Annotated in this window: 48 protein-coding genes and 1 tRNA gene (2 of these 49 running past the window's edge); 14 read left to right on the top strand and 35 right to left on the bottom strand. The window is 41.3% G+C overall.

Annotated features, from left to right (window positions below):
- From PAARA_RS14415 to PAARA_RS14340, 16 genes are all read right to left on the bottom strand, one after another.
- Positions 1–90, bottom strand: partial view of a flagellar protein FlaG gene (locus tag PAARA_RS14415; protein ID WP_062569715.1) — the 5' end (the start) only. 321 nt of this gene lie to the left of the window's left edge; only the first 90 of its 411 coding nucleotides appear in the window; its start codon is at positions 88–90; its stop codon lies off the left edge, out of view.
- A gap of 125 nt (positions 91–215) precedes the next feature.
- Complete coding sequence (locus PAARA_RS20920) at positions 216–1613, bottom strand: flagellin (RefSeq protein WP_062569714.1); 1398 nt, start codon at positions 1611–1613, stop codon at positions 216–218.
- Between the two features lie 479 nt (positions 1614–2092).
- Positions 2093–3499, bottom strand: a complete 1407-nt coding sequence (locus PAARA_RS20915; RefSeq protein WP_062569713.1) for a flagellin — start codon at positions 3497–3499, stop codon at positions 2093–2095.
- A gap of 234 nt (positions 3500–3733) precedes the next feature.
- On the bottom strand, positions 3734–4987 hold the full coding sequence (gene flgL / locus PAARA_RS14400; protein ID WP_062569712.1) for a flagellar hook-associated protein FlgL: 1254 nt from the start codon (positions 4985–4987) through the stop codon (positions 3734–3736).
- Between the two features lie 2 nt (positions 4988–4989).
- Positions 4990–6987: a flagellar hook-associated protein FlgK gene (flgK, locus tag PAARA_RS14395; protein WP_062569711.1), complete on the bottom strand. Its 1998-nt coding sequence runs from the start codon at positions 6985–6987 to the stop codon at positions 4990–4992.
- A 13-nt stretch (positions 6988–7000) separates the two neighbouring features.
- The gene (gene flgJ / locus PAARA_RS14390; protein WP_062569710.1) at positions 7001–7957 is read right to left on the bottom strand and encodes a flagellar assembly peptidoglycan hydrolase FlgJ; all 957 of its coding nucleotides are present in this window, start codon (positions 7955–7957) and stop codon (positions 7001–7003) included.
- Positions 7958–8082: 125 nt separating this feature from the next.
- Positions 8083–9177, bottom strand: coding sequence for a flagellar basal body P-ring protein FlgI (locus tag PAARA_RS14385; protein ID WP_062569709.1), 1095 nt, complete (start codon positions 9175–9177; stop codon positions 8083–8085).
- A 12-nt stretch (positions 9178–9189) separates the two neighbouring features.
- Entirely contained in the window at positions 9190–9873 is a 684-nt protein-coding gene (gene flgH, locus PAARA_RS14380; RefSeq protein ID WP_062569708.1) for a flagellar basal body L-ring protein FlgH, read from the bottom strand.
- Positions 9874–9888: 15 nt separating this feature from the next.
- A complete protein-coding gene (gene flgG / locus PAARA_RS14375; protein ID WP_062569707.1) occupies positions 9889–10677 on the bottom strand; it encodes a flagellar basal-body rod protein FlgG in 789 nt (262 codons plus the stop codon).
- 21 nt (positions 10678–10698) lie between these two features.
- Positions 10699–11463, bottom strand: a complete 765-nt coding sequence (locus tag PAARA_RS14370) for a flagellar basal body rod protein FlgF (protein ID WP_062569706.1) — start codon at positions 11461–11463, stop codon at positions 10699–10701.
- Positions 11464–11656: 193 nt separating this feature from the next.
- Positions 11657–13024, bottom strand: coding sequence for a flagellar hook protein FlgE (gene flgE, locus PAARA_RS14365; RefSeq protein WP_062569705.1), 1368 nt, complete (start codon positions 13022–13024; stop codon positions 11657–11659).
- 56 nt (positions 13025–13080) lie between these two features.
- On the bottom strand, positions 13081–13761 hold the full coding sequence (locus PAARA_RS14360; protein WP_062569704.1) for a flagellar hook assembly protein FlgD: 681 nt from the start codon (positions 13759–13761) through the stop codon (positions 13081–13083).
- 13 nt (positions 13762–13774) lie between these two features.
- Positions 13775–14206 carry a flagellar basal body rod protein FlgC gene (flgC, locus tag PAARA_RS14355; protein WP_062569703.1) on the bottom strand — a complete coding sequence of 144 codons (432 nt, stop codon included), beginning with the start codon at positions 14204–14206 and terminating at the stop codon, positions 13775–13777.
- Positions 14207–14208: 2 nt separating this feature from the next.
- Positions 14209–14619: a flagellar basal body rod protein FlgB gene (gene flgB, locus PAARA_RS14350; protein ID WP_062569702.1), complete on the bottom strand. Its 411-nt coding sequence runs from the start codon at positions 14617–14619 to the stop codon at positions 14209–14211.
- A gap of 137 nt (positions 14620–14756) precedes the next feature.
- Positions 14757–15587 carry a CheR family methyltransferase gene (locus tag PAARA_RS14345; protein WP_062569701.1) on the bottom strand — a complete coding sequence of 277 codons (831 nt, stop codon included), beginning with the start codon at positions 15585–15587 and terminating at the stop codon, positions 14757–14759.
- A 21-nt stretch (positions 15588–15608) separates the two neighbouring features.
- Positions 15609–16541, bottom strand: a complete 933-nt coding sequence (locus PAARA_RS14340) for a chemotaxis protein (protein WP_062569700.1) — start codon at positions 16539–16541, stop codon at positions 15609–15611.
- A gap of 142 nt (positions 16542–16683) precedes the next feature.
- On the opposite strand from PAARA_RS14340, the gene flgA reads away from it, so the two are divergent.
- From flgA to flgN, 3 genes are all read left to right on the top strand, one after another.
- Positions 16684–17388 (top strand): flagellar basal body P-ring formation chaperone FlgA, encoded by a 705-nt coding sequence (flgA, locus tag PAARA_RS14335; protein WP_062570034.1) that lies wholly within the window; start codon positions 16684–16686, stop codon positions 17386–17388.
- Between the two features lie 78 nt (positions 17389–17466).
- A complete protein-coding gene (gene flgM, locus PAARA_RS14330) occupies positions 17467–17787 on the top strand; it encodes a flagellar biosynthesis anti-sigma factor FlgM (RefSeq protein WP_062569699.1) in 321 nt (106 codons plus the stop codon).
- Positions 17780–18211: a flagellar protein FlgN gene (flgN, locus tag PAARA_RS14325; protein WP_062569698.1), complete on the top strand. Its 432-nt coding sequence runs from the start codon at positions 17780–17782 to the stop codon at positions 18209–18211. Before flgM ends, flgN begins: the two co-directional genes overlap by 8 nt.
- 278 nt (positions 18212–18489) lie before the next feature.
- Here the strand turns inward: flgN and PAARA_RS14320 are convergent, their stop codons facing one another.
- Positions 18490–29211, bottom strand: a complete 10722-nt coding sequence (locus tag PAARA_RS14320; RefSeq protein ID WP_062569697.1) for an Ig-like domain-containing protein — start codon at positions 29209–29211, stop codon at positions 18490–18492.
- 243 nt (positions 29212–29454) lie between these two features.
- On the opposite strand from PAARA_RS14320, the gene PAARA_RS14315 reads away from it, so the two are divergent.
- The 4 genes from PAARA_RS14315 to PAARA_RS14300 are packed head-to-tail and all read left to right on the top strand — an operon-like array spanning position 29455 to position 35687.
- Positions 29455–31473 carry a TolC family outer membrane protein gene (locus PAARA_RS14315; protein WP_245219966.1) on the top strand — a complete coding sequence of 673 codons (2019 nt, stop codon included), beginning with the start codon at positions 29455–29457 and terminating at the stop codon, positions 31471–31473.
- A 31-nt stretch (positions 31474–31504) separates the two neighbouring features.
- Positions 31505–33643, top strand: a complete 2139-nt coding sequence (locus PAARA_RS14310) for a type I secretion system permease/ATPase (protein ID WP_062569696.1) — start codon at positions 31505–31507, stop codon at positions 33641–33643.
- Entirely contained in the window at positions 33640–35061 is a 1422-nt protein-coding gene (locus PAARA_RS14305) for an HlyD family type I secretion periplasmic adaptor subunit (RefSeq protein WP_062569695.1), read from the top strand. Before PAARA_RS14310 ends, PAARA_RS14305 begins: the two co-directional genes overlap by 4 nt.
- Positions 35062–35099: 38 nt before the next feature.
- On the top strand, positions 35100–35687 hold the full coding sequence (locus tag PAARA_RS14300) for a response regulator transcription factor (protein ID WP_062569694.1): 588 nt from the start codon (positions 35100–35102) through the stop codon (positions 35685–35687).
- On the opposite strand, the gene PAARA_RS14295 is transcribed toward PAARA_RS14300, so the two are convergent.
- The 3 genes from PAARA_RS14295 to PAARA_RS14285 all read right to left on the bottom strand — a co-directional run bounded on the left by PAARA_RS14295 (position 35684) and on the right by PAARA_RS14285 (position 38931).
- A complete protein-coding gene (locus tag PAARA_RS14295; protein ID WP_062569693.1) occupies positions 35684–37651 on the bottom strand; it encodes a bifunctional diguanylate cyclase/phosphodiesterase in 1968 nt (655 codons plus the stop codon). The genes PAARA_RS14300 and PAARA_RS14295 overlap by 4 nt on opposite strands.
- A complete protein-coding gene (locus tag PAARA_RS14290) occupies positions 37645–38352 on the bottom strand; it encodes a transglutaminase-like cysteine peptidase (RefSeq protein WP_083515329.1) in 708 nt (235 codons plus the stop codon). The genes PAARA_RS14295 and PAARA_RS14290 overlap by 7 nt, the downstream gene beginning before the upstream one ends.
- Positions 38353–38472: 120 nt before the next feature.
- Positions 38473–38931 carry an LPP20 family lipoprotein gene (locus PAARA_RS14285; protein WP_062569692.1) on the bottom strand — a complete coding sequence of 153 codons (459 nt, stop codon included), beginning with the start codon at positions 38929–38931 and terminating at the stop codon, positions 38473–38475.
- A 111-nt stretch (positions 38932–39042) separates the two neighbouring features.
- Here PAARA_RS14285 and PAARA_RS14280 point away from each other — a divergent pair, with 111 nt between their 5' ends.
- Positions 39043–40233, top strand: coding sequence for a flagellar assembly protein FlgT (locus tag PAARA_RS14280; RefSeq protein WP_062569691.1), 1191 nt, complete (start codon positions 39043–39045; stop codon positions 40231–40233).
- Here PAARA_RS14280 and PAARA_RS14275 read toward each other — a convergent pair.
- Positions 40216–41115 carry a LysR substrate-binding domain-containing protein gene (locus tag PAARA_RS14275; protein WP_062569690.1) on the bottom strand — a complete coding sequence of 300 codons (900 nt, stop codon included), beginning with the start codon at positions 41113–41115 and terminating at the stop codon, positions 40216–40218. The two genes, PAARA_RS14280 and PAARA_RS14275, sit on opposite strands and share 18 nt — an antisense overlap.
- A 114-nt stretch (positions 41116–41229) precedes the next feature.
- On the opposite strand from PAARA_RS14275, the gene PAARA_RS14270 reads away from it, so the two are divergent.
- From PAARA_RS14270 to PAARA_RS14250, 6 genes are all read left to right on the top strand, one after another.
- Positions 41230–41958: a glutathione peroxidase gene (locus tag PAARA_RS14270; protein ID WP_062569689.1), complete on the top strand. Its 729-nt coding sequence runs from the start codon at positions 41230–41232 to the stop codon at positions 41956–41958.
- A gap of 228 nt (positions 41959–42186) precedes the next feature.
- Positions 42187–43620 carry a sodium:proton antiporter NhaD gene (gene nhaD, locus PAARA_RS14265; protein ID WP_083515328.1) on the top strand — a complete coding sequence of 478 codons (1434 nt, stop codon included), beginning with the start codon at positions 42187–42189 and terminating at the stop codon, positions 43618–43620.
- Positions 43621–43743: 123 nt separating this feature from the next.
- Entirely contained in the window at positions 43744–43872 is a 129-nt protein-coding gene (locus tag PAARA_RS20910) for a hypothetical protein (RefSeq protein ID WP_276325283.1), read from the top strand.
- Positions 43873–44101: 229 nt separating this feature from the next.
- A complete protein-coding gene (locus PAARA_RS14260; protein ID WP_062569688.1) occupies positions 44102–44935 on the top strand; it encodes a hypothetical protein in 834 nt (277 codons plus the stop codon).
- Between the two features lie 10 nt (positions 44936–44945).
- Positions 44946–45473 carry a DUF6843 domain-containing protein gene (locus PAARA_RS14255; RefSeq protein WP_062569687.1) on the top strand — a complete coding sequence of 176 codons (528 nt, stop codon included), beginning with the start codon at positions 44946–44948 and terminating at the stop codon, positions 45471–45473.
- Between the two features lie 175 nt (positions 45474–45648).
- Complete coding sequence (locus PAARA_RS14250) at positions 45649–46035, top strand: DUF6843 domain-containing protein (protein ID WP_338053569.1); 387 nt, start codon at positions 45649–45651, stop codon at positions 46033–46035.
- A gap of 88 nt (positions 46036–46123) precedes the next feature.
- Here PAARA_RS14250 and PAARA_RS14245 read toward each other — a convergent pair.
- From PAARA_RS14245 to lgt, 14 genes are all read right to left on the bottom strand, one after another.
- Positions 46124–46198: transfer RNA gene (locus PAARA_RS14245), tRNA-Arg, on the bottom strand.
- 64 nt (positions 46199–46262) lie between these two features.
- Positions 46263–46904 (bottom strand): FlgO family outer membrane protein, encoded by a 642-nt coding sequence (locus PAARA_RS14240; RefSeq protein ID WP_062569685.1) that lies wholly within the window; start codon positions 46902–46904, stop codon positions 46263–46265.
- Between the two features lie 3 nt (positions 46905–46907).
- Positions 46908–47588, bottom strand: coding sequence for a FlgO family outer membrane protein (locus PAARA_RS14235; RefSeq protein ID WP_062569684.1), 681 nt, complete (start codon positions 47586–47588; stop codon positions 46908–46910).
- 12 nt (positions 47589–47600) lie between these two features.
- Positions 47601–48194, bottom strand: a complete 594-nt coding sequence (locus PAARA_RS14230) for a FlgO family outer membrane protein (protein WP_062569683.1) — start codon at positions 48192–48194, stop codon at positions 47601–47603.
- A 57-nt stretch (positions 48195–48251) separates the two neighbouring features.
- Positions 48252–48851 carry an SPOR domain-containing protein gene (locus PAARA_RS14225; protein WP_062569682.1) on the bottom strand — a complete coding sequence of 200 codons (600 nt, stop codon included), beginning with the start codon at positions 48849–48851 and terminating at the stop codon, positions 48252–48254.
- 16 nt (positions 48852–48867) lie between these two features.
- Positions 48868–51861: a fimbria/pilus outer membrane usher protein gene (locus PAARA_RS14220; protein ID WP_062569681.1), complete on the bottom strand. Its 2994-nt coding sequence runs from the start codon at positions 51859–51861 to the stop codon at positions 48868–48870.
- Complete coding sequence (locus tag PAARA_RS14215) at positions 51862–52689, bottom strand: fimbrial biogenesis chaperone (RefSeq protein WP_062569680.1); 828 nt, start codon at positions 52687–52689, stop codon at positions 51862–51864.
- A 9-nt stretch (positions 52690–52698) separates the two neighbouring features.
- Positions 52699–53157 (bottom strand): DUF4402 domain-containing protein, encoded by a 459-nt coding sequence (locus PAARA_RS14210; protein WP_062569679.1) that lies wholly within the window; start codon positions 53155–53157, stop codon positions 52699–52701.
- Positions 53158–53193: 36 nt separating this feature from the next.
- A complete protein-coding gene (locus tag PAARA_RS14205) occupies positions 53194–53784 on the bottom strand; it encodes a DUF4402 domain-containing protein (protein WP_062569678.1) in 591 nt (196 codons plus the stop codon).
- 134 nt (positions 53785–53918) lie between these two features.
- On the bottom strand, positions 53919–54506 hold the full coding sequence (locus PAARA_RS14200) for an SPOR domain-containing protein (RefSeq protein WP_062569677.1): 588 nt from the start codon (positions 54504–54506) through the stop codon (positions 53919–53921).
- Positions 54507–54612: 106 nt separating this feature from the next.
- Entirely contained in the window at positions 54613–55026 is a 414-nt protein-coding gene (locus PAARA_RS14195) for an SPOR domain-containing protein (protein WP_062569676.1), read from the bottom strand.
- Positions 55027–55604: 578 nt separating this feature from the next.
- A complete protein-coding gene (galU, locus tag PAARA_RS14190; protein WP_062569675.1) occupies positions 55605–56486 on the bottom strand; it encodes a UTP--glucose-1-phosphate uridylyltransferase GalU in 882 nt (293 codons plus the stop codon).
- 24 nt (positions 56487–56510) lie between these two features.
- Positions 56511–57362: a thymidylate synthase gene (locus tag PAARA_RS14185; RefSeq protein ID WP_062569674.1), complete on the bottom strand. Its 852-nt coding sequence runs from the start codon at positions 57360–57362 to the stop codon at positions 56511–56513.
- A gap of 13 nt (positions 57363–57375) precedes the next feature.
- Positions 57376–57671, bottom strand: the end of a protein-coding gene (gene lgt, locus PAARA_RS14180) for a prolipoprotein diacylglyceryl transferase (protein WP_062569673.1). 508 nt of this gene lie beyond the right edge of the window; the window shows 296 of its 804 coding nt (coding positions 509–804); its start codon lies off the right edge, out of view — the gene reads right to left on this strand; the stop codon is at positions 57376–57378.

Genomic DNA, 57671 nt, shown 5'->3' with positions numbered 1-57671 from the left:
CGTTGCTGTCAGTTGTGGACTCGCAGCTAACTTATCATCAGCTTTTTGCGGAGCCACTGCAAAATCAGGGCTTTGGGTTATTGCACTCATAACGCCTCCTTAAACATTTTACCCTATGGCTAATACAACAAAAGGAGATTAGCTAAGCCAATCTCCTTTTTATTTTAGTTAACTAATGCTGACTTAACCATTAGTTGTTGTAACTAATCACACTATTAACCAATTAAGCTAAGCGCTGCTTGTGGTAATTGGTTCGCTTGCGACAAGATTGATGTACCTGCTTGTTGCAAGATTTGGTTTTTAGTCATGTGCGCAGTTTCTGTTGCAAAGTCAGTATCTTGAATACGGCTACGTGAAGCAGATACGTTTTCAGAGATGTTTGCAAGGTTACTGATTGTGTGACCAAAACGGTTTTGAACCGCACCTAGGCTCGCACGTTGGCTATCAATCTGTGCAATTGCCGAGTCAATAACATCAATTGCTTCTTGAGCAGATGTTTGGCTTGTTGAAATATCGATGCTGTTAACATCATTCAACGTTGAAGTTGCACCAGATAGTAGCTCAGCTGTATCCGCAGTACCGTCATCACCCACTGTGAACGACTGAGTTGATGTTAGGCGAAGCTCTGATGTTTTAGATACATCACCCGTACCCGCTGCAGTACCACCTAAAGTAACAGTACCCGCAGTTGAACCAACAATCTCAACACCATCAACATCAGTTGCTTTTAGGTCAATTGTATTTGCGTCTGCGTCGTAAGTTACATCAAAACCAGCTTTAGCAAGGTCTTCAGATAAACGCTCAGTGTTACCTGCGTAATCAGCTAAGTCATAAGACTCATCACCAATATTCAGTGTACCGTCGTCGTCTACACTCAGCGCAGCAATCTGTACTTCAACATATGCTTCAGCTTCAATACCTGTGTTTTCAGCATTTAAAGCATCTGCCACGTCTTTCGCAGAGTCAGTTGCACCTACAGCGATTGTTGCTGCACCTTTATAACCAGAGAATGTTACATCACCCGCTGTTGGAACATTACCGGCTGCAAGTGTATCTGCTGCTACTACACCAAAAGTAGTACCTGCACCTTTGATTTCATTTGCACCAAGATCCGTTGAGCTTGTACCATCTAATGTGATGTCAATTGTTTGGTTAGCATTTGAACCAACTTGGAACTGTTTTGTACCAAAGCTACCGTCTAGTAGTTTTACACCACCGAATGTCGTTGTATCAGCGATACGTGTTAATTCTGTTTGTAGTGCTACAACTTCTTCTTGAAGTGCATCACGGTCTTCAGCAGAGTTTGAACCGTTAGCTGATTGTAGTGCTAGCTCACGCATACGTTGAAGGATACTTGTTGACTCATTCATCGCACCTTCAGCAGTTTGTGCCATTGAGATACCGTCGTTAGCATTACGTTGCGCTACTGCTAGACCATTTACCTGTGAAGTTAAACGGTTTGAAATTTGTAGGCCTGCCGCATCATCTTTTGCGCTGTTGATACGCATACCTGATGCTAAACGTTCCATTGAAGTTGCTAAGCCTTCACTTGAACGAGACAAGTTACGTTGAGCATTTAATGAAGATACATTTGTATTTACTGATAAAGCCATGATAAAACTCCTGATTACTTTCGTAATATATCTGTATTGATTTAACCAAGAACTTTCACAATTGTATGTTCAAGCTCTGTACTGGTTAAGTTAACGGCAGGTGAAGATTTATCTTTAGACTTTTTTTCAAAAAAATTGATATTTTTATTAGGAAATAATTTAACTGTTTAAAATTATTGAATTTTATTATTCATTAAACCGTCTATATAAAGAAGATGTTTTGCATTCAATCCCTACATTTATGGCTTAAAAGAGCCATTATTACGTTTTCTACTAATGCAGTGATGCTTAATAAAACCGTGCGACCAAGAGTCACAACTATTACTCATCGTACTTATTAATAGCTATTTCAAGATAAAGTAACTCGTAAGCTCTCTTGGCAAAATCTAATTATCGATATCCACTTAGAATAGTAAAAGATCTGACGCTTAAAACAAAAAACGCACTCAGTGAGTGCGTTTTTAAAGTAACAACTAATGTTAGCCACCCAATAGGCTGATTGCTGCTTGTGGTATTTGATTCGCTTGCGACAAAATTGACGTACCCGCTTGTTGCAAGATTTGGTTTTTCGTCATGTGCGCTGTTTCTGTTGCAAAGTCAGTATCTTGAATACGGCTACGTGAAGCCGATACGTTTTCAGCAACATTCGCTAAGTTACTAATTGTGTGACCAAAACGGTTCTGTACCGCACCAAGTCCAGCTCGAATACTGTCAATTTGTGCAATTGCCGAGTCAATAACATCAATAGCACTTTGCGCACCATCTTGAGACGATGCAATATCAATATCTTTAACAGTAGATAACGTAGAGGCAGTTCCTGCAACAAGTTCTGCCGCGTCTGCCGTACCATCATCACCCACTGTAAACTGTTGAGTTGAGGTAAGTCTTAGTTCAGACGTTTTACTCACATCAGCTGCTGTTGCATTACCATCTAACTGCACCGTAGCACCTGGTAGCGTTGAACCTGTGATTTCAACCCCATTCACACCTTCAGCAGTTAGATCAATAGAGCCTGTATCTGCATCAAATTTTACATTAAAGCCATCTTTAGCAAGCTCTTCAGATAAACGTTCCGCGTTACCCGCAAACGTTGCTAAATCATAAGATTTAGTACCTACGTTTAAAGTACCATCATCATCAACACCTAAATTGTCGATTGTTACATTCACATAGGCTTTTGCTTCAATACCTGTATTTTCTGCATTAATTGCCTCAGCCACATCCACTGCTGATTGTGTATTTGCATAGGTATGTGTATAAGCACCCTTATAACCAGAGAAAGTTACGCTGCCACCAGTACCATTAGCAAACTCTGTTGCAAGTGTTGAGTTATTAAACTCACCAAAAACTGACCCACCACCTTTCACTTCATGTGAGCCGATATCACCCGCAGCTGTGCTCTCAAGTGTTACATCAATCGTTTGGTTCGCATCTGAGCCCACTTGGAATTGCTTAGTACCAAAGGTTCCATCGAGTAGCTGTACACCACCGAACGTTGTTGTATCAGAGATACGAGTTAATTCTGTTTGTAATGCTGTAACTTCTTGCTGTAGCGCGTCTCTATCTTCTGCTGAGTTTGAACCATTTGCAGCTTGAAGCGCAAGCTCACGCATACGTTGTAAGATACTGGTAGACTCTTGCATCGCACCTTCAGCTGTTTGCGCCATTGAGATACCATCATTTGCGTTACGCTGTGCGACTGCAAGACCGTTTATTTGTGATGTTAAACGGTTTGAAATTTGTAGGCCCGCAGCATCGTCTTTGGCGCTATTAATACGCATACCTGACGCTAAGCGTTCCATTGAGGTTGTTAAACCTTGACTTGATTTATTCAGATTACGCTGTGCGTTTAGTGACGACACATTAGTATTGACTGTTAATGCCATTTTACCATCTCCTAGTTTTAATTAGGCTGTGGTCCAATGATAATGTGAGGAACCACGCGCTTTGTAAAACACATAAAGCAGGAAGCGTGCCAGCTCAAAAATAAATTTTAACATCTTGTTTTATAATAACTTTTAATTGACTCTTTATAATAAAGCTTATAATAAAAAAGCCAGTGACAATTTATTGCCACTGGCTTTTTTAGAAATAGGCAAACTATTTCCGATGTTTTGTCACTATAAATAATCAAACAATGTTAAGTTGGCTAAGCGCCCAAAAGTTGCTTGTGATGCCTGCAACGCTGTTTCATGTTTCGTTAGGTCGCTAATCGCTTCGGCCATGTCTACTTCAACTAGGTTTGCTTTACTCTCTTTATTATTAATATCTAACGCGCTATTTGAATCCGTCACTTGTTCAACCAAGTTCATGCGGGCACCTAAACTTGCTTGGGTAAACACAACTTGATCACTGGCATTTTGTAATTGTACTAAGCCATCAGCGAGTGCATCGTGCAGCTCATCGCCTTCAAGACCACTATTAAGGCTAGTGATCAGGTTTTGCATGGTATTGAGTACATTTTCTTTTTGCGGTTGTTGCAACGAAAAATCAAACGTACCAGGGGCTGCGCCCTCTAGCTTAAACTCCATACCGGCATATTCAATTGGCTCGCCTGTGTATTCACCAGTCACTGCTGGGGTGATTGGATTACCATAGCCATCATTAATAACATAGGTGTCAGGGTCACCAGGGTTAACACCCGGAACAAGTTCGACTTGAAATGTATTATCTGCAGGCAATGCCGTCGGGTTCAAGTCGTAATTCGCTTGATGGAACTTATCAAAATCAGCTTGTTTTTTGACATACACTGTACCCGATGTAACACCGCCTGCCGCTGTTCCCTCATTTGATACCACATCAAGGCGGGCATTCACTTTTTCGAACGCAGTAAAACCATTATCACTTGAGCGAACATCAACACCTTTAGCTATTGTTACTTTATGCTGTCCCTGATCGCCTTGATATTCATATAAGCCAGTTAGCGTATTCAGGCTGTATGTTTGCGTGCTATCTTGATAACCAGAAAAAATATACTTGCCATCTTCAGATTGGCTATTCATTGAGCTGAGCAAAGACTTTTGCAGCTCCTCCAGCTCGCTGGCAATGGTTTGTAAGTCTGTTTGGCTCATTGCTCCATTACCGGCACGAATTGTTAGCTCTTGCGCAGCCTGAATGGTGGTATTAATATTTTGTAGTACACTCTCTTCTGTTTCTAATCGGCCATTCAGTTGATTAATATTTTTAGTATACTGCTCGTTTGTCTGGATTTTATTTGTAAATAAAGATGCTTGCGAGTAGGCAGACGGGCTTTCTGAAGTCGATAAATATTTTTGTCCAGTATTCACGCGCTCTTGTGCATTAGCAACACCTTGCTGCCCTTCAAGAATTTTGTTGATACTGCTTTGGTACATTAAATTATTAGATAAACGCATAATTACCTCGCCGCACTTAATAAGGTATCAAAAACTGAACGGGCAGTCGCAAGCACTTGTGCAGACGCCGCATAAGATTGTTGAAAACGAAGCAAGTTAGCAGCTTCTTCATCTAGGTTTACACCCGACAAAGACTCATACCATGCTTCAGATTGCTCAGCCAACGCTGTAAAAGCCGCGCCATTCGTTTGAGCTTGCCCTGTAACAACACCAATATCAGACACTAAACCAGTATAGGCTTGATTAACGGTCTGATGATTATTATCTGCTGAGCCGTCAACATTTCGTCTCACGATATTTGAATTCTGAATATCAGCAAGCAATAAACCATTACGGTTATCGTCAATTCCGCCTTCATTTGCTTCCACAGTAAATGTATCACCTAAAGCAGGTGTACCTTCTATATCGAAATCAAAACCGTAATTTACAAAATTACCGCCTGCAGCTGAAAGTACATTTTTTAATGGCGGTGTTCCGTTGAATGTTTCAGTATTAACCCCATCAGACACTGTATATTCATCTGGCTCTGCAGTTTTAGAAATTGTAATACTGCCATTAGGTAAACTGACTGGAGAACCAAAATAGCCTGCATCGGTTACTGTTCCGGCAGAAATACTGGCATCACTGGTGTTGTTGATATCATTAGCAGTGCGAATAGGCGATGCAAGCGCTAAGTCTTCGGGTCTGTTTGTAGCCAGCTCTAAATTGCCAGAAGCGTGAGAGTTTAATTTAACCATAAACTTATCACCGACATTCGCCGTGCCAGAAACATTGAGCTCTAAACCAAATGACTCACCACCGGCAGGTGTAATAGTTGAAGAGTCAATAACCCCACCCACAACATCTGCGGTTGTTACTGCACCAATTGGCTCACCTTTATTATCAACCGCTTGGATTTCCACTGTCGTAGGGCTGGTATAACTAATCACAAAATCACTGGCTGGTAGTGAACTACCAAACCCAGCTTCAACAGTTGCCGTCATTGATGCGTTACCCGTATTTGCCTGATACGCAAGGCCATTGGTTGAAGGGATAGCAAAAATATCTCCGCCCATTTCACCATTTGCAGTCATACCTAGGTGATTCTGTTGGTTGAATGCATCAGCAAGCGCCAACCCCATTTGACCAAGCTGGTTGTGTGCCGGCACGAGGATGTCATCACGAAATGATAAAAGACCACCAATTTTGCCTTTTAATTTACCCGTATCTACCTCAAGCGGCACAGCTTTGCCACCATTGACATCTAACTTAAGTTCTTGAAAACTCGGATCAGGATCGCCTGTTAAAGAAAATAAATTAAATGTACCATTTTCCATAACTAAGGCTTCGCCTGTGCCTAAATAAACTTGTTTTTCACCGTTACTTCCATCCAACGTTTCAATATCAATTAATTCTGATAAATCACGAATCGCTTTATCACGTTCATTATAAAGGCTACTTGAAAGTGACTCACGGTCAGTGCCATCAACAGCAACAATTTGTGAATTCAGTTCACTTATACTTTGAATTAAATTATTCGCTTCTTCGGAAAAGATTTCTAGCTGCTCATTCACAACCGCTTTTTGCTCTGAAACAATCCCCGATAGTCTATCCATTTGATCAATTAGATTCTGTGCATCTGTCATCACTAAAGAACGCGCAACATTTGACGATGGCTGATTTAGGCTTTCTTGAATATTATTAAAAAACGAATTAACACTGGTTGATACACTATTTGACTCTTCTGAAAATAAGCTATCCATGCGGCTTGCTTCAGTTACAAATTGGTCAAAAAATGCTTTACTTGACGTGTCACGATTGAGCTGTTTTTGCGCAAACTCATTGAGTAAACGATAAGTTTCACCACGACCAACTTGATTGTCGATCATGGTAGTAAATTCTGTTCGCTCACGTACATAGCCTTCTGTATTAACATTTGCTATATTTTTACTGGTGGTTTGCAGCAACTGTGAGTTTGCTCTTATACCAGCATTTGCAATGTCATAAATATTAAATGACATGAGGGCTTACTCCTTAACGTACCAATGAAGCAGCAACACTTTGAAGCTCAACACGCTTTAGCACCTGCTTTATTTTATCGGCATAATTTGGGTCTGTTGCATAACCTGCTTTTTGTAAAGAATCTAAAAATGCTGCAGGCTCTGCGGTGTTTTCAAGTGCTTCTTGATAACGAGGATTCTCATTGAGGAAATCCACAAAATCATGAACACTTTCTTTAATTGATTGATAAGAGCGAAAACTGGCTTGTTTCTTAACAGGCACACCTTGCTCAAACTCCAAAGTAAGTTTGCTTGCTTTGTCACCTTGCCAGCTTTTATCAGATTTAATATTGAATAAGTTGTTACTACTGGTGCCGTCTGCTTTACTAATAATGTGTTTTCCCCAACCTGTCTCAAGGGCAGCTTGCGCAACCATGACAGCAGGGTTTAAACCAATTTTCTCAGCTGCATTTTTAGCATGTTCCCACACCGTACTGATAAATGATTCAGCATCATCAAAGCGATTTTCAGTTTGTTCATTGGCTGACGTAGTCTCGACAGCTTTAGTCGTCGTATCTGGCTGTTCAACACCACTTGCACGTCTATCACTGTTAAACTCAGTTGTAGTCCTAAGCACAGAGCCTGGCATAAATTTTTTGCCATCAGGCGATAACTGCTGAACAATAAGATCTGCTAAACCCAATGAGCCATTTGAAGACAGCTCGACTGATAGCTGCTGATCATGCATTTCTTCAAAAAACTTTACGCCACTGGTGTTAAAAGGACTGTCTTTATCTTCGAACGCTTCATTCGCTTTACGCATGCTCTTCAAGAGCATTTGTGTGAAGATAGATTCAAATTGTGCCGCCGCCTTTTTTAGCGCTTCTTTTGACGCATCGCTAGAGGCATCATTTTTTAGGGCACTTTGACGTAATGAGTCTAAGTTACCTAAATCAAAAAAGTTTTGCTTGTCGAGATGATTAGTATCCATCAGCTTTTTGACACAATAATTATTAATACCCAATCAAATGCAAAAAATGAGCCAACAAATAAGAGAAAAGAATGTAGAATAATAACGCAGAGACTAAAAACGCGCTTTCGCGCGTTTTTAGTTAATTAAATAATCACAAGTTGCCCGTTTATGGCCCCTGCTTGCTTAAGAGCTTCAAGAATGGCCATTAAGTCACCTGGGGCTGCCCCTACTTCGTTAATAGCACGCACCAGATCATCAAGACTAATTCCCGGATTAAATACAAATGCACGAGAATCATCTTGGTTAACATCGATAATACTTTGATTAGTCACAACTGTTTCACCCTCGCTAAATGCGTTTGGCTGCGAAACATTTTGCTGCTCAGCAATGGTAACGGTTAATCCACCATGCGTTATCGCCGCCGGTTGCAACTTAACATTCTTACCAATCACTATTGTGCCTGTACGTGAATTAACAATAATTTTTGCTGCAGTGTCAGCAGGCTTGAACTCCAAATTTTCAAGTGTTGATAAATAAGCAACACGCTGCGATGCATCACGAGGTGCAAGCACTCTCACTGACGCCGCATCAATTGCTTGCGCGCTATTTGGACCAACTAAGTCATTAATTGTTTGCTCTAATCTTTTTGCTGTTGTGAAATCTGGGCGATTCAAATTAAAGGTAATGTAGTCACCTTGCATAAACGGGCTTTTAACTGCTCTCTCAACCGTTGCGCCATTTGGAATACGCCCAACAGTGGGTGTATTGATAATAACACGGCTACCGTCAGCACCTTCTGCCCCTAACCCACCGACGACAAGGCTACCTTGGGCAATCGCATAGGTGTTGCCATCCACCCCTTTTAAGAAGGTTTGCAGTAATGTACCGCCACGTAAACTACCTGCACTACCAATTGAAGAAACAGTGATGTCAATTGTTTGGCCAGGCTTTCTAAATGCAGGCAGTTCTGCATGCACAGCAACGGCGGCAACATTTTTAATTTTTGGCTTTAAACTCGCCGGCAAAGTTATGCCAAAACCATTGAGCATGGCTTTAAAGCTTTGTTCAGTAAAACGGCTTTGCTCACCAGTACCTGGCAAACCAACAACCAGACCATAGCCAACTAATTGGTTAGAGCGAACACCTTCAACCATAGAGACATCTTTAACCCGCTCAGCCTGCACACTAAACTGCAAACTAAGTAAGCAAAGTGCGATGATGTATTTAACCCCATTCATGATGTGTTACCTCTAAAAAGGAAAAAGTGAACTGCTGAAGAATCGTGAAAGCCATCCAGCACTTTGCGACTCTTGCATTTGCCCTTTTCCTGAATATTGAATTCGTGCATTCGCAATGCGATTTGATGTGACTGTATTATCGGCAGTGACATCTTCAGGGCGAACTAAGCCTTCTAAACGAATAAATTCTTCGCCTGTATTTAAGGTTAACCACTTTTCACCGCGGATCACTAAATTGCCATTAGGCAAAACGCGCATTACATTGACGGATATATCACCAAATAAGCTATTAGACTGGTTTGACTTTGAATCGCCTTTAAACGATGAACCTGAGCCAATGCCAAACTGGATGCTATCTCCGCCTATATTAACTGGGTTTCCACCTAAGCCGATAACCGGATCTAAGCTGGCATCCGTTTCTTTATCTGTTTCAGTTTTTGCCGCTTTCGATGCTTGCGTAGACTCTTGCAACTTAACAGTAATAATATCGCCTGTTCTGAGTGCTTTTTTATCTGAATACAGATCATTTGACAGATAACTATCAAACAATGAACCTGTTGGTACCATTTGTTCAGCAGAAGGCTCTGGATACATAGGTGCATAGTAAGGGTCATCCTGAACCACATGGTGGTTCTGTGTTGACATACAACCACCTAACATAAATGCTGCCGATGTGACTAAGATAATATTACGCATGCGACCTCCTACCCATTAAAGCTGCTGATTAATATAGCTAAGCATTTCATCAACCGCTGAAATCACTTTTGAATTCATTTCATAAATTCGTTGCGTTTCAATCAGATTAACAAGCTCTTCGGTTACATTAACGTTCGACGTTTCAAGTGATCCTTGAACCACAGTGCCTAAGCCATCAATACCTGGATTACCTTGCACAGGCGCACCACTTACAGCAGTTTCTGTATACAGGTTTTGCCCCATCGGCTCTAAACCCGACGGATTAATAAAATCACTGATTGTAAGCTGACCAATCACGACATTTTCTGCTTGTCCTGCCACCCGCACGGATACTTCACCGTCTTGTGAAACAGTGATTGATTGTGCATCGTCAGGAACATTCATTTCAGGCTGAATAGGGAAACCCGCACCTGAGGTTACAATTCGGCCATCTTCATCGGTTGTAAATTGACCATTACGTGAGTAAGCAATATTTCCATCAGGCAGTTGTACTTCGAAAAAGCCGGGGCCTGAAATCATCCAGTCGAGTGAGTTTTCGGTAGTAAGCATGTTACCTTGCGAAAAGTTCTTTTGGTTCGCAACAACTTTTGCACCCGCACCAAGCATTAAACCTGATGGCATCTCAGTATCTTGTGATGAGCGACCACCAGGCTGATTGATATTTTGATATAGTAAATCTTCGAATACAGCACGGCTTTTTTTATAGCCTACCGTACTGGCATTCGCGAGATTATTTGAAATCACCGAAATATCGGTTTGTTGGGCATCAAGCCCTGTTTTACTGATCCACAATGCAGGATTCATAATTCTACCCTCTCAGTGCTATTAAACGATGCGTAACAGCTGATCTTGACGTTCATCAATCTCTTCCGCTGTTTTCATCAATTTAACTTGTAATTCAAATTGGCGTTGATGGCTGATCATATCGACCATTTCATGTACAGGATTCACATTGGACATTTCAAGTGTGCCTGATAACACCTCTACATTTTCTGACACATCACAAAAGGTACATTGACCATTCACTAAGGTCTCTGGTTTTGGCCGAAATAAGCCATCATTACCTTTTTCAAGTTGCGTGTTGTCAGCCTCAATAACCTTAAGTCTGTCAACGACTTCTAAAAAGTTTGCTGGCGCACCTTGAGGTCGAACTTGTATAGAACCATCAGAACTAAATTCAACTTTTTCAATCGGCAGTGGCAAAATAATCGGACCACCTTCGCCAATAACTTGACGTCCATGGCTGGTCATTAATGCGCCATCGGGAGTAATGTTTAATGTGCCGGCTTTTGTATAAGCTTCGTTACCTGAGGCATCTTGAACACTTAGCCAACCTCTATCGCTCAATGCAACATCAAGATCGCGCCCAGTCTCAACATACCCACCCGACTCCATATTTGAGCCAGGTCGCTCTTGCATAGAAAACACGCGTGTAGGCATGCCTTCACCAAATGCTTGCATAGAGCGGGCTTGTGCAAAATCAGCTTTAAAGCCAGTGGTGTTAGCATTCGCTAGGTTATTAGCCTTTAGGGCTAGACCTCGCATACTTTGCTTAGCACCCGACATGGCAATGTAGACCATTTTGTCCATAACATTGACTCATTAAAAATACGATATTTGATAAATGCAATAACAGTGCCAAAGTAAAATTGACGCCTTATTTAAGCGCCTATGGAATGTAAAGCTCTCTGTTGTAGCGGTGTGGGCCTATATGACTAAAATGAAAAAGGCTGCCTATTAAAGAGCAGCCCTTGTGTCGGATTGAGTTGAAGATCCGCTATTATTAACGGATCTGTAAGATATTTTGTTGCAGTGTTGAGTTCACTTCAAGCGCACGCGAGTTTGCTTGGAAGTTACGCTGTGCACTAATCAAATCAACTAACTCAGTTGTTAAGTTCACGTTTGACTGCTCAAGAGCAGAAGAATTCACAGTACCAAGTGTACCTGAACCTGGCTCCCCAGCAATAGGCTCACCAGAGGTTAAGCTTTTCTTCCACGATGTATCGCCCACTTGTTGTAAGCCTTGTGAATTAGAAAAACGAACCATGGCAACTTGCCCTAAGAATGAGGTATCACCATTACTGTACGAAGCAACAACCTTACCATCTGTGCCAATATCAATACCTGCTAGGCGGCCCACTGTTGCGCCATCTTGTTCAAGTGCTTTCACTTCAAAGCGGCTGGCATACTGGGTTGGTATTTTATTCGTAGTACCTGCTTCATCACGCCAGTTAATATTAACGTCTTCAGGGAAACTCGCACCATTTGATAATAAGTCAGATAAACCAACCCCAGCACCCGCACCATTTGGGATAGAAAGTGGGTTGAAGGTAGCATCTGTGTTTGGTGCACCATTTGTGTTTAATGGCAAACCACTTGAATCAAATTGAAATGTCGATAATGGTGTGTAAGGTGCTGCTGTTTCTTCAACACCTGCTGGGCTAAATGATTTCTCATCAAGCGTAGCATACACTTGCCACTCATTGTCATTCCCCGTTACAGTCGCATCTGTTTTAACAAAATAAAGCTGTAATACGTGCGGCTCACCCAGTGAGTCATATATCGTTGTCGATGTCGAACTGTTATACGACGCACTTGTCTCAGGATCAAAAGGCGTCACTGTTGGCGTAGTAGAACGTGAATCTAGATTGAACGATGAATACACGTTATTTGTTGAACGCGGCGAGCCTGATGAGTCTGGGATTTGAATAGCTGAAGAGGTACTTAAGCTCACTGACGTTGTATCGCCTGTTGCAGGGTCCACAGGGAAACCTTGTAAGTAGTTTCCTTTAGCATCAACAACAAAGTTATCTTTATTTAGCTTAAAGGCACCAGCGCGCGTATAAGTAAAATCTTGAGCACCTAGCTCTTGGCTCATCGCGAAATAACCTTCACCAGTGATGGCTAAATCAAGCGAGTTATTAGTAAACTGTAGTGACCCCTGATGGAACTGTTGAGCCACCATGGTTGTTTGCACACCGTCACCATTTTTAGTTCGACCTGAGCTAAACACTGAAGATGCATATACATCTGCAAATTCAGCTCGTGATTCTTTAAAGCCTGTCGTATTAACGTTCGCAATATTATTTGCTGTTACATCTAAATCTTTTTGCGCGGCAGCAAGTCCGGTTAATGCAATATTGAAGCTCATAATTCACCTCTAAAGTGTCAATCTGTAGCACTTGGCTAACTAATTAATCTGTATAATTAAGCGATTTCTGCTACATCAGTTAGCCTAACCGCGCCTTCTTTAGTATTTATAATAATGCCGCTCGAACCATTAATGTTGACACTCTCAATGTTCTTGAAAGTCGCTATCGGTAAGCTAGTATAGTCACCATTAACACTTCCCTCGGCTTTGATTTTGTACTCGCCAGGAGGCAAACGTTCACCATCTTCATTTTCGCCATCCCATTCAAAACGAATTGCACCAGCAGATTGCGCACCTAACTCAATGGTTCTGACAAGTTGGCCCGATTCGTCTTCAATACGTAGTGTTAACTTATCTACCGGTTTTTCTGCAACAACAGATCCTTTAGAAACACCCGTTTCATTTAAATCCAACATATTTGACTCAAGCAACGCTTGTTTACCCACTAAAGTAGATGCTTGTAGTGCCGAGTTAGATGTCATCGAAGCCGTAAGGGATTCAAATTTACTATTAAGATTTGAAATACCTTCTGCCATGGTAAAGTTTGTCATCTGAGCAATCATTTGATCATTGTCAGCGGGCTTACTCGGATCTTGAAACGATAACTGCTGAGTTAATAACGAGAAGAAATCTTCTTGTGTTAATGTGTCATCTTTCTCTTCTGTTTTCGTTTGATTGTCTTGCCAACGTAAGTTATCTAAATACGTGGATGACGCACTGCTGATGTCGTTACTCATAACTTATCCTCGGTTACCGCTGCCCAAGCAACAGTGTTTTACTTAACATTTGCTTTGCTGCATCAGCAACTTGCACATTTGTTTGATAAGAGCGAGAGGCAGAAATCATATTAGCCATTTCTTCTACGACGTTAACATTAGGCTTGTAGATATAACCGTTTTCATCTGCACTTGGATGATTCGGGTTATATTCAATTTGCAGGGGCTTGTCGCTCTCTACAATACCCAGTACTTTAACGCCAACAGAAGAGCCCTGAGGATTGCTTTGTGATGCTGACGCTTTTGTTAGTTCAGCGGCAAACACAGGATGGCGCGCTCGGTAAGTCTCATTTTGACTTGAGCTAATCGTATTTGCATTTGAGATATTACTCGCCGTGGTATTTAAACGCACATTTTGTGCACTCATCCCCGTACCTGAAATATCAAAAACATTATATAAACTCATGATTAAGCTCCTTGACTACCGAGGGCTTTTTTAAGGCCTTTAATTTTACTACTCATAAATTGCAGGCTTGCCTGATACTCTAATGAGTTTTGTACATACAAGTTTCGTTCCACTTGTATATCAACAGAGTTACCATCACCTGTATCTGCTTGATTTGGCGTGCGAAACATTTCTGAGTTACCAACAAAACGACTACCACCCGCAAGGTGTTTCTCGTTTGTACGTACCATAGTGTTGCCGCTTTGTTGGTTGCTTTTTGCCGCTTTTAATGCAGATGCAAAATCCACATCTTTTGCCTTGTAGCCCGGCGTATCAGCATTAGCGATATTCGTCGCTAATAACTCAGCACGTTGTGAACGGATCAACATTGCATGGGGGTGAACACCGAATGCTTTATCAAAACTGATAGCCATAACCATCTCCAAAAATTTGACTCTGCGTAGCATAATGCAAAAGATAAGCCAAAAATTAAGGGGGCTATAAATATGGTTATAACTAATTGAAAATAAATAAAATATAGCAACCTAATCGTTAGGTTGCTAGGAGGGAATTATTTCTTCTGGTAGATGATACCTGGATTACAACGTACCATATCAAAACTATCACTTAAACCTGCCATTGACTCAGATGCACCTAAAAATAAATAGCCTTTAGGGTTAAGTGCCTGCGCAAATTGCGCAATAATTTTTGCCTTAACCTCTGGTGAAAAGTAAATCAGTACATTGCGGCAAAAAATAATATCAAACTTGCCCATCAAGGCATAAGAATCTAATAAGTTTAGATGCCTAAAACTGACCATTTTTCTTATTGGATCAACCACCTGCGCCATACCATTGCCACTATCCTTAAAGAACTTTTGCCGCCTTTCCATCGACAAGCCTCGTGCGAGGGCAAGTGAGTCGTATTCTGCATTCTTACACATATCAAGCATAGTATTTGAAATATCAGTACCGATAATCTGCGCACCCATTTTTAAAACACCAGGTTGCTTAGACTGAAACTCAGCAACCGACATAGCTATCGAGTAAGGCTCTTGACCAGAAGAGCTTGCCGCAGACCAAATTTTCACCGGTCTACGCAAGTCTTTAAATTCAGGAAACAATTTAGTTTTAAGTAACTCAAAGGGGTATTGATCACGAAACCAAAGTGTTTCGTTTGTCGTCATCGCATCAACAACTGCGGCACGTAACTGCCTCTCATGAGGGCTTAATGTTTTGCTCACAAGCTGTGATAACGATTCCACACTAAAGCGAGCCATCAATGGGGCTAGGCGACTCTTAACTAAATAAAGTTTATTATCACCTAACACAATCCCACATTGTTGCTCTAAAAAAGAGCGAAATTGATCGTATTCGCTTTGTTGTAAGTGCTTATTTTCCAAAGTAATACCACCTATAAATTATTAATCACAGTGAACCCATTTTTTAACAGCTCTCGCTAATTCATCAGGGTTAAACTTTGCAATAAAATCATCCGCACCCACTTTTTCAATCATTGCTTGATTAAATACACCACTCAGCGATGTATGTAAAATAACATGTAGCGGTGATAATTTTGGATCGGCTTTTATTTCTGCTGTTAGGGTATAACCGTCCATTTCAGGCATTTCAACATCAGATATCAGCAACCCAACACGTTCAGTGATGTTGTTTTGACAGTCAAGTTCAGCAATTTCACGTAGCCTGAGTAACGCTTCTTTACCATTTTTAGCAAGTTCAGTTTGCACACCTAATGGCTCAAGTGCACGCTTAACTTGGTTTCTTGCTACCGCAGAATCATCAGCAATAAAGACAATGCGTTCGCCTAAATCTTTTTGAATTTCGCCTTCGCCCACAACCTCAGCGCTGACCTCAGTATTAACCGGGCAAATCTCGTTAAGAATCTTTTCAACGTCAAGGATCTCTACCAGCTCGTTTTCAATTTCGGTAACGGCTGTCAAATACGAATAACGGCCAGCGCCTGATGGCGGAGGCATAATTTTTTCCCAATTCATATTTACAATACGTTCAACACCACCGACTAAAAAGCCTTGAACTGAGCGATTGTATTCCGCAATGATAATAAAACTATCTTTAATATTTTCAATCGCAGGACCGCCAACAGCCATAGATAAATCGATAACTGAGATAGTTTGACCTCGAATATGGGCCACACCACGGATATAGGCGTTTGATTTTGGCATGTTTGTAAGCGGTGGGCATTGTAAAACCTCTCTTACTTTAAACACGTTAATACCAAAGCGTTGACGCCCTCTGAGTTTGAATAATAGTAATTCAAGGCGGTTTTGCCCAACCAACTGAGTACGCTGGTTAACTGAGTCTAAAATGCCTGCCATTTCAATCTCCTAAAGATAAACAACCAGAGTCGGAACAATAATTGCTTTCTTTGTGTTAAAGCTACATAAGGTTACAAAGCGTCTGTTTTTTGACGCAAAATATTTATACCTTGTTTTCAACCATAAGCATAGTCGAAACATGATGAGTTTGTTAAAAAAAAGCCGAAGATACAGTGTTTTTTATTTTCTTGCTAGCCTGTTGCTTAGTACGCAACTTCACGCTGAAGTCTATAATCACCAGCAACTTCAACAAATCGCTATCGATTTTATCAGCGAACAAATAACTGATCTGGATTCAACACCACAAGTCAGCGCACTGCCTCTTGATAGCCGAATCCCTGATAGGCCTTGTCAGTTACCGCTGAGTAAAACCGTTCCGACTGAACCTCCTTTTAATCGGCAGGTAACCGTACAACTTAAATGCGAAGACTTAAATAGTTGGACGCAGTATGTGCATGTCAGAATTATTGAACTTGAGCCTGTGGTAGTAGTAACAACCAATTTAACTCGTGGAGAGGTTATTAAAGCTGAACATCTGCGTCTTGAAATGAAGCCTAAACAATTTGTTCGTACGCAATATATTCAAGATGAATCAGTGCTAATAGGAAGTCGGAGCAAACGTAATATCCGCAGCGGTCTTCCGATTGTCATGAGCCATATTTGTATGGTGTGCAAAGGGGATAATGTAACCATCATTGCAGCGATACGTGGACTTAGAATCAAAACAACAGGTGTTGCTTTAGAAGATGGTACGCTTGATGAATTAGTACGTGTAAAAAACAAAAAATCAGGTAAAGTATTAAATGCACGCGTGGATGGTGTCGAGTCTGTACAGGTGAATATTTAATTTTTAATATTTATGTTAAAGTATCTTGTGTGCCTGCCGATACCAAGGCATATGTTGGGTAATGTATAGGTCAAAATAATGGTAAGCAACGTCAATAATAATAGTCAGCAAACATCTGTGTTGACGAATACCAAGCAAAAACAGCTTGATTTACAAAAAGATAACCTTAACACGCAAACGGCTAAATCAGCTGCGCCTAAAGCCAGTGCAGATTCAGTGAGTTTAACGCCGCAAGCAAAGCAATTAAAATCTTTGCAAGAAAAGGCTGAGCAGTCATCTGGTTTTGACAGTACAAAAGTCGCTGAGTTGAAAAAAGCAATCAGCGAAGGAAAGTATCAAATTGATACTGAAAAACTAGCAAAGAACATCGCAGCATTCGAGTTTGACGTTTATGGCTGATCATAACCATTTAATTGCCAGCAAATTAACACAGCAAGTCTCTTATTTAGAGTCTATTGCTGCGCTTTTAGATGATGAGCTAACAGCCATTGCCTCAAAACGAGGTGAAGGTTTAAAAGAGATTGCCCAACAAAAAATCGCCTTATTACAAAAAATTCAAACGCTTGATAAAGAAGTTCAGGTGCTTGTGAGTAAAAATGATGCTCAAGATGAAGACGTTTCTTCACTTATCACGCAGGTGAATGAGCTTCTTACAAATTGCAAAAAGAAAAACGATGTCAATGCACATGCCGCACATCAAGCCCAACTAAGTGTAAAACAATTAAAAGATATTTTAATTGGTGCACCATCGTCTATGACCTATGATCAAGGTGGCAGTGTTATTCAGGGCGAGAATAAAATTGTACATAACCTAAAAGCGTAATGCGTTTGGGTTATCTCTCCTTTATTACGACAACCTCACAAATTGATAGCCCCCTCTGATAAGCCACTTTGCTATTTGCCGAAAAGATGGCGCTGTAAACCTGATTATTGCTCCAAGTTATTGCTTATAAATAACGCGACATAAAGTCGCGACTACAAAGTAAGCTTTACTCGTGAGTTTCCTAAGCAAAACCTAAAACCATATCTACTAAAATAAGCTGTTCAGAGTCAAAAATAAAGCGCGATAAATCGCGCTTTATTTGTATTTAGTAACTCGTTTTAAATATCGATAGCGTTATTGCCGCCTTCGATGAGTTTCTTAATTAACTCCTCAGAGTCATTTTGAATATCATTTGCTGCGTCTGATGTCACTTCGGGCTCACCATTGAATGCCAAACTTTGACTTTCACTGCCAGTATCAAGAGCAAGTACATCCGTTTGCTCACTATCGGTGAGTACATCATCAATACTCAGTTCAAGTGGTGCCGCCCCCTCAGCAATAGTAGAATCTGTGTTTGTGTCAGTCATAACCAAACTCAAATCAATACTTTCGCCAAGTGGTTGAGGCTCAGTTCCTTGTGCCATTTGCTCTTCACTCTCATCAAAATCAGCTAACAAAGGTTCACTGCCTAAACCAATAAGCCCCCCATCTGGCTCAGTATCGAGTACCCCAGTGCCCACTAAATCATTTTCGGTATTTTTAACAATGAAGTCACCTGTTACAGGGTCGACGATTGCAAAGTAATATTCATTACCTAGATCTAATACAGACAAGCTAATAAACCAATCACCATTACTATCTGCGGTGACTGTAGGTGCTGAATTAAGTAAAGATAAATCAACAATATTTAATAAATTAAGCCCAACCAAGTTAGAACCAATAGCATAAACTTCTGTGCCTGGTTCTGCCTCCCCTGAAGCTGATGGGAGAAGCAGTCCCAAAATACCTGGATTATAATTAGTTACATTAAACGCATCCAAACTAGGGTCGTTACTGTAATCGATGCTAGATATGGTTGTGGTATTGCCTGCGGCATCGGTTGCTGATGCCTCAACATAAGCAAGCGTTAGTAACGAAACAGATAAGTTAAGGACTTGCCAATCCCCATTTGCATCAACAGTGGCTGTATAGGGTGCGCTGACGCCTCCTCCCACTAAGTGATTCGTAATTGAGATAACGCTGCCCTCAGGTAAATCTGAGGTACCAGAGAGCGAAACCAAGTTACCTAATAAGAATGACGGTACGATTGAAAGTTCTGGTGCAACCGTATCAACTTCTCCGCCGGTTTTACTGTCTGTTCCAGTATTTCCAGCTTCATCAGTGATACTTACAGCAACAGAGTAAGTACCATCAGCAAGAGCTTGAGTCGCGGTTGCTTGCCAGTCGCCGTTCACATCTGTCACAGCCGCAACACTATGCGTTACGCCACCAGCTGCGGTGAAAGTAACAATAATATTGCTGTTAGCGAGATCAGACGTACCATTCACTGTTGGTGTTGAATCATTTGTGAGTATCAAACTACTCGCGTTGATACTAATAGTAGGTGCAATCGTATCAATCACCGCCGTTGTTGAGATAGAACCATCGTTACCAGCACTGTCTCTCACAACAGCTGTTACTGTGTATGCCCCTTCAGCAAGGTTTTGTGTTGCCTCAACCTGCCATTCAAGGTTTGCATCTAATGTTGTTTCAACACTGTGACTTACTCCCACAGCATCAACAAATGTAACAATCACCAAACTCCCTGCTGTAGCCCCTGTTGCACTACCTGTGACGCTTGGTGTTAAATCACTTGTCACGGCGATTGGATCAATCGTTACATCTGCAGGTGTTATGTCTATGCTACCCGATGCCGAATCTGTTGCTGTATTACCCGCAGCATCTGTAATACTTGCATCAATTGTATAAGCTCCCTCAGCAAGAGGAGAAGCAAGTGCAACAGACCAATTACCACTTGCACCAACAATTGCACTCGCTGTGACTTCATTATTGAGCGCATCTGTTACGGTTATTGATACTAGGGTACCTTGCGGAGCATCACTCGTGCCACTGATTGTAGGAGTTGTATCATTTGTTACATCTGGCGTATTAACACTGAATAGAGGTGCCGTTAGGTCGATTTCACCACTGCGTGTGGCAGTGCCTGTTAACCCGCCTTCGGTCACACTCGCTGTAATACTAAAACTACCTTCGCTTAATGGTGTCGATAATTGCACACTCCATACACCCCCTGTTACGGTGGCAAAGACGGTCTGAATGTTGCCAAGTGCATCTTCTACATTCACAGTCACCTGCGTGGTGTCTGCGGCATCACTGGTGCCAGAAATAGTCGGTGTTGTATTGTTCGTCACTGTTAGTGCGTCAACAGCGATAGTAGGTGCATTACTATCAAGAGTCGCTGTTTCAATGGCCGTTGTCGTATTACTGGCTGCATCAGTAATGCTTGCAGTAATACTGACTGCACCATCTGTTAAAGCAGGTGATACATCGACAGACCAACTACCATCTGCTTGCACTGTTGCAGTAAGTGGATAAGTATTGCCGTCATTTTCAACGGTTATATTCACCGTGCTACCCTGTGGTTCACTCGTTGTCCCACTAATGGTTGGTGTAGTGTCGTTTATCGTGCCAAGACCATTAATGACAAGGATTGGCGCAAAGGTGTCAATTGCACCGGTATCTGAGGCACTACCTGAATTGCCCGCAGAGTCGGTAATACTCGCGGTCACACTATAGTTACCATCAGGCAAATCACTAGGCGTTACTTGCCAAGTACCATCGATTTGTACTGTTGCCGTCAATGTTTGAGTATCGCCATTACTATCAGTAACGCTAATATCGACAAGCGTACCTTGTGGTTCTGTCGATGTTCCAGAAATAACTGGCGTACTTGAATTACCTAATACAAGCGGATCCAGTGTGACAACAGGATCAACCGTATCGACAGTAATGGGGGTTGTTACTGTTTGCGTATTATTAGCATCATCCGTAATTGTGGCAGTAATGGTGTAGCTGCCATCGCTAATATCAAGGGGAACAATAAACTGCCACGTTCCATCACTTGCCACTGTCGTTGTAATTTCTTGCCCCGCTACTTCGACAACGACCGTACCGCCAATTTCATTACTACTGCCTGAAATCGTTGGTCGAACATCTGAAGTAGCGCCAATATCGTTAATAACTAGGCTTGGGGTTACACTGTCTAGCACACCCGAAACCTGCTCCGTGGTTAAATTACCTACTTCGTCGCGAACCGACGCTGTCACCGTGAAGCCACCTTCTGCAAGCGCTGAAGGGACATCAACAGACCATGTTTGATCATTTAACACTGTCGCTGTAAAGCTTTGCGATCCACCCGCACTATCAGTGACGGTAATGTTAATAACAGTACCTTCTCCCATATCAGTTGTTCCTGAGATAGTCGGCGTCGTGTCATTAGTTAAAGAATCAACATTAAGTGTTAATACAGGAGCAACATTATCAAAATTTAATGTACTCACAGTGGCGGTGTTCCCTGCTTCATCCGTGGCAGTGGCTGTTACGTAAGCTAAGTTAAGTAGCGGTACAGTAATTCCAAGAACCTCCCAATCGCCATTTGCATCAGTCGTAGCCGTATAAGTTGCGCCCACTAAGCCGTCGACTAACTGCTCAGTAATGGTAATGACACTGCCTTGAGGTAAATCAGATGTGCCAGATAGCTCTACTAAATTACCTAATAGGAACGAAGGTATAATGCGAATATCAGGTGCAATAGTATCAACAACACCACTATCAGATGCTGTGCCGGTGTTACCCGCATTATCTTGAACTGTCGCTGATACGGTATAGCTACCGTCGGCAAGCGCTTGACCTGCATCTGCACTCCAGTTACCTGATGCATCTGTGGTTACGGTAACAATATGACTAACACTGTTGGCATCTAAAAAGGTCACGTCTAGTTGCGTGTTTGCTAAATCAGACGTACCGGTTACTGTTGGTGTATTATCGTTAGTTAATTCAGGTGCATCAATGGTGATATTGGGCGCAGTAAGGTCAACATTGCCTGTTTCTGTATCCGCGCCTTGATTACCAGCAGCATCCTCGAATGTCGCATTAACAGTGTATTCACCCTCAGCCAATGGTGTGGTTACCTCAACTGACCATACCCCCCCTGGTTGTATTTGCGTCGTGACGACTTGCTCTTGCCCTGCGCCATCGGTAATGGTTAGTGTAACAAGCGTACCGACTGAAGCGCCGCTACTTTGCCCACTGATCAATGGTGTTACGTCTGTTGTATCAGAGAGTGGATCAATCACGATTGTTGGCGCAGTCGTATCTATTAGGCCTGTTTCAGTTGCCGTACCTTCGTTACCTGCAACATCAAATACACTGGCGTTAACTGTAAAACTGCCCTCTGCTAATGCTATGCTCGGCGATACCGACCATGTGCCATTAGCCTGTACAGTCGCGGTGATCGTTTGGATGCCGCCAAGTGAATCCGTAATTTCTAATGTAACGGTACTGCCAGCACTTGCATCAGTGACCCCACTAATTGTTGGTGTATCGTCATTTGTACTACCTATGTTGTTAATACTGATAGTAGGTGCTGTTAAATCAACAACGCCTATCGTTGACGCCTCACCATCAACACCTCCAACGGTAACCGTTGCTGTCACTATGAAATTACCTTCTGCTAATGCTGTAGGTGGTGTCACAGACCAAATGCCATCAAGAAGAGTCGCAGTTAATGTTTGTGGCGGGTTAGTACCATCATCAATCACCACGGTCACTGTCGAGCCGTTTGGCGCTGAAGTAGTACCTGTGATTGTAGGGGTTGTATCATTCGTATCAGCTATCGCATCAACTGACATGCTCGGCGCGCTGATGTTAACAGTGAAGTCACTTGAGGTGCTGGCAGTATTACCTGCAGGATCTACGACTGTGGCTACAACAGTATAGTCATCATCAGCTAATACCATAGATGTAACCGACCAATCTCCATTGCTATCAACGACAGCCGTTAAAGACACATCAACGTTATTAGAATCAGTCACAATCAGAGATATTTGTGTGCCTTGCGGCTCTGTTGAGGTACCACTTATTGTCGGTGTATTTGTGTTTACAGTACCAAGACTGTTAATCGAAATCGCAGGGGCAACAGTGTCTATATTACCGGTGCCGGATGCTGTACCAATATTGCCGGCATCATCGGTTATGCTCGCTGAAACGGTGTAATTACCATCAGGGAGTGAAGGCGCCTCTACTTGCCAGTCACCATTGGCATCAACCGTTGCGGTTAAATCATACGTATCACCATTGATATCGGTCACTGTAAGGTTGACAACTGTTCCTACTGCCTCACCAGATGTGCCGCTTAATAATGGCGTGCTATCGTTTCCTAATCCGTTATTATTCACAGTAACTATAGGCAAGGTAATATCAATATCACCTGTCGCGTTTTGGGTTGTCGTATTACCTGCATCGTCACTGACTGATGCAGTAACAGTGTAACTTCCTTCAGCTAAGCCATTTGGCACTTCTACAGACCATGTGCCATCGCTTGCCACTGTTGCACTAATTTGCTGTGTCCCATTGCTATCAGTCACTTCTATATTAATGGTCGCACCTATTTCGTCACTGGTGCCACTCAGTACAGGTGTTACATCATTGCCACTCCCAACGCCATCAAGCGTTAAACTCGGTGCTACAGTATCAATAACGCCACTGGCTGTTTCTGTTGTGGTATTACCAAAACTATTTTGTACACTGGCACTGACAGTAAATGTGCCATCTGCCAGTATCACATTCGGACTGATTGACCATTCACCATTTGCATTCACAGTCGCATTGAGTGTTTGGCTATTCCCTGCTTGATCGGTAACAACAACGGTTACTTGCGCGCCTTGGCCAGCATCAGTGGTGCCCGAAATAAGGGGGGTATTATCATTAGTTAAAGCATCTACACTGACAGTTAAAATCGGCGGTGTATCATCAAAGTCAGTTGTAGTAATTGTTGTGACATTACCTGCAGCATCTGACGCGGTTGCTGTAATAGATGCCAAATTAACAATAGGCACACTCAACCCCGTTAATGACCAATTCCCATTAGCATCTGTTGTCACGGTTGTTGTGACTGCTGGTGCACCAATTAAATTTTGAGTAACCGTAATCACACTTCCTGCCGGTAAATCTGATGTACCACTCAAAGTAATCAATTGACCTAATAATAAGGTAGGTTCAAAGGCAAGCTGTGGAGGAATTGTATCAATCACACCGCTATCAGTGTCAGTACCTGTATTACCGGCAGCATCCGTTACGCTTGCTGAAACATTATAACTACCATCTGCGAGTGACTGCGAAGCCTCTGCACTCCAGTTTCCGTTACTGTCCGTTTGCACGACAACAATATGACTATCGCCATTCACATCCGTAAATGTTACTTCAACACTTGCATTCGCTAAATCAGAGCTACCAGTTACAAGTGGCGTATCATCATTTGTTAGGAAAGGACCATTAACTGAGACAAGAGGTGCAGTTAAGTCGACAACGCCTGTGGCAGTGTCTGAAGCGGTATTGCCTGCCGTGTCTGCGACAGTGGCTTCAACGGTGTAAGTACCTTCAGCTAACCCTGTCTCCACCTCGACAGACCAATTACCATTGGCACCAACAACCGCTGCTAATGATTGAGTATTTCCAGCGCTATCAGTCACTTGTAAAGTAACAACACTGCCAATAGCCAAGCCTGAAGCTTGTCCAGATATGAGAGGGGTAATATCCGTGGTATCAGCTAGTGCATCAATACTGACCGTTGGTGCCGTTATGTCAACAAGACCTTGGGCTGTTGCATCACCAGTTATACCATTTACAGTAACGGAAGCTGATACAGAAAATGCCCCTTCACTTAATGGCGATGTGACATTGGCTACCCAAATTCCATTTTGAACGACGGCAGATAAGGCTTGCAAATTACTGTTACTGTCTTCGACAATAATAGACACCACGGTACCGTTAGGCGCATCCGATGTACCACTGATGGTGGGTGTCGTGTCATTGGTATCGTTAATTGTATCAATTGAAAGACTGGGCGCACTGGCATTTAAAACAAACGAACTTGTTGCTACAGCTTCATTGCCCTGCGCATCAGTAATCGAGGCTACAATATCAAATGTGCCATTTTGTAATTCTTCAGGTACCTCTGCAGCCCACGTGCCACCACCACTGACAATGGCTGTAAAAACATAACTATCAACCCCGTTACTTACCGTGAGTTGTACAATACTGCCAGCAGGTTCATTTGTTGTACCGCTAATAATTGGTGTAGGGTCATTGACTGTGCCAAGGTTATCAATGGTTATCAGTGGTGCTGTAGAATCTAATGTGCCTATCTCGGTATCGAGCCCTGTATTACCTGCGTTATCAGTCACGCTTGCTGTTACTGAAAAATTACCTTCGCTGACAGGTGTTGTAACTTGTACAACCCAATTACCTTGTGCATCCAGCGTTGTTGTGTAAGTTTGGCTGTTATTTACAGAGTCAAACACGGTTACTGTCACTGTACTTCCCGCTAAGGCACCTTCTGCCGAGCCTGTGATGATGGGTGTACTGTCGTTCGTGACACCAATTTCATCAATAGAAACCACAGGCGCTGTGATATCAATAATACCGCTAATAACTTCGTTAGCCGTATTTCCAAGAGAATTTGTCACAGTCGCATCAACTGAAATTTCACCTTCAGCAAGCGCGGTAGGCACCTCAATACTCCATGATCCATCAGGGCCGACTTGGGTCACAAAACTCTGCGCAGGTCCCGAGGCTGGCGTAACTACAACCGTTATTACGTTCCCAGGAGCTGCATTAATTGTCGTCCCTGAAATGGTTGGGGTGGTGTCATTTGTTTCACCGATTGCATCAATAGTAATGGTGAGTAATGATGAATCAATTAACCCATTTGCAGTTGCAGAAGCTTGGTTTCCAGCTGCATCTGCAACTGTTGCGGTGACAGTATACTGACCTTCACTAAGCTCTGTAACAGCATCAATTGAAAAGCCACCATTGATGTTTGTCACTGCGCTTAATTCTTGACTATTACCATTTGCATCAACCACAACAATGGTCACCGCAGTGCCTTCATCAACACCTTCAACGACACCTGAAATAGTCGGAGTTGTATCAGCGCTACTGCCAGGATCGTCTAATGTAATTATCGGTGCGGTTAAATCTATAATGCCTTGCGCTGTGTCTGTGGCTTGATTACCAGCCAGATCGTTTACCGTAGCGGTAATTGTAAACGGCCCTTCAACAATGGCTTGATTGGCACCAACTTGCCAACTATTATCAGCATTAACAGTGGCTGTTAATGTTTGTTGATTGCCGTTACTATCCACTAAAGTCACGGTTACTTGTGTACCTACATCAACACCACTCACCACCCCAGAAATAATAGGCGTTACGTCATTTGACGGGGTAAAATCATTAATTTCTATAGTTGGTCCAGTTAAATCAATCACACCAACTTCCGTATCCTGTGCAGTATTGCCAGCTGCATCTTGCGTTTGGGCTACAACAGTAAACTCTCCCTCAGCAAGGGGCTCTGTTAGGGTTATTGACCAACTTCCATCGGCATTTGTCGTGGTTATGAAAGTCTGCTGCGCTCCACTACTATCTGTCACAGTAATGGTGACTTCAGTGCCGGCGTCTAGGGTTTGTGTTGTGCCATCTACAGTGGGCGTTAAATCATTAACATCACCTATGGTATTGATTGTTATTATTGGCGGTGTTAAATCAACGGTGCCCGTTGCTGTGGCCGTACTATTATTACCAGCTTCATCGTTAACACTCGCCATAACGGTGTAGTCACCTTCAGCTAAGTCATTTATAACATCAACTTGCCAGTTACCATCTGCATCCGTTGTCGTTATGAGTGTTTGCGCATTACCACTGCTGTCTGTGACCAGTAATGTCACTGTTGTTCCTGCAGGAACATCTAAAACGGAGCCTGAGATAGTCGGCGTCGTGTCATTGGTATCATTTAATGTGTCTATAGAAATAACAGGATCGGTTAAGTCTATTTCACCTATTTCAGTCGCCGTTGCCGTGTTACCTACCGCATCCGTTACCGTTGCTGTAACAGTGAATGTTCCTTCCACCAGCGGTGTTATTGCTTCTACTGACCAATCCCCGTTTGCATCGGTAATCACTTGTAGTGTTTCTGTAGCACCATCACTACCAATGAAGGTAACGGTGACCACTGTACCTGCATCAACGTCTTGGGTTGAACCTGTCACTACAGGGGTTGTATCGTTTGTATCAATAATAAAGTTAATGCTAACCGTTAAATCAACATTGCCAACCGCTGTCGCCTGTGCTTCATTGCCTTGAGGATCCAGAACAGTTGCAACAATAGTAAAGTCCCCCTCAGGAAGCGGTTCTGTCATTTGCAGTGACCAGCTACCATCAGCTTGAGTAACTGCAAGCAAGTTAATGACTTGTCCATTACTGGCAGTGATCATCAGCATGATGGTTGTACCCGCCGCAACGCCTTCGGTTTGACCGCTAAGGAATGGCGTCGGGTCATTGCTATCAGCAATTGAGTTGATTGTTATTGAAATAGGAGAAAATGCGATTTCTCCATTGGCATTGGCCGATGCACTATTACCAACAGGATCCACCACTGTCGCGATAGCGGTAAATGCCCCTTCAGGAAATCCCGCCGTTGCATCTACGGTATAACTGCCATCAGCACCAACAATGGCTGTAAATATTTGTGACTGACCGTTACTATCAACAACTTGAATACGTACCTGAGTTCCCTCTGGCACATCATCAACCCGCCCAACAAATGTGGGTGTGGTATCGTTAGTGTCGGCAATCGCAACAAGCGTAATATCAGGCGGCGTTAAATCAATGAGGCTACTATCAGTATCAACCCCCTCATTACCTACTTCGTCAATTGCTGAGGCGACAACATTGTATAGCCCTTCAGAAAGATCTTGCGCTGTTATGCTCCAATTACCCTGTTCATCAACTTGAGTCACAATGGTTTGTACTCGCCCTTGGCTGTCAGTCACAGTGATTGTGACATCTCCACCCACTTCAATTCCTGACACGGTGCCCGAAATCTCAACATTAGGTGAAGCAGAGTCATTAAGCGCATTAAGCTGCACTTGAGGGCCCGTTGTATCTATATTTGCCAAGATATTATCATTCAGTGGATTACCGTTAGGATCGATCACATCCACATCAATCACAATCGGTCCATCTGGTAAGGGGTCTAGCGGTGTAGTCGTAAAGGTACCATCAGGCTGGACAATCACAGTAACAACTTGAGTGTTGCCATTCACATCAGTGACTGTGACAGTTAATGTCTCACCCACAAGGTTCTCTGTTATACCCGAAATAACCGGTTGAGGATTGTTCGAATTGCCGATTTCATTAACGCTTAATGTTGCCAAAGCGTCATTAGGTACAACACCATCGGTGGTATCCCTTGGCGTAAAAATGCCATCACTACTTGCATTTAGGCTGTCATCAAATGATAAACCTGAGGGATCTATTCCTTCTGCAATACGAGCAAGCTCAACAAAGGACGTGCCACCACCTGACGTAGCACCACCAGTGCCACCCGCTGCGGTTGCTTCTAAATTCTCAAGAATGTCTCCATCACCTTCTAAAGCTTGTAGAAAGTCGCTGATATCGCCAGTTGCTTGTTGCTGAGGTGGCGTTGAGTTTGCTTGATTTAAACTTGCAATCGCATCATCTATAGACTCATCAAACACCGTATTTTCAGAACTGTCTTGACTGCCTTTGGCAACTAAATCGGGAGTAATTGTGATTCTTTTACTGGCTGGTATTGATAATGATTCGCCCTGTACATCTATTGTTAAAGTCGACTTTTCAGCCGTTACAACAGTGTCACCCACGGTGATCACATCACCCACCTCAAGTGCCTTAATAGAGCCATCTGCTTGGATAATGCCAGCAGAACCTTGAACATCGATAACTAATAATTGGTTTGCATCCATTTGCCGCTCCTCAACGTACCAGTAATACTTTTATATAAGTAAAGCCTAGTTAAGAAACAACACTAAGTTACTGGACTATGGTACAGGTCAGCCACTTATTTAATACTATTTAACTATTAAAACAGGAACATGAATCCAGAAGAAAAAGTTCACATTTAAACAATTGTAGTAGTTGCAGTATTTTAAAATGTTAGCTAAACCTTAACTTAGCGTGAATAAAATTTAGTCAAAAAAGAGGATGATATGGCTATAAATAAACAGTTCACTAATAGAAAACTCATCAGTGCTATCGCTTTATTTTTTGTTGCAAACGGATGTATTTTAAATGCTCAAGCAGAGCAAACCTCATCTATGCCACTTAATTATGTCGCCGATAAAGCCATTGCAAATAACCCTGAAGTCCAGCAGGCGTGGCATGCATTTAAAGCATCGATGCATGGCATTGATGCAGCGCGTTCAGGTTATTTACCAACGGTAGATATATCTGCAAGTGCAGGATATGAAAAGCGAAATTATGGTATTGATGAAGAGTTTAATCGTAATACAGCAGAATTAACGTTAGGACAGATGCTTTATGATGGATTTCGAACTTCAAACACAGTAAGACGTTTTGAACGTATCCAGCTAATCCGTTATTTTGAGCTCCTCACTCAAGCTGAGCAAACAGCACTTGAAGCCAGTGTCGCATACTTAGATGTACAAAAATTTACCGAGCTGGTACAACTTGCAGAAAATAACCTACAAGAACATCAATCGGTTTATCAACAAATTGAACAAAGCGTTGGAGCCGGTGTGGCACGTGCCGCTGACTTAGAACAAATTAGTGGTCGTTTATCACTCGCTCAATCAAATGTCATGACCGAATATGCAAACTTACATGATGTAAGTGCTCGCTATTTACGGATTGTTGGCGAATTGCCGACCAAAGGAGTTGTTAAAGCAAAACTCAGTGACGATGCTATTCCTATTTCTATCAATCAAGCACTGGACTTGGCATATAAAAACAGCCCTAACTTTTATGCTTCTTTATACAATATTGAAGCACAACAAGCTAACGCCGACTCACAACGCGCCGCTTTTCATCCAAATGTCGATTTATCAGCACGTTACGGTATGCAAGACCGAAACGAGCTGGGGTTAGATGAAACGCAATCTGAAGCACGTGTGGGCATTGATATTAGCTATAACCTCTACAGTGGGGGTCGTGATAGTGCTAACTTAGATCAAGCGTACCAAGAGGTCAATGTTGCGAAATACCAACGTGACCAAACCTGTATCGAAATACGACAAAATCTTCAAGTGGCTTACAACAATGTACTCGTGCTGCAAAGTAAAATTCCTTCTTTGGAAAACCATAAAAATTCTTCTAATAAGGTAAAATTTGCGTATAAAGATCAGTTTGATATTGGTCAGCGCACCTTACTTGATGTACTTGACGCAGAGAACGAATCATTTCAGTCAAATAGAGCCTATACAGCGGCACTTTACGACCGTCAAACTGCGATCTTAACCATGCTTGCAGAGATGGGTAAGTTACTAGAAACACTAAATGTAAAATCTGACAAGTTCCCATCAATAAGTGAACTTACCGATGATCCAATTGCGCATAATGCGGAGTATGTTTGCCCTAAATACGATGTTGCAGCAACATTGGGACGACAAGCGTTTTTGCAAGAAAAAAAGAAGCAAGATAACGCGTATATGAGTGTGACTGCGATGCCTAGTTATTTGAACATTCCTGCCACACCAGCACCACAAGCCCCCATAACAACCTTTGCTGATGATGACAATGATGGTATTGCAAATGAGCAAGATGACTGCCCATCGACCCCCGCATTTACAGAAGTCGATGACAGAGGGTGCACTAAATACCGCAGTAATACCAGTAATGTCGAGATTGGTATTCCTTTTCTAGCTGACTCCAGTGTAGTGCGCCCTGAATATATGCAAGAAATCGCTAGGTTAGCTGAATTTTTAAAAGAGCATCCTACTAAGCAGGTGGAGATTCAAGGGCATGCCTCATTAGAAGGCCCTGCCCTTTACAATCGCAAGCTATCAGAAAAGCGCGCCTTTTCAGTCGCAGAGCTACTTATCCAGCAATACGGTATTGCACCTAACCGCGTCACATCTTTAGGCTATGGAACAGATCAGCCAAGAATTAACGAAATTTCCGTTCGCGCAAATGCTGCAAACCGTCGCATAGAAGCTGTAATAACCGACTCTAGCAATCGCTCAGCTACAGCACAAAATGGCTGGTCTTAAGCTAGGTTGTAAATTAACGTATGGATAGTGTATGCAAGAAAATGACGCACTCGACCATGGCGGTAGTCTTGTTGATTGCCTAGAGATTTTATGTCGTTATCATGATCGCGAATTTTCGAGAGAAACGCTATTGAGCGGCCTTCCTCTTGAAAATGGTTTGCTAAACCCCTCAGGGTTTTCACGGGCAGCGAAACGGATAGGCTTTAAAACCAAAGTTGTTCATAAAGCACTTTGCGATCTCAATGTGGCTTTATTACCCGCTGTATTAATCTTACAGAACAATCAAGCATGTGTTATCACTAAGCTGAACCTGACAGATAATACCGCACAAGTCATCTACCCAGAATTAAGTGATTCTGCCGTCACGATAAGCCTTGATGAATTGAATGAAACAAGTTCGGGTATGGTCATTTATGCACAACCTGAATTTGCCTTCGATGCACGCTCACCGGTACTGCAAAAGCTATCAAAAGATGGCTGGTTTTGGGGTGTAATAAAAGAATGCCGAACCCTTTATAAAGATGTCATTGTTTCCGCGATTGCACTTGGTGTACTTTCTATTGCTATGCCACTGTTTGTGATGAACGTCTACGACCGTGTTGTACCAAACCATGCGACAGAAACACTGTGGGTGTTAGCAATCGGTGTGCTGCTGGCTCTGACCGCAGATTTCATACTAAGATTAGTGCGCAGTTATTTTGTCGAGCTTGCTGCAAGTAGAATTGATGTAAAAGTGTCGGCGGTAATCATGGAGCGAGTTTTGGGTATGAAACTAAAGAATCGCCCTGCATCAGCCGGTTCCTTTGCGAGTAATATTCAGTCTTTCGAGGCCGTTCGCAGCTTTTTTAGCTCGATCACTTTAATTGCGCTCGTTGATCTTCCCTTCGTGCTTTTATTTCTTGTTGTTATTGCCATTATTGGGGTAGAGCTTAGCCTGCCAATTATCATCGGCGCAGTGCTTTTGCTGAGCTATGCATTAGCAGCACACAGAAAGCTTGAGAGCTTATCTGAGCAAACAATGAAAGCCAGTTCAATGCGAAATGCAGTCTTAGTAGAAAGTTTAACAAACATTGAAGATGTAAAAAGCTTTCACAGTGAATGTAAAACTCAATCTAATTGGGAAAAATCAACAATTTACATTGCTCGAGTTAATGCTCAAAGTCGTCTCATTTCATCTTCAATCAGCAATGCAGGCGCGTGGGTACAGCAATGTGTCGGTGTGGTGATCATGATGATCGGTGTGCATCTCATTATAGAAGGCGACTTAACTCAAGGCGGGCTAATTGCAGCCTATTTATTGTCGTCTCGAACTATGGCACCCATTAGCCAATCTGCGGCGGTACTTGCCCAGTTCCATCATGCAGCAATTGCTATGCATTCATTAAATGAAATAATGGAAAAAGAAGTCGAACGCCCCCCTGGTAAACACTGGCTAAGCCACCCTGTGTTACTCGGAGATATTGAGTTTAACGATGTGCGATTCAAATACTCAGATGAAAGCAATGAAGCGTTATGCGGTGTAAGTTTCAAAATAAAGGCAGGTGAAAAAGTCGCTATTTTAGGGCGTAATGGCTCAGGAAAAAGCACTGTAGAAAAACTTATTTTAGGTCTTTACGAACCCAATTCTGGATCAATTTTAATTGATAACAATGACATTCACCAAATTGACCCTGCAGAGCTTCGTCATAATATTGGGTATGTTCCCCAAACAATTTCACTATTCTTTGGTACCTTAAAAGACAATATAACGCTAAGTGCATGGCATGCAAAAGACGAGCAAATTTTATCTGCGTGCCAGCAAAGCCAGTTATTTGAGTTAATTAATTCACACCCTGACGGATTTGATATGCAAGTAGGTGAACAGGGTCGCCTACTCTCTGGTGGTCAACGCCAAGCGGTGGGGATCGCAAGAGCCTTGCTAAACAATCCACCCATTTTATTAATGGATGAGCCTACCTCAGCACTGGATCATAATAGTGAATCTAAGATCATTAATAACATAAAACGTAGCTGCCAAGAAAAGACTCTCATTGTTGTTACACATAGAACATCACTGCTAGAGCTTGTTGATCGGGTCATCGTATTAGATAACGGTAAAGTTGTAGCCGATGGACCTAAATCCCACGTTTTATCTGCTTTGTCGACTCATACGGTTGGAAAAGTATCATGAGTAAAAAAGACTTACCAATTGAACAACGCTCATTCGAACGTTTGAATAAAGCGATGGATAAGCAAAAAGCAAAGCGTCCATCTATATTTTCATATTTGTTTTCTCGTTGGTTATCACCGCCGAATACTCAAGATTGGGTTGTTGACGCGCAATGGGAGAAAATGCAACAACAGCCAGCCAGTGCCAGAGTATTATTGTATTTAATTTGCTTAACTATCGTCGCCTTACTTGTTTGGTCAGCATTTGCCCATTTAGATGAAGTTGCACGGGGTGAAGGCAGAGTGATCCCCTCTCATAAATTACAAGTTGTACAATCATACGACGGTGGCATGATAGAGCAAATTTTTGTTCGAGAAGGACAAATCGTCAATGCGGGTGATGTATTGGTGAAGATAGATCCAACTCGCTTTATCTCTTCATTTAGAGAAAACCAAGCAAAAATTTTATCTCTAACAGCGAAAGTTGAGCGACTTAAAGCGCTCACGAAAAAAAAGCCACTTGAGTTTACTCCCGACTTAATCGAAAAAGCGCCGGATGCCGTTGCACACGAACAGGCTATGTTTGAGAGCAGTAATCAAGAGCTGACACAACAAGTTACAATCCATAAGCGCCAACTAGAGCAGCGTCGCCAAGACTATGCCGAAGCGAGAGCCGCACTGCAACAACACACTAACTCTCTCAGTTTAGCGAACAGAGAACTTTCTGTGACACGGCCATTACTCCGTTCAGGTGCCGTATCTGATATCGATATAATTCGTTTGGAGCGCCAAGTTGTAGAGCACACAGGTGAGATAAACCGAACAAAAGCAGCAATAAACCGAAGCCTATCTGCCATCAACGAAGCAAAAAATAAAGTGACTGAAGTAGAGCTTGCGATGATCAACCGTTGGAGTAATGAGCTTTCAGAAGCACTTCTTCGCCTTGATGCCATTAAAGAAACAGAGTCAGGGCTGGCAGATAAGGTTACGCAAACGGAGATCCGCTCCCCCGTCAATGGGACCGTTCAACGCTTATTAGTAAATACAGTTGGCGGCATTTTACAACCTGGTAGTGATGCTGTGGAAATTATTCCCTTAGATGACCAGCTCGTTGTTGAAGCGAAAATCTTACCAAAAGATATTGCGTTTTTGCAGCCAGGACAAGAGGCTATGATCAAGTTCAGTGCTTATGACTTTGCCATTTATGGCGGCCTTGAAGCTCAGGTAACCCACATCAGTGCTGATACTATTACCGATGAAAGAGATAACACTTTTTATTTAGTGCAATTGAAAACGAACCGAAACCACTTTGCCGACAACCTAACGATTATCCCAGGCATGACAACTCAGGTCGATATTATTACCGGAAAAAAAACCGTGCTTGAGTATTTGTTTAAACCCATTTTAAGAGCAACCTCATTAGCCATGACCGAGAGGTAAACTATGAATGCCCTTCACGCCAGTGTAATGGAGTAACTATGCGCAGAAGTGTTTTTATCACACAAGATGAACTTGTATCTCCACATTGGCAATCTGCATTTGCTGACTGTAGCGTACAAACATCAGTGCCTAAACGGTTAATGGCTGATAGCCTAATTTGGCTACTTGCAGAGACACCTGATTGGCTCAATATTCTATCGAAACTCACTGAGCAAAGAATTCCTGTAATAGTGATGACAACAGAGCTTAACATTTCTCAGCTGTGTAAAGCCTTAGAGTGCGGTGCTCGTGGCTATATCGAAGCCTATGCCAGTAAAGCAATTATTGAGCAAGTTGCTGAAACAGTGAGTAAAGGAGGTATTTGGCTACCTGGGCAACTGTTATCAAACTTAGTTGGGGTGCTATCTAATCAGCAAATTCACTACCAACACAATTGCGATTTAACATGCCTAACAAATCGAGAAAAACAAGTCGTTGATGAAGTTGTCACGGGTGCAACAAATAAGCAGGTCGCACAAAAGTTAAATATCACAGAACGCACCGTAAAAGAACATATGAGTTCTATTTTCAATAAACTGCATGTGCGGGACCGCATGCAGTTAATGTTAGCGGTTAAAGGTCACTAATCTTTTTTACCTTCAACCGCCACAAGCCCATCAAAACCTAACCCCTTCAGTATCGTTTGATCACTTGGGCTTTTAACCCCTTCTGCCACCACTTTAATGCCTAAAGAGTGCGCAAGTGAACACACACCGCGAAGAAAACTTTGGTTATCTTCATTAAAGCTTATGTTATGGCAATAAACACTGTCTATTTTTATTAACTCTAAGCCAAGCTCTTGGATTTTATTTAATTTAGTAAACTCAGCCCCCACACGCTTAAGCGCGACTTTAGCGCCTATACTATGAACTTGTGAACAAAAGCTTCGAAACAAGGCAAACTCTTTAATTGCGAAATTTGCTCGCACCTCAAAGCATATACGCTTAGCAAGTGCAGGATACGCAGATAACCCTGTTAAAATGGACGCCACCGCCATATCATCTTGTAAAGTTTCAGCTGAAACTTCCATTCCTAAAAGCGTATCCCCTTGAATCTGGCCATACTCGTTAATCATTAGTTTCATTAAACTCCAATCAAGGCGAGCTAATAAATGCAAACGCTGCGCCCATTGGAAGTAAAAGCCAAAGCGATATTTTTCACCTTCAATTAATACACTTAAAGAAATTTGCTGCTGTATTAAGCGCTCATCAAAGGTTGTTACGGGGAATAACGCGATTTCTAATTGATTTTCTTTCAGCGCAAATTCTAATCTTTCTCGCCAAGTATCAATATCATTATGATTGTCTTGCGTTTGTTGTTTTTCATCTACATAAACACTGCAACCCGGTTTTGCTACGGCAACCTTCAAGCACTGATCGACTCGTTTTAAAAGCGTGGCACGGGTGTCATCAACTTCAATGTGTGTACAACTGTGTGATACCGCAAGCGCTACTGATTTATGCTCTGCAACAAGTTGCTCATGAGACTTTAAAATCTGCTCGCTCAAGGCTGCGAGATTACTCACATCGCTAAATAACACTAAAAAATCGACATGGGACATACGTGCAATTTGGCTTTGCCTAAAGCTATCTTCATTCGATTCTAAAAAAGAGACTAATGATTCTGAAAAACGACGTAAAAAGTCCACCATTTCAACGCGGCCAACTTCTTCTGTTAATGCATCCAAATTTATCACTCTGAATAAAAAGAGCCCCCCATGCCCTTGTGAGTTTTCTAAAAAGGTATCAAGAGTTGCATTAAAGTACTCTCGATTAGCAAGGCCTGTTAAGTCATCGTGTTGACTTTTAAAACGAATTTCTTCTAAGCGACGATTATCTTCTTTAGTAATGCGATTAAAACGTGTCGACAACAAATTCATTGATGACACAAGCTTAGCAAACTCATAGGTGCGCGGTACTTTTGACTTTATAAAGCGTTTTTCACTTAATGCCACCGCTTGTTTCATTACATCATTGAGTGGACTCAGAATTTTAGATAGAAAATAAGCCCCTGCAATACAAGCCGCCACTGCAACAACTAAAAAGCTAAAGAATAAATGGACAGCACTTTGCCACAGTGCATCTTGCGTATACTGGCTATGGCTTTCAACATACAAGGTACCAAATTGTTGCCAGCCATCACTCACTTGAGCAACGCCCGGCGTAACCTCTAACTTATAAAAATGCCTAAACCAACTCGGTGCGTTTAAAGTAAGCTCACCCGTATAAAGGCGTTTAATTATTGTTTTACCATGTGGGTCTTGTAGCTCAATTCGATGGTAATAACCAGTATCAAATGAGGCAGAGACTAAAAGCTCTATTTCAACAGGGTCTTTACTCATTTGACTCAACATCAAGGCGAGTGAGTTAGCATTATCTATATTTTTCATTCGCAACTCAGTCGTAAAGTACTCTTTTGCAGAATTAGTACTGATCAATAAACTACTCACAAAACCAATAATGATTAGTAGCAAAATAGCAATCCATAGCTCTTGCTTTAAGGTAATGGTTTTATTTCGTTTGAGTCTGAATAAATTAAATACCTTCACCATCGCACTCCTTCTTTGCGTGATTGCTCTAATATATGACGCCACCGTGATAGCCTAGCAGTCGGATCGGCCACACTCTTTGTTGAATTATTGGCCCACAAGCCTTTGCTGTTAAAGCTAAAAACAGGGCTAAGATCGGTCCGCTTAGCAGCAGGCAGTACCTTAACAATTAAACTGTCTAAAATAAGTGGTTGTGCATTCGGGTGTGTAAAGTAGCCAAGCACCATGTGCGCTTGTGTTTTTCGCGTACCAGCTAGTTGAGCTTTTACATAGATAAGCCGTAATTTATCGTCACTCACTCCAAGTGCTCTTAGGCTTATATACTTGGCAATTGCGTAATCTTCACAATCACCTAGCCCTTTTCCAAGCGTTTCAAGAGGGGTCGCCCAATAGTCTTCTTGCTTCCATAATTGAATATCAGTTTGATAACGCAGACTACGGGCAAAAAACTCGTTAACAACAAGTACCTGTTGTTGTTCGGGTAAATTAGAAGCCTGCTGTAACATCCCTTGCCACTGCCTTGCAACAGTGACCCTATTGGCACCGAAACGCTGCTGCATCTGTTGAATAAAAGTGGTAAATTCAATAACTAAGCGATCAGCTATTGCAGAGTGACTTAAACATAGAATAATGACAACGGTTAACCAGCAGGCATGAGTTCGCCAAGTTTGATTTAAGGCAATCGCATATGCTCTAAACAGCATAGACAATTCCTAAAAGGAGAAAAGCTTGGTTAAAATGATATGTTAATGCCATTATGCTTTTGTTAAAACTAACAGTCTTAAAAGCATAGCACCCAAGCTGCAACTATGAGAATTTAGTACTTAATAATAAGTCACTTTTTTTACTTCACGCGGTTTAATTTCACCAATATATAAGTCATGTACTCGTTTCATGTCCAGTTGTAACTCCGTGGCGTAAGTGTCGCCCACCGCATACGTTTTAATGACCTGAGCACCTTTGATAACACCCTGCACTTTGCTTTGTAGCTGATCGTTATGTGCAATGCTGTTTTGTACCGTCGTCCCTGCGGAAATCTTTTGCCCATAAACCTGTTCAGCTAACTCACGATATGCTTCAAGTTTTGAGGCTTTAATCGCAAGTAAAGTTCGTTGTGATTTGTTATCACTTGGTTGAGCACTAATGGGTGCATAACCAACAGCTTTTAAAATCGGGTAGTCATCAGGCTCGATATAAGTGTACTCGACGTGTTTATCAAAAATACTACTGCAACCACTTAGTGCAATACAGGCTGCTAGGCCACAAACTAACATTGCTCGCATAACTTGTTTCCGTTAAAAACTCATTTTCTACAAATATGCACGTTTAGTGCCAATCTGGTACATTACTTGCTCAGTACTTGGTATCAATGAACAGTGTCGCTAGGTATTTGCATGAAGTGTCTATTAAAAACGAGTTTATACAGCATGGGGCTGGCCTTTACTCTTGTTTTTTCTAACAATAGTTTAGCTCAATGGTTTGAATCTACAGGCCATGCAGCGATTAAAGATGGTGATACAAGTCAGGCCAAATCTGCCGCAATGAAAGATGCGATAACCCAAGCATTAGTGTTTTCTGGGGCGCGTGTTAGCTCTGTACAAACCCTGGTAGACGGAGTTTTGACGCAAGATCAGCTTAAAATTAGTAGCCATGGTGAGATCCAAAAAATAGAGCTTATTAGCGAAGATCGTCATAACGATACCTATGCAATTACACTTCGCTTAGATATTTTTCCAGAAGCTGAAGAATGCCCTGCAAATAAGTATGCTAAATTCATCGCAATAACACAAAGTCAGTTGGCCAACAGAGAGCAAGCGAGAATGGGCCAAATTTTTGACGTCAATAAAGCCATTAGTGAACAGCTTTATACTCGCTTGAGTAATACGCAAATGGCCGCAAAACCGACAGCCTATTACAATGTGCCGTTGCGCGTGGATCATTTTTTCACCCAACAGTATGACTACAGCGATGCATTACTCGAAGAGATAACCAGTCGTAGTAACTCACAATATGTATTACTCAGTCGTATCCGCGATTTATCGGTAAACCGTAAACTCAATAACGATTATGCATTTTGGCAAGATGATAGCTTTAAGCGTGCTTACAAAGCCGATTATGTTTTATTTGATGGCACCACTTACGAAAAGCTATGGCAGAAAAGTTACCAAACTGAGGGAATTTGGCCATACAAAAAAACCGACATCATTGATGTGTATAGCGACCGCTTTTGGGAAACCGATTATGGTCAAGCCATCAGTGAGGTAAACCAAACCCTCACTTATGACTTGCAAGCAGCTATGGCTTGTTTACCTACACAAGGCAAAATTTTGCATATTGAAAATGGCAAATTAATAATCAACCTAGGTAAAGCGCATGGTTTACAGCAAGGGGAGTTATTAAATATTGCTCATCACAACTACATGACAGATGCGCAAGGTAATAAACTGCCACATAAGATCACCACCCTTAATCAAGTGAAAATTACCCAACTCTATCAGCAGTCGGCTGTTGCCATGAGTATTGATGAGCAGCCATTACCTAACATTCAAATAAACGATATTGTTGAATTAGCTGCTGGCGAGTAAATGTTGCTGTAACCCTTTATGAGCATTTAGCCAAGCGGCTAATTGCTCTACTCCCGCAATATGTGGGTAATGCTTACGGGTTGCAATAACAACTTGCCGTTGTTGATTAGGTGTTATGGCCACATAATTAATTCCCTCTCGTGTTGTGCAAGCAAGTTTGGGAACAAATGTAATACCATCATCCATCGCGACCAAAGCAAGTAGGGTTTCGATACTATTGCCCTTGTATTGGTTTGAGACTTCAACCCCTGCCGAAAAGCAAAATTGCTCGGCTTGTTCTTTAAAGCAATGCCCTTCGTTTAACATAAGTAAGTCACAATCACTTAGCTGAGTAAGTGCAACTTTCTCTTTATTAGCTAATGCATGCTGCTCAGATACAGCCACTAAAAAGTCTTCTTTGTATAATGCTGATACATGGTAATTAGCGAGGTCTGGCACATCAGCGACAATTGCAATATCGATTTCTCCGTTATCAAGGGCGATAAGTGTTTGCGCGGTTTGCATTTCAATAAATGAAAAATGAGTTTCGTTAAAGGCTTGCTTCATTGATGTGAGCAAGGTTGGCAATAAGTAAGGTGCAATAGTGGGAATAATACCTACGTTTATTTTACCTTTAAGGGGATCATGCGAGCTTGCGGCAATTTCCTTTAATACTTGGGTTTGCTCAAGGATTGCGTTAATTTGTTCAAGTAACCGTTGACCTTGTACAGTCACTGTCACTTGTTTAGTGGAGCGATCAAAAATAGTTACCCCAAGCTCTTGTTCAAGCTTTTTAACTTGACCACTCAAGGTTGGTTGGCTCACATAACAGGCATCAGCAGCCTTTCGAAAGTGCTTAAACTGAGCCACCGCTTTTACATATTCCAAGTCTTTTAAGTTCATAGTACTCACCAACAATCAATAGCTTTTAACTATCATAGTAATAAAAACAAACGATTGGAACTATTACCTGTATAACCCCATAATAACACTCAACTAATCAAGAGGAATTAAACTATGTTAAACAATATTGAAGGTCAAAAAGTCCCTAACGTTACATTCGCAACACGCATTGATGAACAATGGCAATCACTAACCAGTGATGATATTTTCAAAGGTAAAACTGTTGTACTGTTTGCATTACCTGGCGCATTTACACCAACTTGTTCATCAACACACTTACCACGTTATAACGAACTTGCGCCGGTATTTAAGCAAAATGGTGTCGATGACATCGTTTGTATTTCGGTTAACGATACTTTTGTTATGAACGCATGGGCACAAAATCAAGAAGCGCAAAATATCACGCTACTACCCGATGGTAACGGCGAATTCACCGATGGCATGGGCATGCTAGTCGATAAAAATGACTTAGGCTTTGGCAAACGTAGCTGGCGGTATTCTATGTTAGTAAAAGACGGCGTTATCGAAAAAATGTTTATTGAGCCACAAAAGCCAGGTGACCCATTTGAAGTCTCTGATGCTGATACCATGCTTGAGTACATTAACCCAGCGCAAGTAAAACCAAAACCTGTTAGTCTTTTTACCAAGCCTAACTGCCCATATTGCACAAAGGCAAAAGCATTGTTAGAAAGTAAAGGTTATGTGTATGAAGAAATTATTTTAGGAAGAGACGCTTCACTTACCAGCTTAAAAGCAATGTCTGGCCGCGAAACGGTACCACAAGTATTTATCGGTGGAGAGCACATTGGTGGCTCTGATGATTTAGAGAAACACTTCGCATAAGCAAACTGACACTAAGAGGGCTAACATATAGCTCTCTTAGTGCTCCACAAACCACCTTAAAACGCCTTTAGCACCAAGCATATTCAACATTACTCCCATTTATATTCAATATACCTACATTTTTATTACTTGTTTATTACATAAATTCCAGAATAAATCTAAAATAGCCACCAGCTACATTCACAGTCTTTGTGATGAAATTAAAAATGAACTAAATGGAACATATAAATGAATAAACTAATGCTAGGATTTCTACTTTCCTTAGTGGGGTTTAGCGGCTATGCACAAGCTGAATCAGTCGGTGCCATTGACCTACTTACCCACCCTGTCGGCATCATCTGTGTCGTTATTTTTATCTTTGCCTATGTATTAGTTATTCTTGAAGAAAAAATCCATTTACGTAAATCAAAACCCGTGCTTGTCGCGGCAGGGATTATTTGGACACTCATTGCCTGGCAGTACAGCGCGCAAAATATGTCTGAGTTAAGTACCGATGCATTTCGTCATGCTTTACTCGAATTCTCTGAGTTAATGCTATTTTTATTAGTCGCGATGACTTATATCAATGCACTTGAAGAGCGAAGATTATTCGATAGCCTACGTAGTTGGCTAGTAGTGCGAGGCTTTAGCTATAAACAACTATTTTGGATAAGTGGCGTAATGGCCTTTTGTATCTCTCCTGTGGCAGATAACTTAACAACCGCTTTGCTTTTATGTGCCGTGGTTATGAAGGTAGCCGCCGATGATAATCGCTTTATTGCTATGTCGTGTATTAATATCGTGATTGCTGCTAATGCTGGCGGTGCGTTTAGTCCCTTTGGCGATATTACCACCTTGATGGTTTGGCAGGCTGATGTCATAGAATTCACTGGATTTTTTGTATTATTTTTACCAGCATTAGTTAGCTATATTATTCCCGCGTTTGTCATGTCTTTCTTCATTAATAATAAACACCCTAAAACAGTGGATGATGAGGTTGAACTTAAGCGCGGTGCTATCCGCATTTTATGCTTATTTTTACTAACTATTTTAACTGCTGTCGTCCTAAAAACAGCCTTTGGCTTGCCGCCTGTTGTAGGTATGATGATGGGCCTTGGTTACTTACAATTTTTTGGTTATTTTCTTCGTGTTACTCTACCAGGCTCCCTTGCCAGAAAGCGTGCCATGGCTGAACGAGAAGGCGACAAAGAACGCCTCAGTCGCTTAGGTAATGTTGTTCCTTTTGATGTATTTAGTCGCGTATCTCGTGCCGAGTGGGATACCTTATTATTCTTCTATGGCATCGTTATCTGTGTAGGTGGTTTAGGCTTTATAGGTTATTTAGCACTCTTGTCTGACCTACTTTACACAAACTGGTCAGCAACAGGGGCAAATATCATCTTAGGGTTAATGTCTGCTGTTGTTGATAATATTCCTGTTATGTTTGCTGTGCTGCAAATGATGCCAGACATGTCTCATGGGCAATGGCTTTTAATTACCCTCACAGCAGGCATTGGCGGTAGTTTATTGTCTATTGGCTCTGCTGCGGGTGTTGCATTAATGGGCCAAGCAAGAGGTATTTACACCTTTAACAGTCATTTAAAATGGTCTCCGGTGATATTACTTGGCTACTTTGCTGGGGTTTTCACCCATTTATATTTAAACACGTCTTACTTTAACTAAGTTAACCAAGCCCTAAGCTACATGCCTAGGGCTTGTCTTAAAAACGAATAACAGCCGCGTTTACAGATTTATCCGCCTATAGATTACCATGTCGTAATTTGTCATGTTTTTGTCGTTAAAAAAATGCGCACAGGAAAAGCGGGGACCGACGGCGTACAAGGGGCGTTTGATACCTTATTCAAACCCAATGTTCATATCAAAATCATCATTGAACCATGGCGTACTGGTGCATTAGAAAGAGTAACAAACTAAGCCGGTTACTTTAAAGCTATTCAAGCTGTTGATACTGCTTGAATAGTTTAAAGCCATACCACCATCAGGTTTCTCAGTAAATATAACGACAAACTAAGCGAGTTGCCTACATTCAGTTTGATCATTCTTTACCGAGATGCTACACGGTTTTTTTTGGTTTGTTTTTAACCAAGCTCGGTGTTACTCTAATCGAAACGGATTTTAACTTATTGATAAATGGAATTATCGCATGACTCTCCAATTAGCAGACTATGAAATTAATATACGCTCATTTCACCCAGAGAAAACATTCGGCTGGTCAGGCCTCATGTTTGAAGGTGACAATCGGGGATTTTCTCTAAAACCTAGTGGTGTAAAACCAATAACATCTAGGATTTGGCATAGGTTATCTCTTTCTACATCAAAAGGAAAAATACTCACTAATAATACGGTTTCAGACCCATCAAAAGCACCTTGGGAGAGAGCAAAAAGAGTATATAATGGTGAATTAGCGCCAAAAGGACGCACTTTTCTTAAAAACAGAGCTTTTCCCAATAAACACATTTATCAATATAGGATGGAAGGTCAATATGGTGGCGTTAATCATGCTATGCCAGGTTCTCCTGAGATACAAGAAGCTTTAGGTTTCTCCTATGTTCCTACCTTAAATGTTAAATACAAAATTGTTATAGATATTGATAGACAAAATGGTCACATGGACATTGTTACTTATATTACTGGCGATGGTTTTCCTAATTGTGAGGCGTTTATAGTCGGCCCTGGTGGGCAGGCGGTTTCACTGGGGGTACACGTTAGAAAAGGAGCGGCACCTGTGAGTTTATCTTTAAATGCTGACTATCCAATGATAGCAAGCGCAATACGATTACCCCTCAATAACAATGGTAGTTTTAAAGGAACTGTAGGTGATGAGCTTTTTAGACAAACCAATAAACAACCAAAACTAAAGTTCCAAAAAATAACTTCTTGGAATCAACGCTTTACATCCATCCCTGCCAACAGTGGTCACTGTATGTTACTCGAAAAAGCAAGTTTAAAATATTGCTTTGATGGTTTACTAAAATAAAGGTAACTCAATGGAAAATTCCTTCAATACTCATTTTTTTAAAATACTGCTAGTCGGGTTCATGATCACGTTTTTATCAGCCTGCACAGAAGTACAAAAAAGAGAGCCTGCAATTTACCTAATACCTGATGGATACGTAGGGTCTTTATATATTGTATTCAACGCACCAAATGGTAAACCTCCCAAATACGAGGGTAATTCAAGGGTGTATCATATTCCTCCATCAGGTGTGCTTGTAACACAAATGGATGCCAATGAAGGTTGGAGTGAAAGCAGTGAAATTAAGTACTTCTCTGTGAGTAAGTCCGGTAAGCGAACTCCTATATATGAATCGTCAGAAAATACACCAAAAACTGAACGAACCGTTTATGTCGGTGGCTTAGGGCATTCAGGTCCAATATACGGCTGTACAGTCATAAATAAAAACTTTACGGTTGGTACAGATGCTGAGCAAAGAAATACCAAAAAATTACTCACGATTTTTGAAGCGATCAAAGTAAAAAATATTGATAAAAAACTATTTGAAGGCATGTGTTAAGGCTTGCTCATTGTAATTTCTATGGAGCTCTACAACTTCAAAAGGTAACTCAATGAAGTTTCTCAAAATATCGCTTACAGGTTTAATAATCGCATTACTCTCAGCTTGCACAGAAGTAAAAGAAAGAGAGCCTGCAATTTACCTGATACCAGAAGAATAAGTAGGGTCTTTATATATTGTATTCAACGCACCAAATGGTAAACCTCCCAAATACGAGGGTAATTCAAGGGTGTATCATATTCCTCCATCAGGTGTGCTTGTAACACAAATGGATGCCAATGAAGGTTGGAGTGAAAGCAGTGAAATTAAGTACTTCTCTGTGAGTCAATCAGGTAAACGAGCTCCCATAAGCACTGTTTCAGAGGATCCCCCTGATAATACAAGAGCTATATATTCTGGTGGCTTAGGTGAAGCAGGCCCCATTTTTGGTTGTACGGTGATTAATAAGAAGTTTACGATCGGCACGAAATCACAGAGAACTGACTTACCTAAGTTACTCACGATTTTTGAAGCGATCAAAGTTAAAAATATTGATAAAAAGCTATTCGAAGGTATGTGTTAGGCTTATTTATTGCCATTTTTTCTGAGCTTTGATTTTACTCTAATGGCCTGCAAAGAAAGGCTACAGGAATGTAACCTATTGATTTTATTGGTAGCCCCTACAGGAATCGAACCTGTAACTGCCCCTTAGGAGGGGGCCGTTATATCCATTTAACTAAGAGGCCACTTAGCTAAGAAAATTATAACGGGCTAACCCTTTTATAATCAAGCCTTTAGTTTTGGCTAATTTTATTTGATACTGGCGGTTTGAATTGATTCATTTTGTAGCACAAAATAAGGGATGACCTTTTGTGCGCTTGCAGTGACTTGTTTTGAATTTAAGTTTATCACTCTGGCATTCACTTCTACGCCGGTGTTACGGTAGATCAAGGTGCCCGAAAGTACATGGCTGGCAATTTGACGCTCTGCTAGCTCTTCCACTTTACGTGTCATGACAAAATCGCCACGAGGAGTCACTTTAATCACATCCATCGCTTTGAAATCAACCACACCAAAGCCGAACTTTTGTAACTGATACATCATTGATTCTGCAATCTGGTTACCAAGCTGAGAGCTTGTATCAAGGCTGGCATCTAATTCAACGAATGTGGTAATTGCGATACCAAGCTCGGCCTCTTGTTGCATTGTATCAACTAACTCTAACGCCATTTGCTCAACATAGTTAACCAGTGTTTTATGATGTTGATACGGCACGAATAGTCTATCGTTCGTATTGACTTGCTGCGCTTGATTTTGTTGCTCTTGCAATAAAGCAGCATAATCTATTTGCGTTGTTGAAGTATTCGCTTTTGGCTCTGGCTGTGGCTGCTGTGCAAGCATTTCACAACCTGTTAGGGCTAAGCATAAAGCGATTGAAAGAAAACGTTTCATAATTTACTCACTTGCCTGCTTTAGCATAATACCGTCACTACGGTTAGTACTGTCGAGTGCATCAACAACCGACTGTGGAATAAACCCTTGAGCAGAGCCAACGACCGCTTTACTGGTAATGCCAACAATACGCGCATTCACAAGCACACCACCTTGGTGATTAACTAAAGTGCCTGCCAGTACATAATTAAAGTTTTGCTGCTGGCTTAATTCTAAATAGTCTCGACTAAACACGAAGTCACCTGTGGGGGTAACACGCATATAATCTGTTGTTTTAAAGTCGATAACTGGCACGCCAAAGGTATGTAATTCGTGCATAAAGCTTTCGGCAATTTGATTACCAAGTAATGAACCTGCATTGTAATCAGCGTCTAGGTATATAAAGCTAGACACCGCAAGTGGTGTTTTATCGTTAACGTATTGCAGGTTTTCAACCATATCCTGCATGATGCCTCGAACATAGTGATTAATGTTCTTTCGTGTTGGCGCTGCAGTAAATGTACTGTCGTTCATTACCACTTGGTTGCTTTGAAATACGCTTGTGCTTGTTTGCGGCGCAGCAACTTCACGCTGTGCGCTAACAAGCTGAGGCTCATCACTGTATGTTTTTTCGTTATCCGCTGTCAGCATCGAAGAACAACCAAAGCCTAAAGGAAGGCATAAACTTAAAAATAAACGTTTCATTGATAATTCCTCTTAATATTCACTACGGTATAGCTGACCATCACGCTGCTGCACTTTCTCATTTCCCCACATAACATTAATAGGAATTTCAGTACTGGCAGCCGACACTATTCGCTGATCTTTTGTATTAACTAGGCGCGCATTAACTATGTAGGCATGTTGTTGCCGTGTTAATGTGCCTGTGATGACAAAGTCAATATTCTGACGTTGACGTAACTTACTCACATCACGACTTAATATACTATCGGCCGTAGGCTGTAAATTTAAAGTATTTTCTAAACGGTATTCAATGGTATGAAAACCCAGTTGTGTGAACTGAGTCATTAAACTCTCTTGGATTTGTTGGCTCAAGCCATTGCCTTGATTGCTTGCCAAGCGAGTACCTAAGCCATCAGCCATATAAAAACTGGTTACAGCAATACGAGCATTGCCTTTGTAAGAGCCTTGAATGCGGCTTAATTGACTGCTTAAATCTGCAACATATTGATTAACAGTGTAGGCTGCCATGCGAGCTGTAGGCGCATCGGTTGATACAACTGGTTTTGTCTCTTCTGTGAGACTACAACCAGTCAGTATAAAAAATATAAAACAATGTAAAAGTCGCATAATTGCCACCCTCTATGAACATAGCAATGTACAAGCAAGGATTATGCCTAATAATATTTACATGCCTGAAAAGGGTTTATTGGTGTATTGGGTGACAAGGCAATTGACTTCTTTTTGCTTTAATAACTGGCAATCCTTTTCAGCCATTTGCTTCTCTTTATAAGCGCCTATTTTCAATCGGTGATAAACCACATTGTTAACTTCAACAGCCTCAACGTTAACCGCAAATTGACCTGTAAACATACTTGGGGCTTTACTTTTTAACTCTTCTAAACTTCGCGTTAATCGCGCTGTTTCTGTGACAGAGGCAACTTGTAATGCAAATAATGGCTGCTCGGTATAAGCATTACTCTTAACATCAACAGGTTCAACAACTTGTTCACTAACGGGTGAGCTTTTAGCTTGGTTTTCTGTTTGCGACTTGGCAAGATCATTTAGTTGGGTAATTAGTAGATTTAGATCATTTTCAATTGCGATAAGGCGATCAATGCTAGGTTTAGCTTGTTGCCACTGCGCTGCACTTTCTTTTAAGCTATCGAGTTCTTGTTGAGTAATTTGCACACTATTTTGCGGTGTGGAAGAGTGTTTGCTATTTGTTGATTGACACGCAGATGCCAGTAAACAAAGTAAAACAACACTAAAATGACGCTTTAACATTATAATTTTCCCTAAATTAATAACTAACCGTATATGGCTCAACATCACAGTTAAGCTTATAGCTCTTTAATACGCTGCAAACTTGTGTAAGTTCATCGCTTTGAGTTTCAGAAAACGCGGCTGAGAGAACAAACTCTTTATCACTTTTTTTGATATAAAAAGGATCTAAAATAGCGAGTTCTGATAATGGTTTTTTCACAAGATAAAGATATGTTTTTAAGATAGCGAGTGATGAAAACTGCCCTAACTTAGCAATGTAACCATCTTTTACTTGTTTAGGCTTTAATACTAGATCAGCGCCAACAACAACTTCGCCACCAGCTGATAAGTTAAGGGTCACATGTTGGTTATCTTTTAATGATTTTTTGTCTTTATATTCATCATCTATCACTGCTTTATATTCGCCTGGGCGAAGGTCTGTAAACAAGTAATAGCCATCATACGCGGCTTGGGTTTGCGACACCTTTTTCCCTGTTTTATCAATGAGTGAGATGTTCGCAAACGGTTGCACTTTCATATTTTCATCTTGCGCAACATACACAACCCCTTCAACTTCACTGCTGTTGTTGAGCGCTATATCAATATATTCTATAAATCCGGCTCTGGGAGTAACAGAAAAACCATCATTAGCAGCGACCAAAAATGGGTCTGGAAAACTATCGGGATCAATAACAATATCGGTCGTTCTATTCGCAGGCATACTCGTTAGCAATGCGATGCCGTTTTCATCAGTGACTGCTTGACGATAATTTTGCACACCTTTGACTTTAACACCTGCAATCCCATGCTCACTTTCATCCTTGATACCATTGTTATTGGCATCTAAGTAAACGTGAGCCATCAGAGTACCTGAGCGTGCTAAACTTCGTTTGCTAGAAAAGATACCAGTGCCTTGGCTAGCATAACCTAGGCTAAAGCGGCTAAATAACCCTACTCGCCAACGATCTTCACTGTCGTAGTTAAGATTACTATTTAGGCTAAATCTATCAGATTGCCAATTAAGTCCAATCTCCGCTGACTTTACATCATCGATAAGCGAGTTGCGAAGTGTCAATTCACCTTGCAACTGTGATGTTAAGCTACGATTAAATTGGGCCTCATATGACTGAATAGAGTGCTGAGGACTCATACTGTAATCCAGACTAAAGCGGCTAAAAACTTGGCCAAATCGCCCTTGGAGTCGAACGTTACCCAACAAGATAGAGTCATCGAGCCTGCTGTCTTTTTGCCAACTCAAGCGGTGATTAAAGGAAAAGCCTGAGTAAGCATAGTTCATGATATTCTCGAGCTTTAGGCTGTCATATCGGCTATCAATATCAGTGTAATAAGCGTTGTTTTGATAGTTAAGTCGACCGTATTGATTTTGAAAGACCTCTCCAGAGATATTAAATTCATAATTGCTTGATGAACTCATTCTTTGCTGGCTGCTTTGACGATTAATTAAACGCTCTCGTTCTGATGCACGAAACCTTAACGCTTGCTCGGCAATTTGCCCTCTTGCGGTAAACTCAAGCTCGCTTTCATCTTCATTGTTTTGCTCGTAATCTAGGTTAATTAACAGGCGGTCAAAAAGGCTCACATTACTACCGATCGCTAGGTTTTGAGTGTCATCTTTATACTCACTTTTTAAACCCGCTATACCGCCATACACTGAGATATTATCTGTTAATGCTGTATCGTAACGACCAGAAAACAACCAGCCTGGGTTTTCAACATAATAATTCGATTGGTTAAATAGCTGGTGCCCTTGCTCTGTGATTGAGAATTCATAAAACGACTCTCCCGCAGACAAGCTAGTGCCATCAATCAAGTATTGTTCAGTCTTTCGCTCCACTTGACCTTGCGGTCCATAAAAAATAAGCTCAAAGTTATTGGCGCCATACAGTAAGTCTACATTTTCAAATATATACCTACCGTCATTAAGACTAAGTAGCTGATTAATTAAAACACCATTTTGATACAACTCGACATCCCAGCCGGGTTGGATATTGCCAATGATGTTAACCTGATTAGTATTAACGGGCTTAAATAGCGGTTTGTTAGTTACTTTTGCACCGCGAGCATAATTGCTATTAAAACGGTTCCCTATTTGCGTTGCCAGTACATCACCAAACTCAATTCTATTTGCAGCTAAAGGGCCAAGTAGCTCTGAATTTAAGTCTTCACGGCTAAATGTGAGTCTTGAATCAGTAAGTAAGTCACCATCACGACCCGCAAAGTAGTATTCAGCATTTAAGTAAGCAAGATCATTAGCACCAAGAATAGAGTATCCCGCAGAGCTTTGTTGATCATCTGCTGTCATGCTAATTTGGATATCTGCCATAGGAGAGGACACAGCTTGATATGGGCTTTCTTTCCACGGTAGTGTTGGCTCAGAGTAACGTGCTGTTTGGCTTAGCTCTCTTTTCTGCCGAGCTAAGCGTGCTTCTATGGGTAATCGTGCGTCAGAGTTTATGTAAAGTTCAAGTGTTGAGTAGTCTACAGCCATTGTTAAATCAAACACTTGCTCAAGTAATGTTGAAGCAACAAAAATATCTTGCTGATCAACGTGTAACTGTTCTTGAGCTATTGAAAATGTCCGACCTTTAACGGTTATGGTCATTTTTGTTGTATCAAGCACAAAGGTATTTTCTGGATTAATAAACCAGCCCTTAGCAATACCTGTATGACCATTTACATCAATTACGAACTCTACGGTTTCAGAGAAGCTCAGCAAGTCGACCCATATTCCTTGCTGACTTTTAACAGCTAATACTTCTCCTAAGTAGCTACGCTTTAAGTAAGCTGAAAAAAACAACAACTCCCCAACAGGGATCCCTTCCCCATTCATTTTTTTATTGAAATCTGTTGCTGTTGCCTGAGAATCAGCGCTTTCTCTTTCAGAAGCTTTTAACTGTTGTAACTGCTGCTGCATTTTCTTTAATGAAGCAAATACAGCCTGATAATTTTTTTCAGCTGCGACGGGGGCGCCAGTGGCAAACATTAAAAGACAAAATAAGAGACGTTTCATTTACTGCAAAGAATTAAAATGCTGAGACGTGAAGGTCGTCGTTTTAGTCGAAAAAACTTGCCCTTGATACTCTTTCAACCCCGAGTAAGTGATGCGTATTTGGCTATTTTCTTGTAGCTTCATATTATCAAATAAGGGCAAAGTTAAAGAAACGTTATCAAGCTCAGGATAAATGCTGAAGTCATTTACCATAGCAATTTTTTGCTCTTCTTTACTTCCTGATAGAGTTTGAAAAACTTCCACTTTTCCGAATGAACTATAATCGCCAGAATGATTAAGGCTAATGCCAAGTGATGGTTTTGCATCATTTGTTAAGTATTTTACTGAAGCAATATCAACCTCAGGTAGCGCAGTTCCCTGTCTTAAGATCACAGGAATTGAATAACTTAAAACCATGTCTAAACGAATACCAAAGCTTTTACTATTACTTTTATGTTCATTGGGTAGCGCTTTAAAGACCAAGTGAGAACGATATTCTTTATCTGCCAGACCTTTAGCTTTGCGAAGGGCTATTTTCACAACCTGCCTTTCTCCCGGCGCTAACCTCACTTGAGAAGGACTCAAACGCATCATACTGGCCAGTGAATTAGGGTTAACCTGATCGTCGGTCAGCGTTATATAGCCACCTTGCGGCTTCGCTACTTTCTCTTGCCATTCAAGGCGGTAAGTTTTGCTCTCATTAGAGTTATTTACCACAATAACTTTAGCGACTCGTTGCCTGTCATCAAATGCAATACGTGTTGGCGAGATCAATAAGTTTGCATATACAGCAACACTATGAAAGGTTAGTAAAACAATAAAGCAGTATAGAAAGTATCTGTACTTCATAAAATTCCATTAAAAGTCTACGGTTAATGAGACGGTTGCATCATAATAACCATCATTATAGCTGCTACCATCACCACTTGTGCTTATCTGCCCACCCACCGTTAATACAGCACTGCCGTATGAGTCAGTGACCAAGGTAGGGTTATAAATCAATCGATTGAGATAAAAGCGTTGGTTATTGTGTAAATTACTAAGTGGTTGGTTATTCACATTATCACTAATGGTAACTTGTATTCTTGCTCCATAGCCTTCAAACAATAACTCGGCAGCGCGCCCTTGTTTAACAACATAAATACTGTTGCTGCTCGCGCTAGTATTGCTTGGCAAAACAGTGACAGAGCTAACACTTGAGTTGTCTGTAATAGCCAGTAGACCAAAGCTAAGTGGTTCAAGCTCAGTTATTGCTTGTTGTGCAACAGAGCCTGCGCTCAATAAAAGAGCACTTAATAGACAAAAATGCGTACGCATAAGTTATGCCTGCTAACACTTAGCAGGCACTCTATGTTAGTAATCTAATTGCAGTGTAAATGTACCGCTATAAGTACCATCAATATAATCGAGAGCCGGAGTTGTGGCATCTGTTGTTAGTGTTCCACCCACATTGAATGTTGCCTCACCATTGGCATCTACTTGAATTGTGGTTGTGGCTGCAGAGTTAGGGTTTGCACCAGTTAATACATAATAAGTAGGCGAAGCTAACACAAAGCCTGCAGTGCCAGCTGGTGCTGAATCAGGTGCTATGGCCGTCTCAGTTGGGTTTGTGATGTTTAAGGTTGCAAAAGGTGATACACCTGAAACACTGAATGACGCTGGTGTACCAGGTACAAGGATAGCAATTTCAGCTAAGGCAGCATTTGTGCTGGCTGTCGTCGCAGATGTTGCTGGGTTAGCAGATAACACTAACGTTGCTGTTTCTGTCGACGCTGTATCTGCTTTGGCGCGAATTGTACCAAAATCTAGGTCGCTGTCTTTTTGCAGTGTAAATGCGTTTTGTACCGTTACACCGGCTTGAAAAGTAGTTTGCTCAGCAACAACGTTGAACGTTAAAAGTGCTGATGAGGTCATGAGTGCTGCTATCTTTATTGAGTTTTTCATATGCATTCCTAAGATATGATAAAAAGTTTCAACCTTTTATTCAGGTTAAATTAAGTATCGGCAAAATGCATTATTTTATTAGGAAAAAATGTACTTTTTTTATTGTTTTAAATCAAAAAGAGTAAAACGATAAATTACAAATCAACACCTTTAAATTCTGTGGTCTCACAATGGCTATAAATAAGTTCAAAAACTTGGCAGAGTTTGTTCGCCTCTTGCTCTGTTTGTAGCGGCCCAGCGACAAGGCTATAAAGTGTTTTAGAAGCTGATGATTGCGTATTCATTTTATAACTAAGCATATTATAAAGATTAGGATAACGATTTTTAAGTTGGCCTAATTGGGCTCTCACTCCCCGCTCAACTAAGTAACTGCCAATTTTCACACCATGAGTAGGTGATGCTGTGTTTGTGACTTCATTCAAATTTTGATTTACCGTTGTAGACACCTGCTCAGTGCTACCATAGCTAACAACTTTAGGATCGCTTTGCAGCTTTTTAGGTAATTTATCAACGTCAACTTGTACCGCAAGTGCTTGTATCAGCATCAACAAATCAGCTTCAATGGTATTTAAATGATCTATTTGTTCTTTTTTAGTATCCCACTCAACTAAAAGTTGTTGAAGCTCCTCACGATTAATATCTGACTCTTCATAAGAGTTTGAATCTGAGAAACTACACGCCTGTAGTAAAATAAAAAGTGTAAAGACAATAAACCGACTCATTAAAAAGCTCACCCTAAAAAACGACTCTACTTCCAAGCAAAAAAAGTGCCATTATAGCACTTGTACCTGTCGAATTTCAGATAGAAAACCATTCTTTGAATAAAAACTAAAAGTTCACTCGGTTATCTGTATAGCTACTTACCCAGCAATCAATCCCTTGGCGCTTAATAGCCTCACAGTCAGCTTTCGCGTTCTTCAAATATTTATAACCGCCAAATTTCAAACGATAGTAGGTATGCTGATCTATATCTGCAACTTCCATATTCAAAATTGGGGATCCCTGAAAAATATGGGGGGCAAGTCTTTGCATTTTTCTAAGTGCAATCGCTAAGCTTTTTTCACTATTAACTGACGCAAGTTGAAGAGCAAATAAGTAGTTATGCTGGGCGCTTATTGACCCTGAGCTCTGAACATCCCTCGTCTTGACTGCTGATAAATGTGTTGGGGGATCAATCGAAGCTGAACCGCTGGTGTGCATATTTGCGTTTAGAAAAAAAGGCGAATCAAATTGCTCACCCACAAAAGTAACCACCTTGATAGAGGCACTCAAAGCGGCTAATTTACTATTTTGAAGAGATACTAGAGAATCACTGCTGCAACCAGACACAAATAGTAATACCAACAAACACACACTATGTTGCAAAGGCTTTATGCAATGTTTAATAAACATGATTCTAAAATATACCATTGTCAATTTGCTTGTTCACAGGGCTGACTGCGCGCATGTGTTTTTCACCTTTAAGTGCACTAAAAGTTAAACTTAATTTAAAGAATCTCGCGTACTATTTTTGTTATATTTTAGTACCGTACTTTATTAGCCATAACAAAAACTTATTGCTTAAGTTTTCATATTAGATGACCTAAAGCAATAAAAATTAATTTCGTTAAAGGTATTTTTACAAAGTATAGCTTAATTTAGCTACCCTTTGCTGCTTGGTAAGTGCTTTACTTAACTTTCATATTAACAACACGTTAAGATAAAGATATATCAGAAAAGTCCTCAATTGAGTAATAATCAACAATTACATCTGTTATGTAAATAATAAAAAAGTGCCATATAGGCACTTTTTATTAACTTTGATTACTTATACTAAACAGTTATTTAGCTAGCGACTTTATAAACTCTGTCAACTCGCCTTTAAATTCATCACGGCGTAAGGCAAATTCAACAATCGCTTTCAAATAACCAATTTTGCTGCCGCAATCATGGCTTTTGCCTTTCATTGAATACGCATCCACGGTTTCTTTTTCCATAAGCATAGCAATGGCATCCGTTAGCTGGATTTCATCGCCTGCCCCTGCTGGCGTTTTAGCAAGCAATGGCCAAATATTCTTGCTTAACACATAACGGCCAACCACAGCTAAATTTGATGGTGCTTGATCGACAGGCGGCTTTTCAACCATATTTAGAATTGCAGCACTTTCACCTTGCTTAATTTTGGCATCACCTAAGTCAACAACACCAAATTTATCAACTTCATTATGCGGTACTGGCTCAACCATTATTTGGCTTTCACCGGTATTTTCAAAGCGGGCGATCATTTCAGCTAAGTTGTCTTTTTTAAGGTCGCTCGCCACATCGTCAATAATGACATCAGGTAATATAACAACAAATGGCTCGTCACCAATAATCGGTGCAGCACAGTTAATTGCGTGTCCTAACCCCTTTGCTTCCCCTTGACGTACCTGGATAATCGTAACGCCTTTTGGGCAAATAGACTGTACCTCAGCAAGTAGCTGACGTTTTACACGTTTTTCAAGGGTTGCCTCTAATTCAAAGCTAGTGTCAAAATGGTTCTCGATCGAGTTTTTACTCGAATGCGTAACAAGAACAATTTCTGTAATCCCTGCTGAAATCGCTTCATTTACAACGTATTGAATCAAAGGACGGTCAACAATAGGCAACATTTCTTTCGGTATGGCTTTTGTTGCCGGTAACATGCGCGTACCAAGTCCAGCAACTGGGATCACTGCTTTCATGATTTCTCCTTAACTTTATTATTCTTAAACTGAAAACGGATATTTAATCGCATCATGGCATTGATAGCCAACGACTTCAAAATCATCTTTAGTAACCCATGTTTCTATATCGTCCAGCGATTTTATCTTTGGGTTAATCTTCAGTTCTGGCGATGCAAATGGCTCACGCTTTAGCTGTACATCACGCATCAACTCTAACTGGTTCTCATAGATGTGCGCATTGGCAATTTTATGATACGCCTTACCAGCTTTATGACCGGTAATTTGCGCAACCAAAGCTAACAATACAAAGCATTGAATTTGATTAAAATTCAATCCAAGCGGCACATCACAGCTGCGTTGGTATGAGGTTAAGTATAGGGTATCACCTAACAAAGAAAAGGTGTGGGTATGCATGCAAGGACGTAAGCAACCAAGTTCAAACTCACCTGGGTTATAAAAAGTGATAATTTCACCACGGTCGTCAATGCCTTTTGATAAGTTATCGATGACCTTTTTAAGCTGATCAAGGTGGCTACCATCAGGGCGTTGCCAACTGCGGCCTTGAACACCGTAAACACGCCCCATGTCGTCTTCGCCACGACGATGTGGGTTATCAAGCCACGCTTTGTTTTCGTTCGCATTCGCGTTCCATGTCATGCAGCCAATGTCACGAAACTGCTTAGCACTGTCATAACCGCGTAAATAACCTAAAAGCTCAGCAATAGCCGCTTTATAAAAACTTTTACGCGTTGTGATGAGCGGAAACTTATTATTTGCCACATCATATTCAAGGTCGGCATTAATTACGGTTAAACACTTAGTGCCTGTGCGCTTATTTTCTACCCACACACCTTCATCAACAATGCGTTGACATAAATCTAAATACTGTTTCATTGCTATGCTCTTGTTATGCTTTGCTAGGGACGCGTTGCTGCGGCTTTTTATAGGCCCATATTATCAAACCTAGACCACCAATTACCATTGGTAGCGAGAGTATTTGACCCATCGAAATCACACCGGCAAATAAACCTAAGTGAGCGTCTGGCTCACGGAAATATTCAACAATGAACCTAAACGTGCCGTAACCCAATAAGAAAACACCAGCAACACTACCCGCTGGACGTGGCTTTTTAATAAACCACTGCAGGATTAAAAATAACACCAAGCCTTCTAAAAATGCTTCGTAAAGTTGTGACGGATGAC

It is taken from the genome of Pseudoalteromonas arabiensis, from assembly GCF_001550155.1.
GTDB lineage: Bacteria > Pseudomonadota > Gammaproteobacteria > Enterobacterales > Alteromonadaceae > Pseudoalteromonas > Pseudoalteromonas arabiensis.
Note: the sequence above shows the minus strand (reverse complement) of the source record. Positions and strands in the feature narration are given on the sequence as shown.

What these genes read in the sequence shown, in the direction of transcription:
- PAARA_RS20920 (WP_062569714.1), bottom strand. Translation starts at nt 1,613, where the DNA reads ATGGCTTTATCAGTAAATACAAATGTATCTTCATTAAATGCTCAACGT.
- PAARA_RS20915 (WP_062569713.1), bottom strand. Translation starts at nt 3,499, where the DNA reads ATGGCATTAACAGTCAATACTAATGTGTCGTCACTAAACGCACAGCGT.
- flgL (WP_062569712.1), bottom strand. Translation starts at nt 4,987, where the DNA reads ATGCGTTTATCTAATAATTTAATGTACCAAAGCAGTATCAACAAAATT.
- flgK (WP_062569711.1), bottom strand. Translation starts at nt 6,987, where the DNA reads ATGTCATTTAATATTTATGACATTGCAAATGCTGGTATAAGAGCAAAC.
- flgJ (WP_062569710.1), bottom strand. Translation starts at nt 7,957, where the DNA reads ATGGATACTAATCATCTCGACAAGCAAAACTTTTTTGATTTAGGTAAC.
- PAARA_RS14385 (WP_062569709.1), bottom strand. Translation starts at nt 9,177, where the DNA reads ATGAATGGGGTTAAATACATCATCGCACTTTGCTTACTTAGTTTGCAG.
- flgH (WP_062569708.1), bottom strand. Translation starts at nt 9,873, where the DNA reads ATGCGTAATATTATCTTAGTCACATCGGCAGCATTTATGTTAGGTGGT.
- flgG (WP_062569707.1), bottom strand. Translation starts at nt 10,677, where the DNA reads ATGAATCCTGCATTGTGGATCAGTAAAACAGGGCTTGATGCCCAACAA.
- PAARA_RS14370 (WP_062569706.1), bottom strand. Translation starts at nt 11,463, where the DNA reads ATGGACAAAATGGTCTACATTGCCATGTCGGGTGCTAAGCAAAGTATG.
- flgE (WP_062569705.1), bottom strand. Translation starts at nt 13,024, where the DNA reads ATGAGCTTCAATATTGCATTAACCGGACTTGCTGCCGCGCAAAAAGAT.
- PAARA_RS14360 (WP_062569704.1), bottom strand. Translation starts at nt 13,761, where the DNA reads ATGAGTAACGACATCAGCAGTGCGTCATCCACGTATTTAGATAACTTA.
- flgC (WP_062569703.1), bottom strand. Translation starts at nt 14,206, where the DNA reads ATGAGTTTATATAATGTTTTTGATATTTCAGGTACGGGGATGAGTGCA.
- flgB (WP_062569702.1), bottom strand. Translation starts at nt 14,619, where the DNA reads ATGGCTATCAGTTTTGATAAAGCATTCGGTGTTCACCCCCATGCAATG.
- PAARA_RS14340 (WP_062569700.1), bottom strand. Translation starts at nt 16,541, where the DNA reads ATGGCAGGCATTTTAGACTCAGTTAACCAGCGTACTCAGTTGGTTGGG.
- flgA (WP_062570034.1), top strand. Translation starts at nt 16,684, where the DNA reads ATGAGTTTGTTAAAAAAAAGCCGAAGATACAGTGTTTTTTATTTTCTT.
- flgM (WP_062569699.1), top strand. Translation starts at nt 17,467, where the DNA reads ATGGTAAGCAACGTCAATAATAATAGTCAGCAAACATCTGTGTTGACG.
- flgN (WP_062569698.1), top strand. Translation starts at nt 17,780, where the DNA reads ATGGCTGATCATAACCATTTAATTGCCAGCAAATTAACACAGCAAGTC.
- PAARA_RS14320 (WP_062569697.1), bottom strand. Translation starts at nt 29,211, where the DNA reads ATGGATGCAAACCAATTATTAGTTATCGATGTTCAAGGTTCTGCTGGC.
- PAARA_RS14315 (WP_245219966.1), top strand. Translation starts at nt 29,455, where the DNA reads ATGGCTATAAATAAACAGTTCACTAATAGAAAACTCATCAGTGCTATC.
- PAARA_RS14310 (WP_062569696.1), top strand. Translation starts at nt 31,505, where the DNA reads ATGCAAGAAAATGACGCACTCGACCATGGCGGTAGTCTTGTTGATTGC.
- PAARA_RS14305 (WP_062569695.1), top strand. Translation starts at nt 33,640, where the DNA reads ATGAGTAAAAAAGACTTACCAATTGAACAACGCTCATTCGAACGTTTG.
- PAARA_RS14300 (WP_062569694.1), top strand. Translation starts at nt 35,100, where the DNA reads ATGCGCAGAAGTGTTTTTATCACACAAGATGAACTTGTATCTCCACAT.
- PAARA_RS14295 (WP_062569693.1), bottom strand. Translation starts at nt 37,651, where the DNA reads ATGGTGAAGGTATTTAATTTATTCAGACTCAAACGAAATAAAACCATT.
- PAARA_RS14290 (WP_083515329.1), bottom strand. Translation starts at nt 38,352, where the DNA reads ATGCTGTTTAGAGCATATGCGATTGCCTTAAATCAAACTTGGCGAACT.
- PAARA_RS14285 (WP_062569692.1), bottom strand. Translation starts at nt 38,931, where the DNA reads ATGCGAGCAATGTTAGTTTGTGGCCTAGCAGCCTGTATTGCACTAAGT.
- PAARA_RS14280 (WP_062569691.1), top strand. Translation starts at nt 39,043, where the DNA reads ATGAAGTGTCTATTAAAAACGAGTTTATACAGCATGGGGCTGGCCTTT.
- PAARA_RS14275 (WP_062569690.1), bottom strand. Translation starts at nt 41,115, where the DNA reads ATGAACTTAAAAGACTTGGAATATGTAAAAGCGGTGGCTCAGTTTAAG.
- PAARA_RS14270 (WP_062569689.1), top strand. Translation starts at nt 41,230, where the DNA reads ATGTTAAACAATATTGAAGGTCAAAAAGTCCCTAACGTTACATTCGCA.
- nhaD (WP_083515328.1), top strand. Translation starts at nt 42,187, where the DNA reads ATGAATAAACTAATGCTAGGATTTCTACTTTCCTTAGTGGGGTTTAGC.
- PAARA_RS20910 (WP_276325283.1), top strand. Translation starts at nt 43,744, where the DNA reads ATGCGCACAGGAAAAGCGGGGACCGACGGCGTACAAGGGGCGTTTGAT.
- PAARA_RS14260 (WP_062569688.1), top strand. Translation starts at nt 44,102, where the DNA reads ATGACTCTCCAATTAGCAGACTATGAAATTAATATACGCTCATTTCAC.
- PAARA_RS14255 (WP_062569687.1), top strand. Translation starts at nt 44,946, where the DNA reads ATGGAAAATTCCTTCAATACTCATTTTTTTAAAATACTGCTAGTCGGG.
- PAARA_RS14240 (WP_062569685.1), bottom strand. Translation starts at nt 46,904, where the DNA reads ATGAAACGTTTTCTTTCAATCGCTTTATGCTTAGCCCTAACAGGTTGT.
- PAARA_RS14235 (WP_062569684.1), bottom strand. Translation starts at nt 47,588, where the DNA reads ATGAAACGTTTATTTTTAAGTTTATGCCTTCCTTTAGGCTTTGGTTGT.
- PAARA_RS14230 (WP_062569683.1), bottom strand. Translation starts at nt 48,194, where the DNA reads ATGCGACTTTTACATTGTTTTATATTTTTTATACTGACTGGTTGTAGT.
- PAARA_RS14225 (WP_062569682.1), bottom strand. Translation starts at nt 48,851, where the DNA reads ATGTTAAAGCGTCATTTTAGTGTTGTTTTACTTTGTTTACTGGCATCT.
- PAARA_RS14220 (WP_062569681.1), bottom strand. Translation starts at nt 51,861, where the DNA reads ATGAAACGTCTCTTATTTTGTCTTTTAATGTTTGCCACTGGCGCCCCC.
- PAARA_RS14215 (WP_062569680.1), bottom strand. Translation starts at nt 52,689, where the DNA reads ATGAAGTACAGATACTTTCTATACTGCTTTATTGTTTTACTAACCTTT.
- PAARA_RS14210 (WP_062569679.1), bottom strand. Translation starts at nt 53,157, where the DNA reads ATGCGTACGCATTTTTGTCTATTAAGTGCTCTTTTATTGAGCGCAGGC.
- PAARA_RS14205 (WP_062569678.1), bottom strand. Translation starts at nt 53,784, where the DNA reads ATGAAAAACTCAATAAAGATAGCAGCACTCATGACCTCATCAGCACTT.
- PAARA_RS14200 (WP_062569677.1), bottom strand. Translation starts at nt 54,506, where the DNA reads ATGAGTCGGTTTATTGTCTTTACACTTTTTATTTTACTACAGGCGTGT.
- galU (WP_062569675.1), bottom strand. Translation starts at nt 56,486, where the DNA reads ATGAAAGCAGTGATCCCAGTTGCTGGACTTGGTACGCGCATGTTACCG.
- PAARA_RS14185 (WP_062569674.1), bottom strand. Translation starts at nt 57,362, where the DNA reads ATGAAACAGTATTTAGATTTATGTCAACGCATTGTTGATGAAGGTGTG.